The organism is Bradyrhizobium sp. SZCCHNGR1005, assembly GCF_032489995.1.
Lineage (GTDB): Bacteria > Pseudomonadota > Alphaproteobacteria > Rhizobiales > Xanthobacteraceae > Bradyrhizobium.
The window spans coordinates 171,544-227,402 of record NZ_JAUEZC010000001.1 but is presented as its reverse complement, the minus strand read 5'-3'; the positions used below and the strand labels follow the sequence as shown (position 1 = coordinate 227,402).

The following is a 55,859-nucleotide window of genomic DNA, read 5'->3' as shown; positions in this document are numbered from 1 at the left end:
CCTCGTTTGCGATCGGGCGCAAGGATTCGGCCGGCGCCTGGCCGACCAGGCTATAGCCGATGCCGCCATCGGCCCAGACCAGGCCGCCGACATCGCCTCTCGATTGCGCCATCATCGGCGCGTTCTGATCGGTCTTGTTCATCGGCCGCGTCAGCATCACCAGCCTGTCGCCATGGTCATCGTCGTACATGAACATCGCGGCGGGGCCATGCGACGTCGGGACCAGACGTCCGCCCATCAGCCGGTAACCCGCAGCGGCGAGGTCCGGCACCTTTACCGGCTGGTGCAGACGGTTGGAGACCCATTGCGTCAGTTGCACAGTGTCGGAGGCGCGAAGCTCCACCGGACGCACATGGTCGGGCGCATAGACGTGATAGGAATCGGTGGCCTCCTGCGCGAGCGCGATCAGCCCGCCAGGGGCAGGCTGCAGCGAGTTGCGCGCCACCCAGCCGCCGATGCCGCCGATGCACAGCAGCAGTACCGCGGCGGCGGCCCATTGCAGTGGCAAGCGGCGGCGCCGGCGCGCTTCGATCATGCGCGCGAGATTGAGCGTGGCGGGCAGCGGCTCGTCGGCCACTGGCGCCAGCGCCGCGCGCAGCCGTTCGCGCTGGTCGGCATAGCCGAGAATGCGCTTGGCGATGTCGGGGTGGTCCTCCAGATAGGCTGCGACCTCGGCGCGCCGTTCCGGCGCAAGCGCATGATCGACATAGGCGTGGAGGTCATCTTCCGCGATCGGACGCTGGTTCATTTCACGCTCCGAAGTGGCACGACATTGCCGGACAGAGACGCCGTTCCCTCGATCTCCCGCTGCAGCCGCTCCCGCGCGCGCGACAGCCGCGACATCACGGTGCCGACGGGGATGTTGAGGACCTTGGCAGCCTCGGCATAGGACAGATCCTCCACCGCAACCAACAGTAGTACCGCGCGCTGATCGTCCGGCAGGTTGGCGAGCTTGTTGAGCACGTCCTGGTACATCAGGTTCTGATCCTGCGTGGCTGCGGCGCCGAACTCGCCCTCAAGCGTCTCTTCAAGCGCAATATGGACCCCTCGCGTCTTCGTTTGGCGGAAGCGATCGATCGCGAGATGATGCAGGATCGTGAACAACCACGAGCGGACCTCGCCATCGCGCCGTTGCGACCAGCGGCTGATGGCCCGCTCCAGGCAGTCCTGCACCAGATCGTCGGCGCTGGCGCGGTCGCGCATCAGCGCCCTGGCGTAGCGGCGGAGCGCCGGGATCAGCGGCTCGACCTCTCGTAGCATCTGTTCCATCGAACTCAGCTCCGCCGCCTTGATCCGCTCACTCGGCCTGGATCTGCACCACGGCGCCCGGCGTCGCCGGCTCGCCCGATGCGATCACCAGATAGCGCCGCTCGGCACCCCGCGGCTGCACCACGATCTGGCGGATCGGACCGGCCGCATTCACGATCGCCGATCCCGCCGGATTTGTCATGAAGGAAGACAGCGGTTGCAGCGATCCAGTGCCGTCGGCGCGCTCGGCGAGCGCCAACACGTATTTCTGCTTCGGCTGCAGCCCCGTCACCGAAGCCTGCAGGATCTGGATCAGGCCCTGATCGAACAGCGACACGCTGGTTGCTCCGCTGCCCTCCTTGACGCGCTCCTTCGGCGCGAGCGTCAGATGCGCGACCTGACCGGCGACGCCGATCGGCTGCAGATTCTGGCGATCGTCCGCATTCGGTGCGGCGTTGGAGACATAGGCGATGGCCTGTGGCGCCTGTCCGATCGGGACGTTCGCGATCACCGTGTTGGTCGCGGTGTCGATCGCCGCGAGCGCGTCGGCATTTTCCAGCCCGACATAGATGCGACTGCCGTCGCCGGACGGCCACACGCCATGCGGCAGATTGCCGACCGGGATGGTCGCGACTTGCGAGAAGTCATCGGTGCGGAACACCTTGACTTGGTTCAGCCCACCGACGGTGACATAGGCGAACGTGCCCTTGGGCGTATGGGCGAAGTTGACGTGGTTGGTGATCGGACCGGTGTCGATGGTCTTGAGCAGGTTGAACGGCGGCTTGGCATCGAACACTTGGGTGCGGCCGACATCCTTGAGCGTGAACCAGACCTGGTTGCCGTCCGGCGTCGCGGCGATGTTCGGGCAGAACGGGCTCTCTTGTTTCACCTTGGCGACGATCTTGTGCTCGGCGACCGAGATCACCGCCGTCTCCGGGGTGAAGGACGAGCAGACATAGCCGTATTTGCCGTCGGGTGAGAAGATCTGCATGCCGGGACCGTTCGCCATCTTGATACGCGCCTTCTCCTCGAACGTCTTGGCGTCGATCACGGAGACGTAGTCCTCGCCGCGAACGGTGACCCAGACCTCGCATCCGTCGGGCGTGTAGAACGCTTCGTGCGGGGAGCGCCCGACATAAGTGATGTGCTTGACCGCGTTGGTCGCCGTGTCGATGAAGGTCACGGAATTGGAGCCGATCGACACCACCGCGAGCGTGCGGTGATCGGGCGCATACCCCATGCCGTGCACGAGCACCTGGCCCTTGTAGAGCGGGCTGAAATTACCAGGCTGCGGATCGCCCAGTTTGATGACGCCGAGCAGCTTGTTGTCGACGGGATCGGTCACGGAGACCGTGTTGGAGAACTGTTCCGCGGCATAGACGCGGTCGTGATGGCTGATCGGAACCTCGGACGCGGCGAGGGTGCCAGGGGCTTGTCCGGCCCACGCGGCGGGACACAGCGCAAGCACGGTGCCGGCCAGAAAGACGGTCTTCAGGGCGTTCATGATGGACTCCTATTTCATGTCTGGCGACATGGTCATTGGCATGCCGTTATGGTGGCCGGAGGAAGCGGTGGGGATTGAGGCAGGCGCCGGTTGGGTGGGCGCTGGCGTTGCGGTGGTCACGGCTTCGCCGATCGCAAGCTTCATGGCGTCGATTTCCTGCAACTGATCGACGATGATCTCCTGCGCGATGCGCCTGAGCTGCTCGTTCTTGCCATAACGCAACTCGATCACCGCCATGTCGATTGCGCCCTGGTGATGCGGGATCATCATCGCGGTGAAGTCCCGATCGATGTCGCCGGATGGCTTGGCCGCCATATCGTTCATCATCTTGGTCATGGCGGCGTCATTTTCGTCGAGGAATGCGCGTTCTTCGGTCGAGGCGGCGATCGCGTGGCCGGGATGCGCTTCATGCGCAAAGACGAGGGGAGGCAGCGCAAATGCGATCAGCACGCGCGCGGCAAAGATGGCCTTGGCAGAAGTTGGTCTGAGACAACGCCACATGGATCAGCTCCAGGACGGCTTCAGGTGGACCGGCGCGGACCGCGCGCTGCGGGGGCATGCCAGATGCGGAACGGGGTGGGGCATCTCAAACTCCATGTCGGATGGCACGGATGATGACGCTGGCGGTCCGCTTCTATTCCGTCCGTCACGCCATTTTTCCGCGGCTATCGTCCGAGCGGAGGTGCGGCCGGGGGCGCAACCGGAAGATTGCAGCAGGCTCAAACGGATAGAGCGGGCGGCAGCCCCTCCCGGGAGCGGCCAGTCAGTCGATGACAAGGCGCATAGGAACCAGCCGTGCGCCACAACGTTTGTCGCCAGGGGCCGCCGTGGGAATTGACGGGCGCATGAACATCTTTGATCCGCAAGGACCGATCGCCGCGGCCGAAAAGACCCTCCTGATCGACTCGGTCGCGATCATGCTCGCGATCATCATCCCGACGATCATTGCGATCTTCGTGTTCGCCTTCTGGTATCGCGCGTCCAATGCCAGGGCGAGCTACATGCCGAACTTTGCCTATTCGGGCCGCATCGAGATGGTGGTCTGGTTCATCCCGACGCTCACCATCATCCTGCTCGGTGGCGTTGCCTGGATCGGTTCGCATGAGCTCGATCCCGGCAAACCGGTGCCCGGCACCGGCGTGCCGATCCGTATCCAGGTTGTCTCGCTCGATTGGAAATGGCTGTTATCTATCCGGATCAGCGGATCGCAACCGTCAATCACCTGACCGTGCCTGTCGGGGCACCGCTGCGCTTCGAGCTCACGTCGGGAAGCGTCATGACCGCCTTCTTCATCCCGCAGCTCGGCAGCATGATCTACACCATGAACGGCATGGTCACGCGGCTCGAGCTGCGTGCGGACGAGGAGGGGACCTACAAGGGCCTGGCTGCGCAATTCAGCGGCGACGGCTTTCCCGAGATGATGTTCGACACCCAGGTGATGTCGCAGGTGGCGTTCGACGACTGGGCTCAGTCGACGGCGCGTAGTACCGAGGTGCTCGACGAGACCGCCTACAAGAAGCTTGCACAGCAATCGATCGAGAAGACGAAGACCTATCGCCTCGATGATCCCGAATTGTTCGGCAAGATCGCAACCCAGAAGATTGCTCCGGCACCAGGACCGCAGATGAGCGCGAACGAGGTGAGGCCGGAGGGCGGAGCCCGCAATGTCAGGTGAGCTTGTTCAGATCCCGCTATCTCGCCCGTTTTCTGCATTTCGGCGCGGCTGGGCAGGAGATGCATCATGGCGATGACGGCAACTGCGGCGGTCAGCGTTGGAGCCAATGCCGACCCGCATCAGTTGCGCGTCACCGAGCATGGAGGGCCGGCACCGAAGCGGATCGTGACCGGATTCGGCTTCTGGATATTCCTGCTCTCCGACATCGTGATGTTCTCCTGCTTCTTTGCCAGTTACGCCGTGCTGGTGGGGCAGACGGCGGGTGGGCCAAGCGGAGCGGAGCTGTTCGACCAGAGAAGCGTGGCGATCGAGACCATCTTGCTGCTGCTGTCGAGCTTCACCTGCGGCATGGCGAGCATCGCCGCCGACATGCGCAACGCGCTGTGGTTTCAGATCGCGATGGCGGTGACCGCCGTGCTCGGTGCCGGCTTCCTGTTGCTCGAGGCACGCGAGTTCACAAATCTGGTGGCGCACGGCAACGGTCCGAGCCGCAGCGCCTTTCTGACCGCCTTCTTCACGCTGGTGGGCTGCCATGGCCTGCACGTCAGCGCCGGCATCCTCTGGCTCTTGACCATGATGGCCCAGGTGGTCGCCAAAGGATTCCGCGCCGACATCCAGCGCCGCATCCTCTGCTTTGCGCTGTTCTGGCACGCGCTGGACATCATCTGGGTCGCCGTCTTTTCCGTCGTCTATCTCATGGGGACCGCGGCATGAGCGAGCATTTGGACTACGAGCCCCTCGGCCATCACGGCGACCTCGCACCGGGTGAAGAGGAGCCCATGAGCTTAGGCTCGCGCCTGCTCGGCTATGTCGTCGGCCTCGCGCTTGCGCTGTTACTCACCGCCACGTCGTTCTTCATTGCCAATACTGACCTGGTCTGGCAGCCGTCGATACCGGTTGCGTTGATCGTGCTCGCGATCGCACAGATGGGCGTGCACCTCGTGTTCTTCCTGCACATCACGACCGGGCCCGACAACACCAACAACGTGCTCGCGCTGGCGTTCGGGCTCCTGATCGTGTTTCTGGTCGTCGGCGGCTCGTTCTGGATCATGTCGCATCTGAACCACAACATGATGCCGATGGATCAGCTGATGCAGATGCAAAGATAGGGACTGAGTTTACTTGCTCTTTGGCGCCCTGCAGTTGAAGGCACGCCGGAAGCCGGCAGCGCGGGCGTCATCCTCCGAGCAGAACCAGCGATCGGGCTCGGCCAGAGCGGGATAGCTCGGGCACCCCTGCAGATGGTAGACGCCGACATTGCCGGTGAACCGTGCCCGCACCGCGAACTTGGCCTTGATGCTGCAGCCCGGCGGCATGGCCGGCGCGTCCGGAAACAGCACGGCACGAATCTCGCGGTCGCGGTCGGCGCGGCAGGAGGCGCCGAGCAGCGGGCCGTCCTTCTTGTCGCTGCGGAATTCGCTTGGGGCAACGAAGCAGCCCTTCCAGATGCCGCGCCAGCCGTCCTTGGCTGTGGCCACGTCGTCCTTGACGTGAACCTTCGCCGCCGGTTCGGCACTGACGGCGAAGCCAGCGCGCGCGATCTGCTGGTTGAGGCTCACGGCATCACTCTCGATGAAGCAGGCGCCGATGCGACGGCCCTTGCGCGCCTTATCCGGACCGAGATCATCGCAACGCACGGGGCGGCCGCCGATCAGCCTGGCGAGTTGGTCCCGCGCCTCGATGCCGCAGGTCCATGAATCAGCGTGATCGTCGATGCAGAGCTGGTCGAATTCAGGCGCATCAACGCCGTCGAGCCGAAACACGGTGTTCCCAAGCTGGATGGTGTCTCCATCTTTCACGATGGCGCTTGCGGCCGCTGCCGGGCCGCTCGCTTCGAGCAAAATAAAAATCAACGAAAATGCAAAAAGCCGGCTCGGCGCGCGCATGCCTTCCCCCTTGGTCCATGCCGGTCACACGCTAGCACATCAGAGCGTCGCAGAACCAATCGCTGCGTCATGACGGTTGCATCGGCACCGAGGGAGCGAGTGCGTTTCGAATCTCGGGTCATAGTTGCGCGAGTAGCCCCGAAATCCGGAACTGAGTGGGCAAGCGGGCACGCATGTGTGCGCCACGTTAGGCGCGCGGCGTTGGAGCGCAGAGCGCCATGAGCGAATTGCATTCGGTTCGCAACGGATTTGTTTACGAATCTGTCTAAAGAAAGCGGCACGACCGGACCATCCATCGAGGCCCGGCGGGGGGTTAAATGATGCAAACCGACGATCGTTCGTTGATGCGCGCAAAGTTTGCGCCGCCGGCGGAGAAGCCGAAACACGCCGGCATGTCACGCCGGAGCCTGCTCGCAACGGCTGCGTTGCTGATTACGACATCCGGGGCGACCGCCAAGGTCGTCACCAAGGTGCTGCCCTGGCGGCCGAACGAAGTCTATCCGGTGACGCCGGTGGTGCCCGGCGGCTGGCTGTTCTTCACCGCGGATGAAGCCGCTGTCGTCGACGCCATCGTCGACCGCCTGATTCCGACCGACGAACTCGGGCCTGGCGCCAAGGATGCGGGCGTCACCACGTTCATCGATCGTCAACTGACCGGCCCCTATGGCGGTCATGACTGGCTCTATATGCAGGGACCGTTCTCGTCCAATCCGCTGCCGACGCAGGGCCTGCAATCGCCGCTCACGCCGCGCCAGCAATATCGCCAGGGGCTTGCAGCGCTCGCGGCCTATTGCAAGGCGAACTACGCAGGTCGCGGCTTCATCGACCTCACCAATGAGGAGAAGGAGAAGCTGCTCTCCGGTATGGAAAAGGGCGATGTGAAGTTCGAGGGCTTCTCCAGCCGCATGCTGTTCAGCACCGTTTATGCCAATACCATGGAAGGCTTCTTCGCCGATCCGATCTATGGCGGCAACAAGGACATGGCGGGCTGGAAGCTGATCGGCTTCCCCGGTGTCCGCTACGACTATCGCGATGTGATCGACAATCCGAACAAACCGTACACGCTGCCTCCGGTCAGCATGCAGGGCCGTCAGGCCTGGGGAGAACGCTGACATGGCCCGCCGTCTTCCACACAAGGACGTTGTCATCGTCGGTCTCGGCTGGACCGGATCGATCTTGGCGCTCGAGCTCGCCCGCTCCGGCCTCAATGTCGTCGCCATCGAGCGCGGCCCCTGGCGCGACACTGCCACCGACTTCAACATCGGCACCGCACCGGATGAGCTGCGCTACGCCGTCCGTCACGACATCTTCCTGCGCCCGCGGCAGGAAACACTGACCATGCGCAACAACTCGTCGCAGACCGCGCTGCCGATTCGGCGCTGGGGCAGCTTCCTGCCGGGCAATGGCGTCGGCGGCGCCGGCTCGCACTGGAACGGCCACACCTGGCGCTTCCTCCCCGATGATTTCCGCATCCGCAGCCACATGATCGAGCGCTACGGCGAGAAGATCATGCCAGAGGGGCACCAGATTCAGGACTGGCCGATGAGCTACGATGAGCTCGAGCCGTTCTATGACAGGTTCGAATATACGCTTGGCATCTCGGGCAAGGCCGGCAATCTCAAGGGCGCGGTCCAGCCCGGCGGCAATCCGTTCGAGGGTGTGCGCACCCGCGAATATCCGACGCCCCCGCTGAAGCAGGGCTATGCCCAGGACCTGTTCACGAAGGCGGCGAGCGGGATGGGCCTGCATCCGTTCCCGCGTCCGTCCGCGAACATCTCGACCGCCTACACCAATCCGTATGGCTGCAGCATGGCGCCTTGCACCTATTGCGGCTTCTGCGAGCGCTTCGGCTGCGCCAACTACTCGAAATCATCGCCGCAGACCTGCGTGCTGCCGGCGCTGGTGCGCGAGCCGAACTTCGAGGCGCGTACCGAATGCGAGGTGATGAAGGTCAACCTCAGCGGCGACGGCAAGACCGCCAAGGGCGTCACCTATGTCGACGCCAATGGCCAGGAGTGGGAGCAGCCCGCCGATCTGGTGTTGCTCTGCGCCTACGGCCTGTTCAACGTGCGGCTGCTGCTGCTGTCCGGCATCGGCAAGCCCTATGACGCGGCGAGCGGCGAGGGTGTGGTCGGCCGAAACTACGCTTATCAGACCGGCTCCGGCTCGACGGCGTTCTTCGAGAACGTCAACTTCAATCCGTTCGCTGCCGCCGGCTCGCTCGGCGCGGCGATCGACGACTACAACAGCGACAATTTCGACCACGGCCCGCATGGCTTCGTTGGCGGCGCCAACATCACCTGTGGCTACACCAACGGCCGTCCGATCATGTACCACCCGACACCGCGCGGCACCCCGACCTGGGGCTCCGCCTGGAAGAAGGCGGTGCGCGAGACCTATCAGCGGGTCGTCAGCCTCGGCGCGCAGGGCAGCGTGATGAGCTACCGCGCCAACTATCTCGACCTCGATCCGACCTACAAGGATCAGTTCGGCCGGCCATTGATGCGCATGACGTTCGACTTCCAGCCGAACGAGATCAAGATGGCCAATTGGATGGCCGAGCGCTGCGACGAGATCGCCAAGGCGATGGGAGCCAAGACGACGCAGGTCAACCACCTGCGCACGCCGTGGAACGTCGTGCCCTATCAGAGCACGCATAACACCGGCGGCGCGGTGGCGGGCGCCGATCCCAAGACCAGCGTGCTGAACCGCTACCTGCAGTCTTGGGACGTGCCGAACGTGTTCGTCATGGGCGCCTGCACGTTCCCGCAGAACGCGGGCTACAACCCGACCGGCACCGTCGGCGCGCTGACCTATTGGGCGCTCGATGCCATCCAGAACAAATATCTGAAATCGCCTGGGGCACTGGTGTAGCAAATGAGCTCGATCGTGAAGCAACAACACACAGGCCATTTGGGCCGCCTGCGCCCATGGCTTGCCTTGGCCATGCTGGCGCTTCCAAGCGCTGTGCTCGCGGACCCTGATAATTCCGTCGAGCTTGCGCGCGGCAAGGCGCTGGTCACGGCCGGCGACTGCGTCGCCTGCCATACTGCGCCGGGCGGGGTGCCGTTCGCGGGCGGGCTCGCGTTGCAGACGCCGTTCGGCGCCATCATGACGCCGAACATCACGCCCGATAATCCGACCGGCATCGGCAGTTGGACTGCCGACGATTTTGCGCACGCCATGCACGAGGGCAAACGCCCGAACGGAACGCGGCTCTATCCGGCGTTTCCCTACACCGCCTACACCAAGGTGACGCGGGCGGATTCGGATGCGATCTTCGCCTATTTGCGCTCGCTGGAGCCGGTGTCGAACAGCGTCAACCGCAGCACGCTGCCGTTCCCGTTCAATATCCGCAGCTCGATGGCGGTCTGGAACGGGCTGTTCTTCACGCCCGGCGAGTTCAAGCCCGATCCGACCAAGTCGGAGGAGTACAATCGCGGCGCCTATCTGGTCGACGGCCTCGGCCATTGCGGTGCTTGCCACACTCCCTTGAACGCTTTCGGCGCCAACAAGGCTGACCGTTATCTGCAGGGCGGCGTGGTCGACAATTGGACCGCGCCCAACATCACCAACGATGCGCAGGCGGGGCTCGGCAAGTGGTCGGTCGATGAGGTCGTGCAATATCTGAAGACCGGGCAGGCGCGCGGTGTGATCGCCTCGGGGCCGATGAAGGATGTGGTCGAGAACTCGACCGCCAAGATGCCGGACGCCGACCTGAAGGCCATGGCGGTGTATCTCAAGGAGCGCGGCGCGGTCGGCCCGTCGGCCCCGAGCCCGCTGGCGGCGAGCGACAGCCGGATGAAGGTGGGCGAGGCGATTTTCATCGACACCTGCGCGGCCTGTCACGTCCGCAGTGGCGATGGCATTCCGCACGTCTTCCCGAAGCTCGCGGGCGCCACGATCGCGACCCAGGAGGATCCGGCCTCGCTGGTCCATATCGTGGTCACCGGCGGCCAGGCGGCGGCGACGGATACGCATCCGACCGCTCCCACCATGCCCTCGTTCGGCTATCGGCTGAGCGATGAGCAGATCGCAGCCGTCGTCACCTATGTCCGTAACAGCTGGGGCAATGCGGCTTCGCCGGTGACGGCCGATACGGTCAAGGGCATTCGCGCCAAAGTGACCGGCGCGGCGGACTGATCCGCTACGCCGCGCGTAACGATCGATCCATCACGGCGAACGAGATCGCCGTGATGGATTTTTTATTTGGAGGCGCCGCCGCGGGCCACTCAGGCCGCCGCAAAGGCGAGATCATCGCTCCGGGTGACGCGCGAGATGCGCGGGAAGATATGGCGCACGGCCAGCTGATGCAGCTCTGCCGACACGCTGGTGCAGAGATCTTCCGGGATGACGACAGCATAGCCGTGCTCCCAGGCCAGGCGCGCCGTGGACTCCACGCCGAAATTGGTCGCGATGCCGCCAAGCACGATCGTCTTCACGCCTCGGCGGCGCAGCTGCAGATCGAGCTCAGTGCCGTAGAACGCGCCCCATTGTCGTTTGACGATGGTGACGTCTCCCGCCTGCTTGAGATCATCGACCAATGTGCCCCAGTTTTCCGGCAGGCCGCCTTCAGGCCGGGCCATCGGCTGATCGACCGGCTGCGACGGTGCGTCGGCGAAATCGTGTGCAAAGTCCACGCTGACCAGCACGACCGCTGATCCGGCGCTGCGGAAGCGACGGGCCACTTCGCGGCCGCGTTGCGCGACCTCCGTGCCGGGACGGGGAGCGAGGGGCAGGCCGACGATGCCGTTCTGAAGATCGATCAAGACCAGTGCGGTGGTTTGGGGATCGAGCGTGATCATGAGGCACGGCTTTCAGTTCACCCGGCGATCGAAGGAGGTGACCGCCGGGGCGGATAGGCTATATTTGAGGAGCCCCTCAAATAGGGATAGTTGAGGATGTCCTCGCAAAAGTCAAGAGAGGTCCCAGCGGCCGCTCAGCCCACGCGACAGCGGGGCCATTTGCGCGTCGCCGCCATCTTGGACGCCGCAACCGCGCTATTCGCGGCGCGGGATTACGACGCCGTGACCATGACCGAGATCGCGGCGCGCTCGGCGACTGCGATCGGTTCGCTCTACCGCTTCTTTCCGACCAAGGAGCTGCTGGCCGATGCGCTGCTCGCGCGCTATGGCGAGCGCCTCGAAGCCGAGTTGGCTGAATTGGCCGGGCGGGCAGGTCGCCTTTCCGCGGCGGAGTTGGCGGCCGGCATCTGCGACACGATCGAGGCGCGCGCAATCGAACGCTCCGCAGCGGTGACCTTGGTGGAGGCGCGCAGCAACACCGGCGCGCAGCGCGCCCGCATTCGCACGCTGATGCTGGACCGCCTGCGCTCGATCGTCCGCGCTGCCAATCCTGAGCTGTCGATCGGAGATTTGGAGGTGAGGGCGAAGGTGCTGCTCGGTCTCGTCAAGGTAATCACCATCAATGCCGAATGGGCCGACGACGATGTGCGCGCCGAAACCCGACGGCTGATCGAGGTGTATATCGCTGCACGCATCATGCGGTCGTGACCGAACTGTGCTCTTGCGTCGCCTCGGCTTGCTACCCATCTGACGTGGCGAAGGAAATTTCGCCATGTTGGACTTTACCTCTGATTTTCCCGGCGACGGAGCGGCGCCGGCGCAAGCGTCTGACGCGTCGCCCGCCAACGATCAGGCGCTGCTGGACGCCTATTCAAACGCCGTCATCGATGTCACCGAGCGTGTCGGCCCTGCGGTCGTGCGCGTCGAGACCGGGCCCAAAGCAGGGACGACTGCCGGCAGTCGCGGCGAGCGCGGTGGGCTTGGCTCGGGCATCGTGATCTCGCCTGATGGTCTCGTGCTGACCAACAGCCATGTGGTCGGCAACTCCAAGGTCATCCGGCTGCGAGACACCGAAGGTGTGGTCACCGATGCGCAGGTGCTCGGGGTCGATCCCGACACGGACCTTGCGCTGTTGCGTGCCAACCATGCGCGTGACCTCCGCTATGCGGCACTCGGCAATTCCAAGAAGCTCCGCCGCGGCCAGCTCGTGGTCGCGATCGGCAATCCGCTCGGCTTCGAATCGACGGTGACCGCGGGCGTCGTCTCGGCGCTGGGCCGCTCGATCCGCTCGGTCTCGGGGCGCATGATCGAGGATGTGATCCAGACCGACGCCGCGCTCAACCCCGGCAATTCGGGCGGCGCGCTGGTGTCGTCTGCGGCCGAGGTGATCGGCATCAACACCGCCATCATCTCCGGCGCCCAGGGCATCTGCTTTGCGGTCGCCAGCAACACCGCGCAGTTCGTGCTGTCGGAGATCATCCGCCACGGCTACGTGCGCCGCGCCTATATCGGCGTCTCCGGGCAGACCGCGCCGATCCCGCGCCGGCATGCGGTGCTGGCTGGCGTCGAGAACAAGATGGGTGCGCTCCTGATGCAGATCGAGCCGGACAGTCCGGCGGCGCGCGCCGGCCTCTTGCCGGGGGACGTCGTGATCAAGCTCGACGGCGTCGAGATCAACGGCGTCGACGACCTGATCCGCGTGCTCGACCGTGATCGCATCGGCCGGACCTTGGCGATGGATGTGCTGCGGCTCGGACGGCTGCGCGGCATCGACATCCACCCCGTCGAGCGCAAGCCGGCCGCGCGGCAGCCGCTCGCCTCGTGATGTCTCCTTGCGGACCCGGTGATTGCCACGCGATGGCATGGCGCTTGCTTCGTTGAGGCCTTATTCTCTCGCTCTCGCAAGGGGATTTTCGGCCATGACGGATCACGCGCCATCAGCCACGGCAACTGTTATCGCCGAGCCGGAGCCGATCAATCTCGACTGGCCGAAGACTGCCCTTCTGATCATCGACATGCAGCGCGACTTCATGGAGCCCGGCGGCTTCGGCGAGACGCTCGGCAATGACGTTTCCCTGCTTGGCCGTGCGGTGCGGCCGATCGCCAAGCTGCTCGATGCCGCCCGCAACATGGGCATGCTGGTCATCCATACGCGCGAGGGCCATCTGCCCGATCTCTCCGATGCGCCGCCGGCCAAGGTCGAGCGCGGCGCGCCGTCCTTGCGGATCGGCGATCCCGGTCCGATGGGCCGCATTCTCATTCGCGGCGAGCCGGGTCACGACATCATTCCCGAGCTCTATCCGTTTCCGGGAGAAGTCGTGATCGACAAGCCAGGCAAGGGCGCGTTCTACGCCACCGAGCTCGGCGACGTGTTGAAGCAGCACGAAATCAGCAATCTCCTGGTATGCGGCGTGACCACAGAGGTCTGCGTCAACACCACCGTGCGCGAGGCCAATGACCGCGGCTATCGCTGCGTCGTCGTCGCGGACGGTTGCGCCTCGTACTTCCCCGAATTTCACGACATGGGCCTGAAGATGATCAAGGCCCAGGGCGGCATCTTCGGCTGGGTCGCGGAGTCCGGCGACGTTCTGCACGCGATGACGTCCTGATCGCGATGGCTTCGGAGCTGCGATCTCAAGCCGGCTGATCGAGATAGTAGCGGAGCAGGGCCTGACCGGGTGCCGACAGCCATTCCGGAGCACCCGTGATGTAGCCCTCGATCAGACCGCCGGTCCCGATCAGATAGGTGATCGGCATCGCCGTCAGCACGAAAGTGGATGCGTCGGGATTGGCCGGATCTGTTGCCGACGCATCCGGGTCGGCAAAGGAGAGGCGGGGCATTGCGACCTCCTGGGCATAGCGTCGGATGGTCCTGAAGTCGCGCTGGTCGGTGCAGACGGCCCAGACGTCGAGCCGCGGCAACTGCATGTGGTCGAGCTTGGCGAGCATCGGCAGATCGGTCTTGCAGGCCGCGCACCACGTCGCCCACAGATTGACGAGCGTGACGTGTCCCGGTTTCGGCGCGAGCACCATGGCCTTGCCGTTCAGGTCCTGAAGCCGGAGGGGCGCAAGAGGCTTGCGGGGCCGGACGATGATGAACTGGCTGCGCGCGGTGCCGAACACCGGCGGGTTCGGCTCCTCCGCGCGCACGCGCCCGGCGAGCAGCAGGGCGAGGCCGATCCCGGCGCCGTCCAGCAGCAGCTGCCGCCGTGCCCGGCCCATCGCCAGCGATGCGAGCTGATCAGCCATGGATGTAGGCCCAGCCCTTCATCTGCAGTTCGGCGACGCGGCCGATTCCGAATGGCACCAGCTGCGCGCCTTCGATCAGCTGGATGGTCATGTTCTCCTTGGCCTCCGCAATCGCTTTCGATGATGCGCACATGCTGAAGGCGATGTTGGGATACATCTGGCGCACGGCCGCCAGCGGCTCCTTGAGCTGCGACTTGTCGGCGCGAAACACGTCGATGCCTGAGCCATTGGCGACGACCTCGATCGGCAGTCTCTGTCGCTTGCTGGCAAAATGCTTGGAAAGATTGGCGGAGTAGCTGATGGCGTGCCCCATCACATGCGGATCGTTGCTGTCGATCAAGATGACGATCCCAGAGCCTGCGCGACGAGGAGCGAGGACGGGGACGGTTGGCGCTGCTGTCCCGATCGCCGCCGGTGCTCCGGCCAGGAAGCCGCGTCGTGAAAGATCGCTTGTCGGGTCACTCATCGAAACGGGTCTCGTCGTGAGAAATGGCCGACGATGACGGGTCGTCGTCGGCACGCCTTGGCGCGGAGATCTTGAGATCATGATGCGATCAGAAAGAATCGCATCATGATCTCATCTCTTTGATTGAGCGTGATTTTTTCGCAAACCGGTTTCCACTTTTCCGGATCATGCTCTAGCTTCGCGGTTGAACGGGCGCCTTGCGGCTGCGTCCCCACAGTACGAACAGCGACAGCCCGAGCAACAGCAGATTGAGCGGCGTGACTGCAGCTTCGCCCCGCGAGACGTGGAAGACGATCGCAAAGCACTGCAAGGTCGCGCAGCCCAAGGCTGCGAGCACCGTGAGCCCAGGCATGATGCGGGTCAGGGCGGGCAGCAGGATGCCAATGCCGCCGGCCAGATCGATCAAACCCATCACTCGCACGAAGCTCTCGGAGTGATCGCCGGCCCACGGGATCATCGCCGCAAGCTGTGGAATCGGCGTCAGCAGCTTCATCAGACCGGCTGAGCCGAACAGCAGAAAGATCAGGGTTTGGGCGATCCACAGGCCGATGCGCAAAGCAAGGGAAGGCTGGACCGGGGTAAGATCGGTGGTCGCGGTGGTGGACATGATCGGTCTCCAGAAGGGATTGCAATGTTGGACCAAGATTGATGATTTCTTCTGGTTTAATCATTATGCTAACGGTTGAGTGATCGTTTCCTATTGGTTGATGATAGATGGATACACTGGTCAGCATCCGGGTGTTCTGCCAAGTCGTCGAGCTCAAGAGCTTTGCGGCGGCCGCCGACCGACTGGGACTGTCACCGGCGATGGCTTCCAAGCATGTGATGCAGCTCGAACGACGGCTGTCGACGCGGCTGCTCAACCGGACCAGCCGGCGCGTCGGCCTGACCGAAGCGGGCATGGTCTATTTCGAGCAAGTCCGTCAGATGCTGGACTCGCTCGACGAGGTCGAAGCGGTCGTGAGCAGGGCCACCGTGATTCCGCGTGGGAGCCTGAAGCTGAGTGCTCCCGTGTGGTTCGCCAATCCGCATTTCGCGCGTGCGCTTGCGGAGTATCGCTCGCTCCATCCAGAGGTTCAGCTTGATATCGATCTGAGCGGCCGATTGGTGAACCTGATCGATGAAGGATTCGACCTTGCCCTACGGGTGACGCCTTCACTCGATGAAGGCCTGATCGCCCGACCGCTGACCAAGATCATCATGCAGTTCGTTGCCTCGCCGCATTATCTCGAGTCTGCGGGCCGTCCGAAGGCGCCGGCCGACCTTGGTCACCACGCCTTTCTGAAATATGCGTATTATCCCGTGCGCGAGATCACGTTGCCTGGCCCTGACGGCGAGGTGACGCTCGCACTCAAGGACGTGCTGCTCAGCGGCAACGAGACCCTGCTGCATCACGCCGCCGTGGCGGGCATGGGGGTTGCCGTGCTGCCAATCTGGCTGATTGCCGACGATCTCGCAGCCGGGCGGCTTGAGCCGGTGCTGCCGGAATGGACCACGATCGAGGCACAATTGTATGCGGTCTATCCAAGTCGGAAATATCTCTCGGCGAAGGTGCGGACCTTCATCGATTTCATTGCCGCTGATCCGCGCCTGAAACAGGCTGCCGCAGTCTCATCCGCCACGCGGCCAGCAGACGTCATGATGGCGAAGCGGCGCCCAGTGATCAGCAAAGGCAAGAGACGGGCCTGATGCTCACGGCCGCACGGCCGGGGTCTCCAGCGTCATGCCGTGGGCGCGCGACATCAGGTAGAGTTCGAGCGCGACCATCTCGTCCGAGCCGAAGTCGAAGGCTTGCGCGCGCACGCCGGTCATGCAGCCGCGGATGCGCCGGGCGAGCGAGCCCATCGCCTGCCATTCCAGCCGGTAGATCGGATAGCCGGTCGGCTGTCCTTGCGTGATCGCGGCGCCTGCAAGGTGCTTGTCCCAATTGTCGTCGTGGCAATTGGCGCAGGCGAGATTGAGCTGGCCCTCGCGCTGCACGAACAGATCATGGCCCTTGGCGATATAAGGCGCGAGGGCGGGATCGTCGCCTGTCGTGATCGGCAGCCCGCGCGATTGCCGCGCGACATAGGCTGTCAATGCGAGCAGCTCATGACTCTCGGCTGGAAACGGGGGCGCCTGCTGGTGATCCCGGCGGCAGAGATTGATGCGGCTTTCCAGGTCGACGGGATGCTGAAGTTTGGAGTCGAAGGCGGGATAGCGCGTGGCCACGCCTTGCATGCTGGACGCAGCGTCGCCGTGACAATCGGCGCAGGCCTTGCCGGCATCGCCTTGCTTGGCGGTCCATAGCGTTTCGCCTTCGAGGACCGCGAGCATGCCGGGATTGGCGGTGTCGTCATCCTGCATCTTCTTCGTGTCCGAAGACATGAAGCTGGCGCCCGAGCGTCGCTCGGCCGACGGGATCTCCGTCGCCAGCGCCGGCAGGGTGCCGAGCAAAGCGAAGGCGAGAACCGCAGCGCGCAGCCGCATCATTCCACCGTGATTGCGGCGGCGGCATTGGCGACGAAGCCGTTGTCGCCGATCCATTCGAATTCGAACTTGCCGCTCTCCGTCGCGACCGTGAAGAATGACAGGAAGGGATTGGCTGCGATCGCCGGAAACAGATCGGCGCGAAAGATCTCGGCGCCGTTGAACCGGCAGGTGAAGCTGGTGATGATGTCGCGCGGGATCATCTCGCCGGCGGCCGTGCGGCGGTAGCCCGGCTCCATGATGTGGCTCATCAGGGTCTTGATCTCGATGACTGCGCCGCGCTTGGCTTTCGGGGGCACATTGATCAGGGCTGCCATCACGGCACCTCCTCGGTGCAGGCGGTGAGCGTCACGATCACGTCCACGCTCGTCGACCAGAACGAACCGTCCGACAATCTGGCGATCGCGACCACCTTCTGGCTGTCGGCGAGCCGAATGCGGGTTGTGACCTGCGGGCGGCCCGCCCGCGGCGTCAGATAGAAATTGCCGATGTTCGGCTGCGGGTTCTTCTCGTTGAAAACGTGAATGCTCGTGACGTGGTCCGCATCCGTCATCGGGTGGTCGACGCTGACGGTCATCGGCACGGTGTTGCCGTTCTCGACCAGCGGCGGGATCTCGAGCTTGACCTTGCCCTGCTGGACGCTCGCTTCGCCGACCAGGTTGCGGATCGCGGAGGTCAGCATCGCCGGCGTCGTCTCGGCGCGACGCACAGTGACGATCGGCAAGCCGCCGCACAGCGCCGCCGTTCCTGCAAACTGCAGGACGTGACGACGTGAAACTTGTGACGTTATGGCCATCCGGTTCATATGGTCTCAGTCGCGCAAGGTTGCGAGATAGGCGACGATGTCTTCGATCTGTTCCGCATCGAGGATCGGCTTGCCTTGCCAATTCCGGCCGACCCGTGTCAGCCCGTCCATGCGATAATAGGACGGCATGATGGTGTCCGGATTGAATTTGGACGCATCGACCAGGCGCAGCCGCAGCTGCGGAATCGTCCAGCGGCTGCCGGCGCCCGCGAGATTGGGCGCGAGATCGCCCTGAAAGCGCAGTTCCGGGAATGGGCCGGAATGACAGAGGATACAGGTGGTCGTGCGGTCCACCACCAGCGCGCGCCCGCGTGCCGCATCGCCCGGCCGTCCGGTCAGCGACTCGGCAATTCCGTCGCCGGTGATCGTGGCGGACGTGCGCGTCTGCGCAGACGCCATATGGGACAGCGCGGCTGCCAGCACGACGATCGCAACCACCCGCCTAACCAAACGCATCACCCGTTAAGGTCTTGAACCAGGTCGCGGCCGTTGCGGCCTCCTTGGCGCGCATCTCGCGTGGCGCATCGAGCGGGCTGGTGCGGCTGCCTTCGACCTCGGCGAAGATCTCGCCCTTGGGCTGATAGACGCCGGCCAGCGAGAACCCGTAGCCGGGCGCGACAATGTTGTAGCAGATGCCGGTCAGCGTCGGCGTCTCCGGCGCCTTGCTCGCGAGATGCGCGACGATGGCTGCGGCGCAAGCTTTGCCCTGCGCCTGTGCCGCCGCCGCCGATTTCGGGATGCCGCCGCCGAGGCAGGCATCGCCGATCACATGAATGTCGGGGACGAGCTTCGATGCAAACGTCACGGGATCGATCGGACACCAGCCGGTGTGATCGGCCGCGCCGGCAAGTGCGGCAATGCGGCCGGCCTTCTGCGGCGGGATGATGTTCGCCACTTGCGGATTGTAGTTGCCGAACTCGGTGACGATGGTGCCGGCCGTAACGTCGACGGCGGTGACGCGTCCGCCTTGCGACAGCGAGATGCGCTCGATCATGCCGCCATAGAGCTGATCCCAGGCCTGCTCGAACAGCTTCTGCTGCGAGAACGTGTCCTTGGCATCGAGGATCAGCACCTTCGATCGCGGCTTGTTGGCCTTGAGATAATGCGCGATCAGGCTGGCGCGCTCGTATGGCGCGGGCGGGCAGCGCATGGGATTGGCGGGCACTGCGATCACGACGGTGCCGCCATCCTCCATCGCCTCGATCTGCCGCCGCAGCAAGAGTGTCTGCTCGCCGGCCTTGTAGGCATGCGGCATCCTGGCCGGCGCGGTTTCGTCATAGCCCTGCAGCGTCGTGAAATCGAGATCGATGCCGGGCGAGAGCACCAGACGGTCGTAGCTGAGCGCGCTGCCGTCGGCGAGCGTTACTTTGTGCGCGTGTGCATCGACCGCGGTCGCCGCCTGCACGATCACCCGCACGCCTTCATTTGCGATCTTGTCGTAGGTGAACTGCTGTGCGGTGATGTCGCGCAGGCTGGCGATCACCTCGTTGCTCAAGGGGCAGGAGGTGAAGGTCGGGTTGGCCTCGACCAGCGTCACGTCGAGATTCGGATTCGCCCAGCGCAGCCTCCGCGCGCAGCTGGCGCCGCCAAAGCCGCCGCCGATCACGACGACATGCGCCGAGGCTTTCGCCCTCAACACGTGGGGATAAGCAACGGCACTCGTGGTCACGGCCATTCCGGCCACGACCTGCCTGCGCGTCAGCGCCTGTTTCGGATCATTCGGCATGAGGCCAGCATATCACGGCGGCGGCATCGAGCGTGAGGCCGCCGCCGGCTCGTATCAGGCGAAGCTGATGTTCTGGTCGCGGAGCGGCACCGAGCGGATGCGCTTGCCAGTGGCAGCGAAATAGGCGTTCAGCACCGCGGGAGCAGCGACGCTGATGGTGGGCTCGCCGACCCCGCCCCAGAAACCGCCGCTCGGCATCAGGATCGACTCCACCTTCGGCATCTCGTTGATGCGCATCGAATTGTAGCTGTCGAAGTTGGTCTGCTCGATGCGGCCGTCCTTCACGGTGCAGCCGCCATAGAAGAGACCGCTTAGACCATAGACGAAGGAGCCCGCGATCTGCCGCTCCACCTGCGCCGGATTGACGATGTAGCCGGGGTCGGTCGACGCCACGATCCGATGCACCTTTATTTTGGTGCCGTCGGTGACCGAGATCTCGGCGGCGGCCGCGACATAGCTGCCATAGGAATGCAATTGGGCGAGGCCGCGATAGACGCCCTGCGGCGCTTCCGTGCCCCAGCCGATCTTGTCCGCGACAGCTTCCAGCACCGCGAGGTGCTTGGGATGGTCCTTCATCAGTTTGCGCCGGAACTCGAGCGGGTCCTGGCCGACCGCATTGGCGAGTTCGTCCATGAAGCATTCCAGATAGATCGCGTTCTGGTTCACATTCACGCCGCGCCAGAAGCCCGGGATGATGTGCGGATTCCGCATGGAATGCTCGATCAGCAGGTTCGGCACCGAATAGCCGATCATCGCATCGCCCGAGGCATTGAACCCGGCAAAGGTCGCTGGGTCCTTGCCGTTCACCAGCGCGTCGGGGCGCAGGCTGTACAGGATCGACTGGCCGGAGATCCGGATATGCAGCGCGGTGAGGTTGTCGTCGGCATCGAAGCCGCCGGTCAGCTTGCACTGGGTGATCGGATGATAGCGGCCGTGCGTCATGTCTTCCTCGCGCGACCAGAGCAGCTTGATCGGCGTCCCCGGCATTTGCTTCGCGATCAGCACGGCCTGACGGACATAGTCGGTCTGACCACGCCGGCCGAAGCCGGTGCCGAGCATGATCTTGTGCACCTCGCATTTGTCGGCCGGCAAGCCGGTCGCCTCCAGCACCGCGGCGAACGCCGCTTCGCCGTTCTGCGTGCCGCACCACACTTCGCATTTGTCGGCCGTGTAAAGCGCGGTCGCGTTCATCGGCTCCATATTGGCGTGGTTCTGATAGGGATAGTTGTAGACGGCCTCGACCTTCTTGACCGCGCCGGCGAGCGCGGCCTTCACCTCGCCGTTCTCGTTGCCGACATAGGCCGGACCGGAGGCGAGACCTTCGGCGAGCCATTGCGCGATCGAGGCGGAGGACACCTTGGCGTTCGGGCCTTCGTCCCAGACGATCGGCAGCGCATCGAGCGCCGTCTTCGCATGCCACCAGGTGTCGGCGATCACGGCCACCGCAGTGCCGTCGACCGCGACCACCTTCTTGACGCCCTTCATGCCGGCGATCTTGGCCTCGTCGTAGCTCTTCAGCTTGCCGCCGGTGACCGGGCAATCCTTGATCGCGGCATTCAGCATGCCGGGCAGCTTGATGTCGATGCCGTAGGTCATGGCGCCCGTGACCTTGTCGGCGGTGTCGAGCCGCTTCACGCCTTTGCCGATCAGGGTCCAATCCTTCGGATCCTTCAGCTTGACGTCTGCCGGCGGCGAAAGCTTCGCGGCAGCTTCGGCGACCTTGCCGAAGGTCGTGGTCCTTTTTGAGGGCGTGTGGGAGATGATGCTGTTGGCGGCGGCGCATTCGGAGACCGGCACCTTCCATTCGTTTGCCGCGGCCTGGATCAGCATCATGCGTGCGGCGGCGCCGCCCTTGCGGACATAATCCTGCGAAGCGCGGATGCCGCGGCTGCCGCCGGTCGAGAAGTCGCCCCAGACCCGCTTGCGGGCGACGTTCTGTCCGGGCGTCGGATATTCGGTCGTCACCTTGCTCCAGTCGCAGGCGAGTTCTTCGGCGACGAGCTGCGCGAGGCCGGTCAAGGTGCCCTGGCCCATCTCGGAGCGGGCGATCCGGATCACGACGGTGTCGTCAGGCCGGATCACGACCCAGGCGTTGACCTCCGGCGCGCCGTCGGCGGCGCGTGCCATTTGAGGTCCCCCGAAGGGGATGTCGAGCCCGAGTGCGAAGCCACCGCCGAGTGCGGCCGTGCCGATCACGAAAGCGCGACGATTGAGCCGAGGCGTCACGTGCTGGTTCATGATCGCCTCCTTATGCGTTCGCCGCGGCATGGATCGCCTCGCGGACCTGCTGGAAGGTGCCGCAGCGGCAGATGTTGGTGATGTTGTCGTTGATGTCCTGGTCGGTCGGCTTCGGATTGTCCTTGAGCAGCGCCGCCACCGCCATGATCATGCCGGTCTGGCAATAGCCGCATTGCGGCACGTCGTTGTCGAGCCAAGCCTGCTGCACCCGGTGCAGGGCGCCCTCGCTCGCCAGACCTTCGATGGTGGTGATCTGTTTGCCATCCGCTTCTGAAACGGTGACTCCACAGGAGCGCACCGCGGCGCCATCCAGATGCACGGTGCAGGCGCCGCATTGTGCGATGCCGCAGCCATATTTGGTTCCGGTCAGTCCGGCGTTCTCGCGGATCGCCCAGAGCAGCGGCGTATCGGGCTCGACATCGAGCGTGTAGGATTTTCCATTGATCGTGAGGTTTGCCATCGCATGTCCCCGGTTCGTTCAACGCGCCCGTTGAACTAATGGCGGCACTGTGGCCCGAAGCCTGGAATCCTTCAAATCAAGAATACGCGTTTGAGTCGCGGAAGAGACGTGATCGTGCGGTGTTCGCAATCACGTTGAGCCGTTGTGTGCGTGCGAGCAGCGACCGCCTATGCGTTCCGCGGCGGTGTCACGGCAAGCCGCAGGAAGCTCATGGCGCTGCCGAGCGCGGCAAATCCGGCGCCCAGCGCCAGGGCCAGCGTTGCGCCTTGGTGGCCCGCCAGGCTGAAGCAGAGCGCAGCGAGCGCCGCCCCTGTGGTCTGGCCAGTGAGCCGGGCGGTTGCGACGATGCTGCTTGCGCTGCCGCTGCGGTGCGGCGGTGCGCTCGACATGATGGCCTTCATGTTGGGAGCCTGGAAGAAGCCGAAACCGATGCCGCAGATCAGCATGCGCCAGACGATGTTTGGGATGCTTGGGTTCTCAGGTAAGAGCGCGAGCAGCGCCATGCCAAGGCCGAGCAGGACGAGGCCGATGCCGCCGAGCAGACCGGCCGGGAAGCGGTCGGAGAGCCGGCCGGCGATCGGCGCCATGATCGCAACCGCCAGCGGCCACGGCGTCATGAAGAAGCCGGTCTCGACCTGCGAGCGATGCAGGATGTCCTCGAAATAGAAGGGCAGCGACACGAAGCCGAGACCCTGGACCGAGAACGAGCAGACCGCGGTTGCCGCCGACAGCGCGAACATCCCGCGGCGGAACAGATCGATCGGCAGCATCGGCGCCGGATGCTCGGCATGGCGCCGGTTCAGGATCAAGCCGAGCACGACCGCGCCGGCGAGTTCGATCACGACCGCGAGCGGAGCCGCGCCGTGAGCGGCGCTGCCGATGGCGGTGATGAAGAGGCCAAGGCAGCCGGCCGCCAAGGCGGCGCCAAGAAAATCGAAGCCGTGCGCGGCGCGCGGCGTCCGCGGTAGCATCCTCAAGCCGATGATGATGGCGACCAGGCCGAACGGCAGGTTGACCGCGAACAGCCAGGGCCAGGAGCCGAGCGCGAGAATGCCTGAAGCGATCGTCGGCCCGAAGGTGAAGGCGATCCCGACCACCAGCGCATTATGGCCGAGGCCGCGCCCCAGCATCTTGCCGGGATAGACATAGCGCACCAGCGCCGTGTTCACGCTCATGATGCCGCTGGCCCCCAAGCCCTGCAGCGCGCGGGCCACGACCAGGCTCGGCAATGACCAGGCGAGTGCGCAGCCGACCGACGCCAGGGTGAACAGCACCAGCCCGCCCAGATAGATGCGTTGATGGCCGACGATCTCGCCGAGCGCACCCAACGGCAGCAGGGTTGCGACCAGCGCGATCTGATAGATATTGACCACCCAGACGACATCAGCAGCGCTGACGCGCAGGTCCGACGAGATGGCGGGCAGGGCGATATTGGCGATCGCGGTGTCGAGCGAGGCCATTGCCAGCGCGGTGAAGATGGCGGCGATCGCCCAGCGCCTCCGTCCTTCCGGCAAGCCGTCGGAGGCCGTCTCGCCGGTCGCGGCATGCTTTGGGGCGTGGTGGCGGTTGGACATGCAAGAGCCCTGGGGTATGCCGGCGGCGGATGTGGCGATGTACTACGGAGCCGTCGGTTTCCCCAGCGGTCCCAGCGCATGGCCGTATGCGCGGATGTCGCTCTACCGGCAGTGGCGCGGCAGCGATCCCCATGTTCAAACAACGCGAATTCCAGACATGGAGAGGTGAGCGATGCGGATCGTGGTTCTGCCCGGAGATGGCATCGGGCCGGAAATTGCAGCGGCGACCAGCCAGGTGCTGCGCGCGGCCTCCGAACAATTTCAGCTTGGCCTGGTGCTCGAGGAGCACGCGGTCGGCCATGCAAGCCTCGCACAATTCGGCACCACCGTGCGGCCTGACCTGCTCGACATTGTCCGCGGCGCCGACGGCCTGATCCTGGGGCCGAGCGCGACTTTCGATTTCAAGGACGAGGCGCGCGGCGAGATCAACCCGTCGCGCTATTTCCGCAAGAACCTCGATCTGTTCGCCAATATTCGCCCGGCCCGGACCTATCCCGGCCGTCCCGGCCGCGTCGGCGAATTCGATCTGGTGGTGGTGCGCGAAAATACCGAAGGGTTCTACGCCGACCGCAACATGGAGGAAGGCAATGCCGAGCTGCGGGTCACGGCTGACGTCGTGGTCTCGCTGCGGCGGATCACGCGGCAATGCTGCGAGCGCATCGCGAAGGTTGCCTGCGATCTCGCCATGGCAAGGCGCAAGCGGCTCACGATCGTCCACAAGGCCAACGTCCTTAGAATGGGCGATGGAATGTTTCTCGACGTCTGCCGGGAGATGGCGCTCGGCTATCGGGGCCTCGTGGTGGAGGAGGTGCTCGTCGACGCCGTCATGGCGCATGTGGTGCGCGAGCCGGGCCGCTTCGATGTGCTGGTCACCACCAACATGTTCGGCGACATCCTGTCCGATCTCACCGCCGAGCTGTCCGGCAGTCTAGGGCTCGGGGGCTCGCTCAACAGGGGCGCGGATCATGCCATGGCGCAGGCCGCCCACGGCTCGGCGCCCGATATCGCCGGGCAGGACGTCGCCAACCCGGTCTCACTTATTCTTTCGTCCGCTCTGCTGTTGGCTTGGCACGGCGACCGTATCGGCGCACCTCGCTTCGTCTCCGCAGGCGCCGCGATCGAACGCGCCGTGGCGAAGGCGATCGCGGACGGGCAGGCGACCCGCGACATCGGCGGCACGCTCGGCACCGCGGCGGCGGGCGCTGCGATCGCCGCACGATTGACGTAACGCGAAGGGCCGGACCGTGAATTGATCCGGCCCTGCCATTACGTATGTGGTGTGCTATTCGGCACTGCTGACGAGCTTGATGCGCGGCTCCGCCTCATTCATCAGGCTGCGATAGGCGGCGAGATAGTCCAGCGCCATGCGCCGAGCCGTGAAACGGCGCTCGAACTGCGCGCGCACACGGGCGCGGCTGAGATCGGCAAGCCGGCCGACGGCTGCGACCGCGCTGAGCTCGTCCTCGACGATGAAGCCGGTGATGCCGTCGTCGATCACCTCCGGCACCGAGCCGCGGTTGTAGGCGATTACAGGTGTGCCGCAGGCCATCGACTCGATCATGACCAGGCCGAACGGTTCGGGCCAGTCGATCGGCAGCAACAGCCCGAGGGCACCGGAGAGGAATTCCGCCTTTTCGTTGTCGCTGATCTCGCCGATATAGTCGACCAGCGGATTGCCGTTGATCAGGGGATAGATGAGCTGATCGTAATAATCCTGGTCGGCGCGGTCGACCTTGGCCGCAATCTTGAGCGGAATGCCACAGCGCATTGCGATCTTGATCGCGCGGTCTACGCCCTTTTCCGGTGCGATGCGGCCGAGTACGGCAAGATAGCTCGGCGTCGCGGCCTTCGGTTTCAGCAGCATCTCCGGCAGGCCATGCAGCACGGTGCGGACCCAGTTCGCGTTCGGCACGGGGCGGCGCTGCGCATCCGAGATCGAAACCACCGGAACGTCTTTGAACGCGGAGAACACCGGCTGATGCTCGGGCAGGTCAAGCCTGCCATGCAGCGTCGTCAGGAACGGTGTCGGCTGGCGATAGAACAGCGACCACGGATAATAGTCGAGATGGAAGTGCAGTATGTCGAATTCCTCCTCGTCGCATCGCTGCCGCACGTTTTCCAACATCACCATGTGAAGGGCATTGGGGTCGCGGACCGAGCCGTCGAGGCGCAGCGCCCGCGGCCATGTCGCACACAGCTTCGCCGACGTCTGTGAATCCCCGCTTGCAAACAGGGTGACGTCATGGCCGAGCGCGACCAGCTCTTCGGTCAACCAATGAACCACCCGCTCGGTGCCGCCATAGAGCTTCGGAGGCACAGCCTCCGTCAATGGAGCAATCTGCGCAATGCGCATCTCACCGTCTCCCGTCTCTGATCATGGATGAAGATCCCCCGATTGGCACCGGCGTCGACGAAAGCGAGAACGTATTCGCATCTGCGAAGTTCCCTTCAACAATCATTGTTTCTCCGCCACAACGTTTCCACCCGAGGTCTCATTGATGCCATCTCGTCCGCCGAAGCCAGTCGGCCGCGTGCGTGGGACGCCGCTTCGATGGAGATGCAAGTGTCACGGTTCTGACGTTCGTATCATTTCGTGGCGCGCTCATTGACGAGCGTCAGGATCGAAGAACACTAGCAGATTCAAGATTATAGTTTGGCTTTGGATCTGACATTCGCTATCAGAACTCGCCTCCCTACTGTCGCGAATGTCCGATCCGCCACGCGAGTGGAACCGAACAAATGAGTTCGTCGTTGATCTGCTCGGGGCCCGGGCTAGTTCCTCATCAGCCCAAAACGGACATCACATGGACCAGCTTTCAGGTTACGCGCATCGACCCTTTCCCTTCGTCATGCGCTATCTGCGCCAGCGCCCTGTCTCACACCTCACGATCCTGTCGGCCGTTGTCGGGGCAGTTGCCTGCTCGGTGGGAACGCAATATGGCGTCAAATTTCTAGTCGACAGCCTGTCGGCGGGACCTGGGGGCGTGGGGCAGGTTTGGACCGCCTTTGCCGTCCTGATGGCACTGATTGCGACCGACAACATCTTGTGGCGCGTGGCGAGCTGGATCGCGAGTTTCACGTTTGTCCGCGTCACCGGCGATTTGCGCCGTGACATCTTTCGCCATCTCACCGGACATTCCCCGAGCTATTTCGGTGACCGGCTTCCCGGCATGTTGTCGAGCCGTATCACCGCAACGTCCAATGCCGTGTTCACGGTGGAGAACATGTTCATGTGGAATGTGTTGCCGCCGTGCCTCGCGACGATAGCGGCCATCGTCCTGATTGGAACCGTGAGCGGGGCCATGGCTGCGGGGATGCTCCTGATCGCCGCCGCCATGGTGTTTGCGATGTTCCGCCTCGCTGCCGCGGGCAAGCCGCTGCACGACGACTTCGCCGACAAGGCGGCGATTGTCGACGGCGAAATGGTGGATGTGATCTCCAACATGCCGCTGGTTCGGGCGTTCTGTGGTCTGCGTCACGAGCATGACCGCTTTGACGCCACCGTGGACAAAGAACTGATCGCGCGCGGCCGCAGCCTTCGTTATCTGGAGAAGCTGCGCGTCCTGCACGCGACCGTCACGATCGTACTTACGATCGCCCTGATGGCCTGGGCGATCTCGCTGTGGCAGAAGGGTGGCGCGACCACGGGCGACGTCGTGCTGGTGTGCACGCTAGGTCTCTGCATTCTGAACGCGACTCGTGATCTCGCGGTGGCTCTCGTCGATGTCACCCAGCACGTCGCGCGCATGAGCGAGGCGATTGCCACTCTTCTGCAGCCGCACGAACTGCGCGATCATCCCGACGCCGAGCCGCTGGCCAAGAGCGGGGCCGCGATCGCCTTCAACAACATCACGTTCCAGTATCCCGGCGGCCAGAAGATCTTCGAGAACTTCACGCTGCGGCTGCAGCCGGGACAGCGGGTGGGCCTGGTCGGCCAATCCGGCGGCGGCAAGTCCAGCCTGTTCACGCTGCTGCAGCGGTTCTACGATCCGCAAGGCGGCAATATCACGATCGATGGTCAGGACATCGCGAAGGTTACGCAGCTGAGCCTGCGCGAGGCGATCTCGGTGGTGCCGCAGGACATTTCGCTGTTCCACCGCTCGATTCTGGAGAACATCCGCTACGGCCGCCCGAATGCGACCAACGACGAGGTGCTGCGGGCCGCCATCGCTGCGCGCTGCGACTTCGTCGACAGCCTGCCCGAGGGTCTGCAGACGATGGTGGGCGACCGCGGCGTCAAGCTGTCCGGCGGCCAGCGCCAGCGGATCGCGATCGCGCGCGCCTTCCTCAAGGACGCTCCGATCCTGCTGCTCGACGAGGCCACCGCCGCGCTCGACAGCGAATCCGAAGAAGCGGTCCGCGAGGCGCTGAACCGCCTGATGCGCGGACGGACCGTGGTCGCGATCGCGCACCGGCTCACCACCCTGCGGAACTTCGATCGCGTGGTGGTGCTGAAGGCCGGCAGGATTCTCGAGGACGGTCCGCCGGACCGCCTGATGCAGGGCGAGGGGCCTTATCGCGAGCTTGTGACCCAGGAAATGAGCCGGCTCGCCAAATTCGCGGCCTGACCGATGCACGACACATGAGCGTGGTGTAGAAGGGGACACCTCGCTCATCCGTTTTGCGTTCATTGCCTCCACTCAAAGCGCAATCCAACAACGCACGAGGTCAAGATGTCGGCCGAAGTGGCAAGCAAGCTTTCATCGACGGCGCGCACCGACGAGGCTGTGGCCGAGCAGCCCTTCTATATTCCGATGATGGGGCCCGCGGCGAGGCCGCGGCGCTCGCTCAAGCATGACGACACCTTCATCGTGCTGGACGACCATGGCGACATCGGCGCGTCGGCCGGCGGCCCCGACGGACTTTTCAATGCCGACACGCGCTATCTGGCACGGCTCGAACTGATGCTGGACGAGGTCCAGCCGCTGTTGTTGGGATCGAGCCTGCGTGACGACAATTCGGCATTCACCGTCGATCTGACCAATCCCGATGTCTACAACCAGGGCCGCCTGGTGATGTCGAAGGACATGCTGCACATCGTGCGCACGATCTTCCTCTGGCGCGGCACGGCCTACCAGCGGATTGGGATACAAAACCACGGTGACCGCCGCGCCTCCTTCGATTTGAAGCTGACCTTCGACAACGACTTCGCCGACCTGTTTGAGGTCCGCGGCACCACTCGGCGGCGTCGCGGGACGAGTTCGAGCAAACTGGACGGGCCGGCGGGCGTGCGGCTCGAATATCGTGGGCTCGACGGCGTCACGCGGACGACGGCTCTCAATTTCGACCCGCGCCCGACGCGGCTTTTGGTCAATATGGCAACCTATCATCTGGAGCTGGCGCCGCACGAAACGACCTCTCTCTTCGTAGCGGTCTCCTGCAATACACCGGCCGGCGAGCGGTCGGGACGGTTCTTCCGCAGTCTGCTCGCCCATCGTCGCGAAATGCGCCGCTGCAGCTCTGGCGCGACCTGCATCGAGACCTCCAATGACATCTTCAACGAGGTCCTATGCCAGGCCATGGCCGACCTCAACATGCTGATGACCGATACGCCGCAGGGCCGTTACCCCTACGCCGGCATTCCCTGGTACTCGACCACGTTCGGCCGCGATGGGCTGATTACGGCGATGCAGATGCTGTGGGTGGATCCGCGGATCGCCCGTGGCGTTTTGCGCCGGCTCGCCTTCTATCAGGCCAAGGAGACCGACCCGCTTGCCGACGCAGAGCCCGGTAAGATCCTGCATGAGATGCGGGGGGGCGAGATGGCAGCGCTGCGCGAGGTGCCGTTCGCGTGCTATTATGGCAGCGTCGATTCTACGCCATTGTTCGTCCTGCTCGCCGGGCTCTATTACGAGCGGACCGGCGATATTGATACGCTCCGCGAGCTATGGCCGGCGATCGAGGCGGGCCTACGATGGATCGATGGACCTGGCGATCCCGATCGCGACGGCTTCGTCGAATATCAGCGCGCCTCCGAGCAGGGCCTCGCCAACCAAGGCTGGAAGGATTCCTACGACGCGGTCTTTCATGCGGACGGCAGGCTCGCGGAAGGTTACATCGCGCTTGCAGAAGTGCAGGGCTATGTGTTCGCCGGCAAGCTGCTGGCGGCGCGCACCGCGCGGCATCTCGGCAAGTCGGAGTTTGCCGACGGGCTCGAAGCCCAGGCGGCGCGTCTTGCCGTCCGTTTTGAGGACGCCTTCTGGTGCGATGAACTCAACACTTACGCCCTCGCTCTCGACGGCGAAAAGAAGCCATGTCGCGTGCGCAGCTCGAATGCAGGTCAGCTCCTGTTTAGCGGCATGGCGCGCGACGATCGCGCCCGTAAAGTCGCTGCAGATCTGATGCGGCCGCATTTCTTCTCGGGCTGGGGCATTCGCACCGTGGCCTATGGTGAGACGCATTACAATCCGATGTCCTATCACAACGGCTCGATCTGGCCGCACGACAATGCCCTGATCGCGCTTGGGCTGGCGCGCTACGGTTTCAAACATGCGGTCGAGCGGGTGTTCAAGGGCCTGTTCGACGCCGCAGCCTATATGGACCTGCGCCGGTTGCCGGAATTGTTCTGCGGTTTCCGCCGGGAGAGAAACCGCGGGCCGACGCTGTACCCGGTCGCCTGTGTGCCGCAGGCCTGGGCCAGCGCAACCCCGCTCACCTTGCTGGAAGCCTCGCTCGGATTGGAGTTCGATGCGGTCAGAGGTGAGATCCGGCTGCGTAACCCGCGGCTGCCGGCGTTTCTGGATTGGGTCGTGCTGCGTGATCTGCAACTCGGATCCTCGATGGTGGATCTGCGCCTGCGCCGTCACGGCGAGGATGTCTCCCTGGAGGTGTTGCGCCGGCGCGGACAGATCCAGGTTTCGATCGTGCTTGCGCATTGACGGTTGACAGGAGCCCGGGAGATCGCATGCGCCGCTGTCACATCGCCTTTGTCACATCGCTGCTCGCAATGCTGGCGAACGGACTGACGCGAGCAGATGAGCTGCCGGCTGCGACACCGTCGCCTGCTCCGACGGAGACGCCAGCGCCGGCTGCAAAGGAACCGGTGCCGCCACCATCGGTCACGATTCTCGGCGCGCGCGACGCGCACAGCATCCTTGGCCGCGACGTGCGCAGCTCCAGCGGTGAGGACATGGGCCACATCGTCGACGTCATCGTGGACCTCACGGGCACGGTCCGGGCGGCCGTGATCGACTTCGGCGGCTTCCTCGGAGTCGGCAGCCGCAAGATCGTGGTCGATTGGACTGCGCTCAATTTCGCGCATCTCGCCGACAAGAGCGATCACATCACCCTCGATCTGAACAAAGAGCAGGTCAAGGCGGCGCCGGAATATAAGGAAGACAAACCCGTTGTCGTGTTGGGGGCGGCGGGCAAGTTGTCACCTTGGCTTTTTGATCATTGAGTTCGTTCTGAGATTCCGGGTCTGACGTGGTGCTTGCGCCGGCCTGGAGGACAGGGTGTCTGCGCCCACCGATCGAGACTCTATATTGAGACACGGAGAGCCATGCTGATTGCGCGGCCGTCCAGATCGATTGACCGAGGCAGTCCCGATCGCCGCGATGACGCGGACAAGCGCGCTCGCCCCAACGCCGGGCTGAGCCCGAGCCCGCCGCCGCCGCGACAGCCGCAGCCTTCTCGGCAGAGCCGGCGTGGTCTCGACTGGTTCATCTTCTTCCTCGCCGATGTGCAGACCGGGTTCGGACCGTTCATTGCGGTTTATCTGACCACCCAGAAATGGACACAGGCTCAGATCGGCCTGGTGCTCTCGATCGGCGGCATCGTCGGCCTGATTGGCCAGATGCCGGGAGGAGCGATCATCGATGCCGCGAAATCGGAGCGACTGGTTGCGGGCCTTGCCGTCGGGACGATCGGCTGCGCGGCGCTCGCCTATGCTGCTTGGCCGATCTTTCCCGTGGTGGCGGCGGCGGCAACGTTGCATGCTGCAGCCAGCTGCGTCTTGGGGCCGGCGATCGCGGCGATCAGCCTCGGGCTGGTCGGACCGCGTGGCATGGCCCGGCGGCTGGGCCGCAATGCCCGCTTCGCCTCGCTTGGCAATGGCGTGGCTGCCGCCGTGATGGGGACCTGCGGCTATCTGCTCTCCAGCCGCTCGGTGTTCCTGGTTACCTTCGTCCTGGCGTTTCCGACGCTCATTGCGCTGTCGCGGATTCGGGATAACGAGATCGATATCGCGCGAGCGCATGGCGAGGCGGGCCCGCGCGACCAGGAAGACGCTTGGTTTGCAAGCCTTTTGAACTTGCTGGGGAAACGGGCACTCGTGATCTTCGCCTGTGGCGTGTTCCTGCTGCAGATGGCCAATGCCGCGATGCTGCCCTTGATGGCGGGCGTGGTGACGACGCGCTCCAGCGAATGGGCCACGGTTTTGATCGCTTTCTGCATCGTGGTCCCGCAGGCTATCGTGGCTTTGACTTCGCCGTCGGTGGGGGCCGCGGCGCAGTCCTGGGGCAGGCGTCCGCTTCTGCTGCTGGGGTTCGGAGCGCTGGTGATTCGCGGGCTATTGTTTGCGGTGGTGCACGATCCCTATCTGCTGGTCGCAGTGCAGATCTTCGACGGCATCACCGCGGCCGTCTTCAGCGTGATGGTGCCGCTGATCGTGGCGGACGTTGCCTTCGGCAGCGGTCACTTCAATCTGGCGCAGGGCATCGTCGGAACCGCGACAGGCATCGGCGCATCGCTGTCGACCGTGCTTGCCGGCTATGTCAGTGACAAATTCGGCAGTCCCACCGCCTTTGCCGGCCTTTCGGGGGTGGCGATGCTTGGCCTCTTGCTGATCGCGCTGCTGATGCCGGAGACACGGCAGCGCCACAACAGAGGGCGTCCTTGAGCGACGGGGGGGCAGAGGCGGCTTCAGGCGTCCATGCTGCACAGGCGCTGGCGGTTGCGCAGCACGATCTGGCGGGCGCCCGAGAAGCCGAGAATGCCCTGGCTGTGCAGCTGCGACAGCGCCCGCGACACGGTCTCGAGCGTGAGGCCGAGATAGTCGCCGATATCGCGGCGGCACATCGGCAACGCCATCATGCCGGCGACCGCGAGGCGGCGATCCATTTCCAACAGGAAGGTCGCGACCCGCTCCATCGCGGTTTTGCGTCCCAGGAGCAGCATGTGGTCTTCGGCGTGGCGCAGATCATTGGCCGTCATGGTCCAGAGCTTGCGAGCCACGTTGACGTCGACGGTCGCGGAATGCTCAAGGCTACGGCGCTTCACGAGGCGCACCGTGGTATCGATGATTGCCTCGGCTGCGAGGCGGTGCACGGTCCCGGATTCAAGCCCGAACGCGTCGCCGGGGAGGTGGAAGGCGCCGATCTGGCGGCGGCCATCGGATAGCAACTTGTAGCTGCGGACAGCGCCTGAAATCACCTGATAGACGTATTCGGCCGGCTCGTCCTCGCCATAGATCTCCTCGTCCTTCTTGTAGGAGAATTCGGTGGCGATCAGCCCGGCATGGCCGGTGATCTCGGCAAATTGGTTGACGACAGGAGCTGGAGCAGGCTGGCCGATATTCGTGCTGATGAGCGAACCGGTGAGCGACTGATTGAGCATAACCATCTCCTTTGCGGCGGATGGTGAATGGCTACAGTGCGGCACCCGTTCAGGAAATCTAGCGCGATATCTTAAGGGGGTTCCCTTACGTAGATCTACGTAGGTGGTCAGGCGGCCGGGCCGGGATCGGTATCGATCTGCCGCTCATTGATCGCATTCCGTACCCGTTTGACCAGGTTCTCGTCCAACAGCGGCTTCAGCAGGAAATCGTAGACGCCCGCGGCGGCGGCGCGCGTGGCGAGCTTGTCGTCATAATGGCCCGTGATCAAAACAACCGGTGCCGTGGCGCCGCGCCTGCGCAAGTCGTTGGTCAAGTCCACCCCATTCATATCGGGCATCTTGTAATCGATCACGAAACAGTCGATCGGGGCATGGTCGAGCGCATTCAACAACGCCGTGCCGCTGCGAAAGGTCCGCACGTCGAAGCCGTCGGTCTCCAGCAGGAATTGGAGCGAGCTGAGCACGCCAACGTCATCGTCGGCGACATAGACCTTGGGTTTCGGGATAGCCGACATTGCGAGTGCCGCGCACGTGCATGTTGAAAGGATAATTTTCAACATGCATCCGAATCCAAAAGATCTGCTTGATCTGGCTCAATCCTTCAGTGCACCGGCGCGCATCGCAAGTCGCACCAGCTCGGACAGGCTGTTTGCGCCCATCTTGGTCATGACGTTGGCGCGATAGACCTCGATGGTGCGCGGGCTGATGTCGTATTCGCGGGCGATCAACTTGTTGGACATGCCCGCCATCAATCCATCCATCACCTGACGCTCGCGCGGGCTCAGCGTCGCAATCCGCACGAGAATGTCCTGCGCGGCAGCTTCATTCTTGGCGGCGGGCTCGGCCCGGCGAATGGCCGACTCAATCATGGCGACCAGGCGCTCGTCCTCGAAGGGCTTCTCCAGGAAATCGAGCGCACCGAGCTTCATCGCCTCGACGGCGAGCGGGACATCGCCATGCCCGGTCATGACCACGATCGGGAAGCTGGAATGCTCGACCTTCATCCGCTTCAGGAGTTCGATCCCGTCAATGCCGGGCATCCGCACGTCCGAGACGACGCAGCCGAAGGATAGTTTCGGGAGGGTATCGAGAAAGCTTTGGGCGTTCTCGAACAAGGTGACCTCGAATCCCGAGGAGTCGAGCAGGAAGTTGAGCGAATCCCGCATCGCCTCGTCGTCGTCGATCACATAGACTCTCGCCTTTTCCGCCATTTTGGCTCAACCTTCGTGGGACGCAGCCGGGAGCGTGAAGCGGAACGTGGCGCCGCCCGCATCATTGTTTTCGGCCCACATGCGTCCGCCATGGGCCTCGATGATCGAACGGCTGATGGACAGGCCTACTCCCATTCCACTGTCCTTGGTGGTGAAAAAGGTCTTGAACAGGTTGGGCATGACGTCTTCATGGAACCCTGTTCCGGTATCCGAGACCGCGACCTCGATCAAGTCGTCACTGAACTTGCGGTTGGTGGCCACTAGCTCCCGCCGGCTTGACTGCGCCATCGCCTCCAATGCGTTACGGAACAGGTTCACAAGCACCTGCTGAATCTGCACCCGATCGGCGAGCACCAGGTCGGCCTCCGGGTTGAGGTTGAAGCGGAGCTGGACGTTCTGCTCGCGCGCGCCGGCGAGCCCCAGCGCGCCGGCTTCCTCGATCAGCTTGGACAGGCTTTCGACACGCTTTTCCGACTCCCCGCGCGAGACGAAGTCGCGTAGCCGCCGGATGATCTGTCCGGCGCGAATCGCCTGCTCGGCGGCGCGATCCATCGCACTCTCGACTTTGGCCGTGTTCGGATCGGTGCTGCCGGCGAGCAGCCGCCGCGAGCCTTTCATATAGTTGCTGATGGCAGCCAGGGGCTGATTCAACTCGTGCGCGAGTGCGGATGCCATCTCGCCCATTGCGGTCAGGCGCGACACGTGAACCAGCTCGGATTGCAGCTCCCGCAGCCGCGCCTGGGTTTGCTGGTGCTCGGTCAGGTCATGGGCGAAGCCGGTGAAATAGGGCTGGCCGCCCGACTGCATTTCGCCGATCGACAGATGCATCGGGAAGGTCGTGCCGTCCCGGCGCCGTCCGGTCACGATTCGCCCGATACCGATGATGTGGCGCTCATGGCTCGCGTGATAACGCGCCAGATAGCTGTCATGCCGCGATCGGTCTGGCTCGGGCATCAGCTCGCTGACGTTCATCCCGATCGCCTCCGGCTCGCTATAGCCGAACATCCGCTCTGCAGCAGTGCTGAAGAACTGGATAATTCCATGGCCGTCGATCACGATCATCGCATCGGGCACCGTGTCCAGGATCGAGCGGAAATGCCGTTCTCGGATCCGCAGCGCGTCTTCGAGTTGCTTCTCCTGGCTGATGTCGAGCGCAATGCCGCGAAGATAGCGCGCCTCCCCGGTAGGGCCGGCCGCAATTCCGGCCAGCAGGCGAACCCATTGTCCGCTCGTGGCCGCGCCGGGTACCTTGAACGCTATGTCGAAGCCGGCGCCCCGGAGGCGAGCCTGTTCGATCGCCGTTGTCACGGAGGCGCGGTCGCCCTCATTCAGCAGCGACAGGAACGAGGCGAGCGTCACCGGCTGGTCGGCTGCAACCCCGAATAGCTTCCGGGTGGTTTCCGACCAGTACATTTCCTGGGTTACGAGATCGAGGTCCCAGGCCCCGAAGCCCAGGGAGCGGGCATTTTCGGGACGTATGGCTGCGTCGGGAAAGGGTTGGGTTACGCCGCGCACGTTCAGTCGTTCGCCCCATAATTTGTTGCCACCGGTGTTCCCGGTGGGATCTCCATCCCACACCAAATTATACCGTTGGAAGTGTCGCATCGTCCAAAGTTTGGCCATTGATTCAAGGCTTGCCCGGAAGAAATCTCGTCCGCCGTCCGGACGAACCGGTCCGGCTGACCGCCGGTTACATTGATCTATCTCATCACGTTCTCGGATTTCATCCCTAAGAAGGCATGGAAGCAATGTGTGGAGGGATGGGATGACATTCGCAACGGTGATGGTGAGCCTTGCGCTCGACCAGCCGAACGAGGCCCGCCTCCATGTTGCGGGTGATATTGCGGAACGTTTTGGTGCTGAGGTGATCGGGGTGGCGGCGGGGCAGTTCAGTCCGCCGCTGTATTTTACGACCGGCGAACAGGCGCAGGACCTGATCTGGCAGGGCGAAGCGGCGGTGAAGCGCAAGCTCGCAGAGCTGGAAACGGTCTTTCGCGAGAGCCTCAAGACCCGTGCCGGCACCGTGAGCTGGCGCAGCGCGCTCGATTTCCCGACCCGCTACGTGCTGGCCCAGGCGCGCGCCGCCGACATCCTGGTCTGCGGCGGCCAGAGCGCGGCCTTTTCCGATGCCTTCACATCGGCAAGCCCGAAGGACCTGGTGATGGAGTCGGGCCGCCCGTTGCTCCTCGTGCCCGACAGCGCTGGCTGGCTCGATCTGCGCAGCGTGCTGGTGGCCTGGAAGGACAGCTCGGAATCGCGCCGTGCGGCGGCAGATGCCCTGCTGCTGCTCGGCAAGGCCAAGAACGTGGTGGTGGCCGAGATCCTCGAAGACAGCGTGGAGCGCGATGCCTGCGAATCGCGTCTTGGGGACGTGGTCTCCTGGCTGGGGCGGCACGGCGTGATCGCTTCGGCCAGAGTGGTCGAGCGGACGGGGGGGCGGGATGTGGCCGCCGAACTCGATGCGGTGGCCGACGACACCGCGGCAAGCCTCGTGGTCGCGGGCGCCTACGGCCATTCGCGATTTCGCGAACTCGTGCTCGGCGGGGTCACGGAACATCTCGTGACCCAGGCGCGACGTTGCGTGTTGCTGTCACATTGATGCGACGAATTTGAACAGGATAGCACCTTGTACAGATTTCTCGAAGAGACCGCCGGCAATTACATGATGCGGGGAGTGAAGACGGTCACCCGCGACACGACCGTGCGCGAATTGAGCGAAATGCTCGACCGCGACGATTTCAACTCCTATCCGGTCGTCGAAAACGGCGCGGTGATCGGCATCGTCACCAAGTTCGACATGCTGAAGTGCTTCGCATTCACGCCGAATCAGATGTTGCCGCGTTACAGCGACCTGATGAACCGTGCGGTCGCGGACATCATGACGGCGGAGTTCATCTACGTCCGGCCGGATACCAAGCTGACGCGCGTGCTGCAGCTCATGGTCGAGCATCGCATCCGCAGCGTGCCGGTGACGGACGGCCAGAACCATCTGGTCGGCATCATCGCCCGCGAGGACATCGTGCGTGCGCTTGCCGCGGCGGCAGGCGACTAGCGCGGCGAATTTGAAGCCCGGTCAGGTCGTTCGCAGCTCGTCATCGGAAGTTCAAATTCACAGCCGCCGTGGATAGGGGCGGGATCTCGGACGTCGTGCGAGCTTTACCGTCGATCGGCTCCGAAAGGCTCGGGGGCGAGCGACAACGCGTGCTGCGCCCGCGATCGCGCAACGCGGCTTGACGTTGCCCGTATCGATACGGGCGATCTCGTCATGGACGATCTATCCTGGTCGTTCCGCTGAATACATCGAGAGCAGAGCGTGCATTAGCAGCCTATCTTGATTTCGATCAATTCCCCGTGTGCGCGATTATGGTTGCTGGTCTCGTCTTCTTTCAGCGAGATTCCGCATGAGCGCGTCCTCAACAGCAAAATCAATGACCATCGGCGAAAGTGGGCTCTCGCTCATATTCGCCGTCACCGCTTTCCTGTGCGTCTTCGCCGCGGCGAAAGCGCTGGATCCGGCTTTCGCGTTCCACGCCTCGCTCGGGGCGGCGGCGAGCGCGGCGGCCGTGTTCGTGATTCTCAACCGCTACTTCGAGCGGCCGGCCGAACTGCCCGCCCAGGAGATCAACGGCCGTCCGAACTACAACCTCGGCCCGGTCAAGTTCGCGTCCTTCATGGCGATGTTCTGGGGCATCGCGGGTTTCACGGTCGGTCTGCTGATCGCATCCCAGCTCGCTTGGCCCTGGCTCAATTTCGATCTGCCATGGACCAGCTTCGGGCGCTTGCGTCCGCTGCACACCTCGGCGGTGATCTTCGCGTTCGGCGGCAACGTGCTGCTTGCGACCTCGTTCTACGTGGTGCAGCGGACCTGCCGCACGCGCCTGGCCGGCGATCTCGCGCCCTGGTTCGTTGTGGTCGGCTACAACTTCTTCATCCTGATCGCGGGCACGGGCTATCTGCTCGGCGTGACGCAGTCGAAGGAATACGCGGAGCCGGAGTGGTACTCCGATCTGTGGCTGACGATCGTCTGGGTCACTTATCTGCTCGTGTTCCTGGTGACGGTCATCAAGCGCAAGGAACCGCACATCTTTGTTGCGAACTGGTTCTATCTTGCCTTCATCGTCACCATCGCCGTCCTGCACCTCGGCAACAACCCGGCGCTGCCGGTCTCGCTGCTCGGCTCGAAGTCCTACATCGCGTGGGGCGGCGTGCAGGACGCGATGTTCCAGTGGTGGTACGGCCACAACGCGGTCGGCTTCTTCCTGACCGCCGGCTTCCTCGCCATCATGTACTACTTCATCCCGAAGCGGGCGGAGCGGCCGATCTATTCCTACCGGCTGTCGATCATCCACTTCTGGGCGCTGATCTTCCTCTACATCTGGGCCGGTCCGCACCACCTGCATTACACGGCGCTGCCGGACTGGGCGCAGACGCTCGGCATGACCTTCTCCATCATGCTGTGGATGCCCTCCTGGGGCGGCATGATCAACGGCCTGATGACCCTGTCGGGAGCCTGGGACAAGCTGCGGACTGACCCGGTGCTGCGCATGCTGGTCGTCTCGGTCGCCTTCTACGGCATGTCGACCTTCGAAGGGCCGATGATGTCGATCAAGGTGGTCAACTCGCTCAGCCACTATACCGACTGGACCATCGGCCACGTGCATTCCGGTGCGCTCGGCTGGGTCGGCTTCGTCTCCTTTGGCGCGCTGTACTGCCTGGTGCCGTGGGCCTGGAATCGTCGCGGTCTCTACAGCCTCAAGCTCGTGAACTGGCACTTCTGGACGGCGACGCTCGGCATCGTGCTCTACATCTCCGCGATGTGGGTCTCGGGCATCCTGCAGGGCCTGATGTGGCGGTCCTACACCTCGTTGGGCTTCCTCGAATATTCCTTCATCGAGACCGTCGAGGCGATGCATCCCTTCTACATCATCCGTGCCGCCGGCGGCGCGCTGTTCCTGATCGGCTCGCTGATCATGGCCTACAATCTCTGGATGACGGTGCGTGTCGGTGAGGCGGAAGTCGAATCGCCCGTCGCGCTTCAGCCGGCGGAATGAGGAGCGGTTACACCATGTCTTTCTGGCAACGACACCAAGTCATCGAGAAGAACTCGATCATCCTGGTCATCGGCATCCTGCTGGTGATCGCGATCGGCGGCCTCGTCGAGATCACCCCGTTGTTCTACCTGAAGAGCACGATCGAGGCGGTCGATGGGGTGCGTCCCTACACGCCGCTGGAATTGGCCGGCCGCAACATCTACGTCCGCGAGGGCTGCTACCTCTGCCACTCGCAGATGATCCGTCCCCTGCGCGACGAGGTGGAACGTTACGGCCACTTCTCGCTCGCGGCGGAGAGCATGTACGACCATCCATTCCAATGGGGGTCGAAGCGCACAGGTCCTGACCTCGCCCGCGTCGGCGCCAAATATTCCGACGATTGGCACGTCACTCACTTGACCAATCCGCGCGCGATCGTGCCGCAATCCGTCATGCCCGGCTATCCGTTCCTGAAGGAGACCGAGCTCGACGCCAGCAATATCGCGGATCATCTGAAGACGCTGCGTGAGGTCGGTGTGCCCTATACGGAAGAGCAGATCGCCAACGCCGCGGCCGATCTCAAGGCCCAGGTCGATCCGGACAGCGCCGACGCGGAAGCGCTTATCAAGCGTTATCCGAAGGCGGTGGTCCGCAATTTCGACGGCAAGCCGGGAGCTCCGACTGAGATGGACGCGCTGATCGCCTACCTGCAGATGCTTGGAACGTTGGTCGACTTCAAGCTCTACAACGAAAAAGCCAACCTCCGCTGAGCTTGGGAAGGCAAGAATCATGAAGCCCATCCTTGTGATTGAGAATATCGCGTCGTCCCTGGTGACGACGCTGTGGACCCCGATCTTCGTCGCGATCTTCATCGCGATCGTGACCTATGCCCTCTGGCCTCGCAACCAGGCCGCTTTCGACGAGGCGGCGCGCATGCCGTTGCGGGAGGATTAATCATCATGGCTGACCATAACGAAATCGACACTGTCTCCGGCACCGCCACAACCGGCCATGCATGGGACGGCATCAAGGAGCTCAACACGCCGCTGCCGCGGTGGTGGTTGATCACCTTCTATCTTACCATCGTCTGGGCGATCGGTTACTGGGTCGTCTATCCGGCCTGGCCGCTGATCTCCACCAACACCAAGGGCCTGCTCGGCTACTCCTCCCGTGCGGAGGTTGCGGTCGAACTCGCCAATCTGGAGAAGATCCGCGGGGAGAAGATGGCGGCGCTCGCGACCGCCCCGCTCGCCGACATCGAGAAGGACCCGGCGCTGCTCGCGCTGGCCCGCGCCCGCGGCAAGACCGTGTTCGGCGACAATTGCGCTCCGTGCCATGGCACCGGCGCGACCGGCTCGAAGGGCTTCCCGAATCTGAACGACGACGATTGGCTGTGGGGCGGTACGCTGGACCAGATCGAACAGACGATCCGTTACGGCGCACGTTCCGGCAATGCGAAAGCGCATGAAGGCCAGATGCTCGCCTTCGGCAAGGACGGAGTCCTGAAGCCGGCGGAGATCATTGCGGTTGCCAATTATGTGCGGTCACTCTCGGGCCTGCCCACCCGGCAGGGCTACGACGCTGCCGCGGGCGCCAAGGTCTTCGCGGAGAACTGCGCCGCCTGTCACGGCGACAATGCCAAGGGCAATCCGGAGCTCGGCGCGCCAAATCTGACCGACAAGATCTGGCTGTACGGCTCGGATGAGGCGACGTTGATCGAGACCATCACCAATGGTCGGGCCGGTGTCATGCCTGCCTGGGAAGGGCGGCTCGATCCCGCGACCATCAAGGCCATGGCGGTGTATGTCCACTCCCTGGGTGGTGGAAAGTAGCGGAATTCCAACGGAAATTTCGCTTCGATTGAGCTGGATCAAACGCGCGGCCGGAGGCGAGCATACCTTCGGCCGCAAATGCGAGATGTATCCCAGCCATGAACAAGACGGTAAGACCGGAAGACCTGCAGCCGGTTGACGATTCCGGCCCGCTCTACGCGGCGCACAAGAAAGTCTACCCACAGAGCGTCTCCGGGACCTTTCGCCGGATCAAATGGACACTGATGGCGCTCTGCCTCGGCGTCTATTATTTCCTGCCGTTCGTGCGCTGGAATCGCGGTCTCGGCGCGCCTGACCAGGCGGTGCTGATCGATTTCCCGAACCGGCGCTTCTACTTCTTCTTCATCGAGCTGTGGCCGCAGGAGGTCTATTATTTCACCGGGCTTCTGATCATCGCTGCGGTCGCGCTGTTCTTGATGAACGCGATCGGCGGCCGCATCTGGTGCGGCTATCTTTGCCCGCAGACGGTCTGGACCGACCTGTTCTATGCGGTGGAGCGGCTGATCGAGGGCGACCGGCGCGAGCGCATGAAGAAGGACGCCTCGAACGATCCGATGAAGCTTGAGCGCGTCTCCGAAATCGTGCTCAAGCACTCGATCTGGCTTTTGATCGCGTGGTGGACCGGCGGCGCCTGGGTCCTCTATTTCAGCGATGCGCCGACCCTGGTGAAGGATCTCGTCACCTTCCAGGGACCGGTGCTCGCCTATGTCTGGATCGCGATCCTGACCGCGACCACTTACCTGCTTGCGGGCTTCATGCGCGAGCAGGTGTGCGTCTACATGTGCCCGTGGCCCCGCATCCAGGCTTCGCTCACCGACGAATGGGCGCTTAACGTCACCTATCGCTATGATCGTGGCGAGAAGCGGATGTCGGTCAAGAAGGCCGCCGAGCTGCGGGCCCTGGGCGTGAAGGCCGGCGACTGCATTGATTGCCGACAATGCGTCGCAGTATGCCCGACCGGCATCGATATCCGCAACGGCGCGCAGATGGATTGCATCCAATGCGGCCTGTGCATCGATGCCTGCGACACCGTGATGGCCAAGATCGGCCGTCCAACCCGACTGATCGGTTACGACAACGACATCAACATCCACCGCCGCCAGGAAGGCAAGCCGCCGATCTATCGGCCGGTGCGTCCGCGCACCCTGGTCTATGGCGCGATCATTGCCGGGGTAGGCGGCTTCATGGTCTACACGCTGGCGACCCGCTCGTTGCTCGACGTCAACGTCCTGCATGACCGCAATCCGCTGGCGGTGAAGCTGTCCGACGGCTCGATCCGCAACGCCTATACGATGCGCGTGCTCAACAAGCACGGTTTTGATCGCGTCATCGCCATCGATATCGAGGGGCCGGCGAACGCGACTGTCCACGTCGTCGGCGCCGATTCCGTCACACCGGACCGGCCGATGATCGTGGTCGGACGCGACCAGACCGAAGAGCTGCGGCTTCTGGTCACCGCGCCGGCCGAGAATAATCCGGAAAAGTCGATCCCGGTGAAGTTCCACATCACCGATATCGGGCTCGGCGTAGTCGCCTCCGCCACTGACAATTTCGTCAATCCTTGAGCTTTGAGGATCTTAGGTCATGAGCCGTCATTCCAAGCCATCGAAGCCGCTGACCGGCCGCATGGTGCTTCTGATGCTGATCGCCTTCTTCGGCACCGTGATCGGCGTCAATGTCACCATGATGCGGTTGGCGATCTCCACGCTGCCCGGCACCGAGGTGGACAGCGCCTACAGCGCGAGCCTTGGTTATGAGAAGGAAATCGCGGCAGCGCGAGCGCAGGCCGCGCGCGGCTGGAAGGTCGACGCCCATATCGAGCGTGGCCAGGATGGAGTGGCCGTCGTGCGGGTCGCGGCCCATGACCGCAGTGGCAAGCCGGTGACCGGGCTCGCATTCCAAGGCCGGCTGGAGCGGCCGGCCGACAAGCGTGCCGACCAGGCGGTCGAACTCGATGAAGTCGGCACGGGGGTCTATCGCGGCAGCGCCGGGCAGATCGCGCCGGGCCAGTGGGATCTGGTGCTGGAAGGCGACGCCCGCGGAGAGCGGATGTTCCTGTCCAAGAATCGCGTGCTGTTGAACTGAGAGGGGACTCGTCATGCAGGTGACGCGCGATTTCTCCCATTACGTCAAGGATCTCGGTTCGGGCCTGAAGCATATCGATCTGGCGGTTGAGGGTGTCAGCTGCGCCGGCTGCATGGCCAAGATCGAGCGCGGGCTGTCGGCGCTTCCGGACGTGACCTTGGCGCGCGTTAACCTGACCGACCGCCGCGTGGCGCTGGAGTGGAAGCAGGGCACGCTCGATCCCGCCAAGTTCATCGACCGCCTCGCCGAGCTCGGCTACAAGGCCTATCCGTTCGAGAAGGCCAGCGCGGAGGCGACCGAGGCCGAGGAGTCGCGCTTCCTGCTGCGCTGCCTGGGTGTCGCGGCCTTCGCCACCATGAACGTGATGATGCTGTCGATCCCGGTATGGTCGGGCAATGTCAGCGACATGCTGCCGGAGCAGCGTGACTTCTTCCATTGGTTGTCGGCCGTCATCGCGTTGCCGGCCGCTGCCTATGCCGGTCAGCCGTTCTTTCGCTCGGCGTGGCGCGCCCTCAAAACCGGCAACGTCAACATGGATGTGCCGATCTGCATCGGCGTGATCCTGGCGCTCGGCATGTCCGTGGTGGAAACGTTCCATCACGCCGAACATGCCTATTTCGACGCTGCCATCATGCTGCTGACCTTCCTCCTGGTCGGCCGCTATCTCGACCAGAACATGCGGCGGCGGACGCGTGCGGTCGCCGGAAACCTGGCGGCACTGAAAGCCGAGACCGCGACCAAGTTCGTCGGCGCCGACGAGATCTCCGAGGTGCCCGTGGCGGCGATCCGTGCCGGCGACATCGTGCTGCTGCGGCCCGGCGAACGCTGCGCCGTCGACGGTGTTGTCATCGAAGGACGTTCGGAGATCGACCAGAGCCTGATCACCGGCGAAACGCTCTACGTGCCGGCGGAGCAGGGCACCGCGGTGTATGCCGGCTCGCTCAACATATCCGGGACGCTGCGCGTGAAGGTCTCAGCGGCGGCCGAAGGCACGCTGCTGGCCGAGATCTCGCGCCTGCTCGACAACGCGCTGCAAGCACGCTCGCGCTACATGCGCCTCGCCGACCGTGCCTCGCGGCTGTATGCGCCGGTGGTGCATGCGACCGCGCTGCTCACCGTTCTCGGCTGGGTGCTCGCAGGCGCAAGCTGGCATGACGCCGTCGTCACCGGCATTGCCGTGCTGATCATTACCTGCCCCTGCGCGCTCGGGCTCGCGATCCCGACGGTGCAGACGGTCGCCTCGGGTGCGATGTTCAAGTCCGGCGTGCTGCTCAATGCAGGCGATGCGATCGAGCGTCTCGCAGAAGCCGATCACGTGATCTTTGACAAGACCGGCACGTTGACGCTGCCGGAACTCGAAGTGGTCAACGCGGCCGACATTCCGCCGGATGTGTTTGCGCTCGCGGGTCAGCTCGCGCTGTCGAGCCATCATCCAGTGGCGGCGGCAGTCGCGCAGGCCGCCAATGCCAAGGCGCCGCTGGTCGGCGCGGTGGAAGAACCCGGGCAGGGCGTGCGGGCGACGGTGCAGGGTGTGGAAATCAGGCTGGGGCGGCCCTCCTTCTGCGGCGCTGACGGCCTTGCCGCCGGAAAAACCGATATCGATCCCGAAGCGTCGATCGTGGCCTTCAGCCGTGGCGAGGAGAAATTCCTGTTCTCGGTCCGCCAGGGACTGCGGCCGGATGCAGCCAGGATCATTGCCGGATTGAAGCGCCGTGGTATCGCGGTGGAAATTCTGTCGGGCGATCGCCAAGCGGCGGTCAAAGCGGCCGCCGAAGCCCTCGGCATCCGCGAATGGCGCGCCGGTGTCACGCCGGCCGACAAGATCGCCCGCATCGAGGAATTGAAGCGGCAGGGCGTCAAGGTGATGATGGTCGGCGACGGCATGAACGATGCGCCATCGCTTGCGGCCGCTCACGTCTCGATGTCGCCGATCTCGGCCGCGCATCTCAGTCAGGCCACCGCCGACCTGGTGTTCTTGGGCCGGCCGCTGGCACCCGTGCTCGCGGCGATCGATTATGCCCGCAAGGCGCTGCAGCTGATGCGGCAGAACCTCTGGCTCGCGGTGGGCTATAATCTGCTCGCGGTGCCGATCGCGATCAGCGGCGTGGTGACTCCGCTGATCGCGGCCGCGGCCATGTCCGGCTCGTCGATCCTCGTAATGTTGAATGCGCTACGTGCCCGCAACGTGAGGGAGGAGCAGACGTCATGGAAGTCATGATCATTCTCGTGCCGCTGGCGCTTGCCCTCGGCCTTATGGGACTATGTGCGTTCTTATGGTCGCTCAAGAGCGGTCAGTATGACGATCTCGAGGGCGCTGCGTGGCGCGCGATTGCCGACGACGATGAGCCGACGGAGCTGCCCCGGCAGGCCTCCTCCAGGGGCCGCTGACCGCCGCTACCGGTCCGCCTCAGGCGCGGTTCTATAATCAGCGAATGTTGCTCCGTGCCGCCGCTTGTTTGCAGCGAGCTGATAAGCCAGACATCTGCGAGTTATTTGTTGCCGCTGGTATGCGAAAACCACGCGGTTAAGAGATCGGTTGCAGTTTGCGAGCTAGTTTCACTTCAGTTTCCGAGCCGGTGTCATTGCATCGCCTGCCGTAGCGGCCAGGCGACGATCCCTCGCGGGCAGCCGGCCGACTTTGGTGGCGAAGGCGAAACACCATGCTCGAAGATGGCTCGTTCACGTCCAGGACTGGCGGGGCCAGCCTGAAATGGAGAGTGCTCGCCGGTAATTTGGTGACGGCTCTTCTGGCTCTCACATTCGCCGGGCTGGTCGCGTGGACAGGCTGGACGGATCTGCGCGAACGCGAGCAGTCGGCGCGGGTCCTGACCGCCTTCGAATCGGTGATGAAGGTCAACAGCCAGATTCCGCTCGAGCGCAGCGCCTGGAACCTGCTTGCCGGCGCGGCAGCGGCTTCGACCAGCGAAGTCGCCGGGCTGGACAAGTTGATTGCCGCTACCGATGCGGGCATCCTCAAGGCCAAGGCCGATCTTCAGAAGGCCGGCCTATCGACCAACAATGTCGAGGCCGCCGAGCGCATCTTGAAGCAGCTCCGTGGGGCGGCGCGCGCTGCCGTCGTGCTGCCATTGGCCCAGCGCCCGCAGAACATCCAGGCGACGACCATCGACAGTCTCGGGCGTGCGGTCGATGCCCTGACGGCCGGCACGGACGAAACGCTGATCGAAATATCGCGCACGGCCGGTGACATCGAGAATGTCCTGCCGTCGGTTCAGGTCGCGCAGCTGGCGCAGGCGATGCGAACGGTCGGCGGTGCCAGGTCCGCCGTTCTGCGCTTCTTCATTCAGAACCTGTCCTGGACCCCAGCGCGCCTTGCCGAAGTCACGGAGCAGACCGGACAGGTCGCATTGCTCTGGCAGCAGATCGAGTTGGCGGTCAGGAACGTTCGCGATGCGCCGGAGCTGACGGCCGCTCTCGAGCATGTGCGCTCGACCATGATGAGCGAGGGCGAGCGGCGCTATCGGGACGTCGTCAACGCTGCGCGGGATGGTCGCCCATCGCCGGTCGATGGCGCGCAGTGGGGCCCCTGGACCTCGCCGATGCTGAACAACATTCTGGTGCTCCGCGATGCCGCGTTGAAGTTCGCCCACCAGGCCAATGATCGGGCGATCGAGGCCGCGCGTATGCGCCTGTTCGGCGCGTTCGCGGCGTTCCTGCTCGTCGCCGCTGCCTCGGCCGGCGTAATGATCGCGGTGATTCGCCAGGTGATCCGGCCGCTCAGCGGCCTCACCGCTGTGACGCATCGTCTCGCCAATGGCGAGCTGAGTGAGGAGATTCCGGACGAGACCCGCAAGGACGAGATTGGCGCGATGGCGCGGGCGTTGAAGATCTTCAAAGATGCCTTGATCTCCAAGAAGGAGGCGGACGAGGCTGGTGCGCGCGAGGCGCAGGCGCAGATCGATCGTGCGCGTCGGCTCGACAGCATTACCCGCGGCTTCGAGGCGGCGATTGCCGAGATCGTGGAGACGGTGTCCTCGGCGGCGACCGGGCTCGAAGCCTCCGCCGACCGGCTGACTGCCACAGCCAACCACTCGCAACAGCTCACGACGATGGTTGCGTCCGCATCGGAAGAAGCCTCGGCCAATGTCCAGTCGGTGGCTTCGGCGACCGAGGAGCTCTCGTCCTCGGTGAACGAGATCAGCCGCCAAGTGCAGAATTCGGCTCAGATCGCCGGAGAGGCGGTCGAGCAGGTGCGCCAGACCACCAGCCGGGTCGGGGAGCTCTCGCAGGCGGCGGCCCGGATCGGCGACGTCGTCGAGCTCATCAACACCATCGCCGGGCAAACCAACTTGTTGGCGCTGAACGCGACGATCGAGGCCGCCCGCGCCGGCGATGCCGGCCGAGGGTTTGCGGTGGTTGCCACCGAGGTGAAAGCTTTGGCCGAGCAGACCGCCAAGGCGACCGATGAGATCACCCAGCAGATCTCGAGCGTTCAGGCGGCCACACAGGAGTCGGTCAGCGCGATTCGGCAGATCAGCGAGACCATCGAACGCGTCTCGGAGATTGCCGCAACGATTGCATCCGCAGTGGAGGAGCAGGGCGCCGCGACCCAGGAGATTTCCCGCAACGTTCAACAGGCTGCGCAGGGCACGCACCAAGTCTCGGCGAACATCACCGATGTGCAACGGGGAGCGAGCGAGACCGGCTCCGCCTCGGCGGAGGTGCTTTCATCGGCTAAATCGCTGGCCGGGGATTCCAGCCGTCTGAAGCGTGAAGTAGGGAATTTCCTCAAGGCGCTGCGCACGGCGTGAGGACGGCGGAGCTCGCCAGATCGTCTCGCCAAGCCGTAACGGCGATCCCATTGCGGTGTTCGCATGAAAAAGCTCGAATCGCATCCGGGCTTTTGTTTGCAGCTGTGCTGGAGCTGAGCGCCGGCTACGACGCCACCGTCTTCTGATACAGCGCGCTGTAGCAGGCAGCCGACAGATTCCAGCTGAACGAGCGCCCCATCGCCGAGAGCCGCATCGCGTTCAGTCGCTCGGCGCTCATGAAGGCCGAGAAGGCGCGGCGGACGCCGCCGAGGAAGGATTCCGCCGACGGCTTCGGAAACAGGAATCCGGTTTCGCCGTCGGTGATGGTCTCGGCCAGACCGCCGGTCTGGTGACCGATCGGCAGCGAGCCGAACCGCTGGGCATACATCTGGCTGAGGCCGCAGGGCTCGAAGCGTGACGGCATCAAGGTGAAGTCGCTGCCGGCAAAGATGCGTCGCGCCTGCGCTTCATTGAAGCCGATCGCGACTCCGATGGCATCGGGGCGGCGGCGATGCGCCTCGAGCAGCGCCCATTCGATCGCCGGCTCGCCCGAGCCCGTGACCACGATTTGACCGCCCGCCTCGACGATCTGGTCCGCCGCCTCGAGGACGAGATCGATGCCCTTCTGGTGGACCAGACGAGCGACCAGGCCGAACATCGGCCCGCGCGAGACCGCAAGCCCGAACTGCCTGCGGACGTAAGCGGCATTGGCGCGCTTGCCTTCCCAGTCGCCGGCGCCGAACTGCTGCGCCAGTTGCGTGCAGTAGCGGGGATCCCAGCTCTCGTCGATGCCGTTGAGGATGCCGGTGAGCTCATGCGCATCGGAGCGCTGGCGCAACAGGCCTTCGAGGCCGCAGCCGAGCTCCTCCGTCGTGATCTCCTTGGCGTAGGTGGCGCTGACGGTGGTCAGGTGGGACGCATAGACCAGCCCGCCCTTGAGGAAGGAGAGCTTGTCGTAGAATTCCAGCCCGTCGATATGGAACGAGGACTCCGGTGCGCCGATCCGCCGCAGCGACTCCCGCGGAAACAGGCCCTGGTAGGCAAGGTTATGGATGGTGAGGATCGAGGGTACGTCGACGCCGCGCCAGGCGAGATAGGCGGGCACCAGTGCCGCCTGCCAGTCGTTGGCATGAACGAGGTCGGCTGCCCAGTTCTTGTCCAAGGTGCCTGCAGCTAATTCAGCAGCGGCCGCGGCGAGACGACCGAAGCGGATATCATTGTCCGGCCAATCCTGACCGTTCTCGTCGCCATAGGGATTGCCAGGGCGATCGTAGAGTTGGTCGCAAAGAAGCACGTAGACCGGCAGCCCGTCGCGTGTCGACGATCGCCCGAGCGCGCAGGCCGGCATCTCCGCGAGCGCCTCGCATTGGCCAACGATGTCGATATGGGTGAGTTGTTCGATCACGTCCCGATAGCCGGGCAGCATGATCCTGACGTCGGTATGTGAGCGAAGTGCTCTGGGAAGAGCAGCGGAAACGGCGGCCAGTCCGCCCACCCGGACGAAGTCGTCCATCTCGGTCGTAACGAACAGAACCCTCAAGAGATGCCCTCGATCAAGCCCCATGGAATGCCTATGCAAGAAAAGGTCCAAAGTAACCATCAGCCGGAAAGCGAAGGACCGTGAGAACCGTAAGGGCGAAACGCTTTCGGCGAACTACGGTTCGATTTAGGGTGCCACCGCGCCGTGCGCCATGACTGATAATCCGTAAATCCAATACGGACGCGAGGTCGATCTCGCCGGGACGCTGCTGCGCGAATGAGGAAACTCCGGGAATCAGGGAGCTGTGCGTGACGATAGGCGAAAACGATGAGGGGAATTTGACAGGAGCCTTCGCAGGCCTTCGGGTGCTCGACTTTTCGACCACCATTGCCGGTCCACATTGTACGCGGATGCTCGCGGACATGGGCGCCGAGGTGATTAAGATCGAGTCAGGTGAAGGTGAAACGATGCGCACCCGGCCGCCGGTTCGCAGCGGCTGCTCCTCTACCTTCGGCCAGCTCAATGTCGGCAAGAGGAGCGTGGTGCTCGATCTGAAATCGCCGGCCGGTCTCGAGGCGGTGCGTCGGCTGGCGGCCACGGCCGATATCCTGGTCGAGAATTTCCGCCCGGGCGTGATGCCGCGCCTGAAGCTGGATTACGCGGCGCTCGCGGGCCTCAATCCGCGATTGATCTACTGCTCGATCTCCGGCTACGGCCAGACCGGTCCATCCGCCGAATTGCCGGCCTATGCGCCGGTGATCCACGCGGCTTCCGGCTACGACATGGCGCATCTGGCCTATCAGCCCGGGCGCGACCGGCCCGATTACTGCGGCATCTACCACGCGGACGTGGTGACCGGCGCTTATGCCTTTGGCGCGATCGCCTCCGCACTTTACCAGAGGGAGAGGACCGGGCGCGGCCAGCACATCGACTGCTCGATGCTGGAATCGATGCTGACGCTGACCTTGAATGAGATCCAATTGTCGCAGTTTCCCGTTCCGCTCCCGCCGCGACCAACCTTCGGGCCGGTCGAGAGCCGCGACGGCTTTGTCATGATCGCCATTGCCAGCGAAAAGACCTTTCAGAACCTGATGAAGGTGATCGGCCGTCCCGAATGGGTCGAAGATGTCCGCTTCGCGAAATATGCCGATCGCCGCGCGAACTGGGGCGCGCTGATGGATGGCGTCGAGGCCTGGTCGCGCGAGCTGACCAATGCGGAATGCCTGGCGGCGCTGAGCGCCGGTGGCGTGCCCAGCTCGGCCTATCGCACCGTCGCCGAGGCACTGAACGATCCCCAACTCGCCCATCGCGATGCCCTGGCGGAGGTCGAAGATGACGGCGGCACATTCAAGGTCGTCAATCTGCCGTTCCGCATGTCGGAAGCGAAGGTCGCGGCCGGTCGCCGTGCCGCGTCTCTGGGCGAGCATACCGATGCGGTGTTGAAGGAGGTCGGCCTCGCGTCGATGCGCGTTGAGCAATCGCGCGAGTGATGCGTTCTGATCCGGATAGGCATGAGCGCGGCGTTCAGCGGCGGCCTTGCCGCTCAACAGATTTCCGTCCAATGTCCGCGAACGGTATCAACCAGGTCCGGAACAACCGGACGTGCGGCAGGAGGAAACACCGCAGGGCCCGCCGATGGCTCTCCCCGCGGCCACGTGTCTTCTCCGGCCATCTGTCAGCCTGCGCTCGTCTCCCATGCGCAGCGCGACCGGAGGGAACATGAAGAGTTTTAAGGTCACCGATTTCAACGCGCCGCTGCACGAGATCGACGAGCCGACCCCGCAGCCCTCGGGCACGCAGGTGCTGGTCAAGGTCAAGGCAGCCGGCGTCTGCCACAGCGATCTGCACATCTGGGAAGGCGGCTACGATCTCGGCCACGGCCGCAAGCCGCTGTCCCTGAAAGACCGCGGCGTGTCGCTGCCGCGGATCATGGGCCACGAGAGCGCGGGCGAGGTCCTGGCCTTCGGCCCGGAGGTGACCGAGGCCGACAAGGGTGGGCTCAAGATCGGCGATGTCGTGCTGGTCTATCCATGGATCGGCTGCGGCAAATGCGCGACCTGTCTCGCCGGCGACGAGAATATGTGCCTGAAGCCGGCCTCGCTGGGCGTCTATTGCGACGGCGGCTATGCCGACCACATGACGGTGCCGCACCCGCGCTACCTGCTCGACCTCAAGGGACTCGATCCGGTCACGACGGCGCCATACGCCTGTTCGGGCGTCACCACCTACAGCGCGCTGAAGAAGGTCGAGAAGGATTTCGGCACGCCGATCGTGATCTTCGGCGCCGGCGGACTTGGCCTGATGGCGTTGTCGCTGCTGAAGGCGATGGGCGGCAAGGGCGCGATCGTGGTCGATATCGATGCCAAGAAGCGCGAGGCGGCGGAGGCGGCCGGCGCGCTCGCGACCGTCGACGGCAAGGCGCCCGATGCGTTGGAGCAACTGGTCAAGAAGGCTGGCGAGCCGATCCGCGCCGCGATCGATCTGGTCGGCAATGCCGCCACTGCGCAGCTCGGCTTCGACTGTCTGACCAAGGGCGGCAAGCTCGTGATGGTCGGCCTGTTCGGCGGCGGCGCGCCGTGGGCGTTGCCGCTGATTCCGATCAAGGCCATCACCATTCAGGGCAGTTACGTCGGCAACCTCCGGGAGACCCAGGAGCTGCTCGATCTTGTCAGGACGAAGAAGATCGCGCCGATCCCGGTGACGCCGATGCCGCTCGCCAGGGCCAATGACGCGCTTCGCGAACTGCAAGCGGGCCGTTTGGTCGGCCGCGCCGTGCTGACGCCGTAGTACTCACCCGCTCTTTCGTCATTGCGAGGAGCGCGAAGCGACGAAGCAATCCAGAGTCTCAACCTGGGCCCTGGATTGCTTCGCTTCGCTCGCAATGACGACCCTAACTCACTCGGATCGCGAAGAAACCATGCCCACCACCAATGCACTCCACATCGCAGTCCTCCCCGGCGACGGCATCGGCCCGGAGGTCATGGCGCCCGCGCTCGAAGTGCTGCGCAAGGTCGAAACCAGGGCGGGTCTTTCGTTCCGCTTCACGGAAGCCCAGGCCGGCGCCAACAACTATCTCGCCACCGGCGTGTCGATCGCCGACTCCACGATCCGGCTGTGCGAGCAGGCGGACGCGATCCTCCTTGGCGCCTGCGGGCTGCCGTCGGTGCGCTACCCCGACAACACCGAGATCGCGCCGCAGATCGAGCTGCGCTTCCACTTCGACCTCTATGCCGGCGTACGGCCGGCGCGGCTGATCCCGGGCGTGCCGAGCCCGATCGTCGGCGCCGCCGAGCGCGGCATCGACTTTGTCGTGATCCGCGAGTCGACCGAGGGGCTGTTCGCCTCGATGGGGAAAGGCGTGGTCACGCATGAGGATGCGCGCGAGACGCTCGTCATCACCCGCAAGACGTCGGAGCGGCTGTTCAACTTCTCCTTCAAGCTTGCCGCCCGCCGCAAGGCGCGCGGCCGCTCCGGCACCTTGGCTTGCGTCGACAAAGCCAATGTATTCAAGGCCTTCGCTTACTTCCGCAAGATTTTCGATGAGGTCGCTCACCTTCATCCGGATGTGAAGACGGACCATCTCTACATCGACGCTTGCGCTCTCATGTTGGTGAAGCGGCCCTGGGACTTCGACGTCCTCGTCACCGAGAACATGTTCGGCGACATCCTGTCCGATCTCGCCGCCGGTCTCGTCGGCGGCATGGGCATGGCACCCTCAGCCGACATCGGCGATCGTCACGCCGTGTTCCAGCCGTGCCACGGCACCGCGCCCGATATCATGGGGCAGGGCAAGGCCAATCCGACCGCCATGATCCTGTCGGCCGCGATGATGCTGGATTGGCTCGCCGACGTCAGCGGCATCGAAAGAGCCGCTGAAGCGGCCCAGCGGATCGAGCAGGCGGTCGACAAGGTCTATGCGTCCGGCCTCAAGCCGATCGAGTTCGGCGGCAGTGCCGGCACCGCCGAGGTGACCCGGGCCGTGCTCGATGCGCTGTGAATCCCTTTAGCCGTCCTCGTCAGAAGATCTGGGCGGTGACGACGGCATAGGCGATGAAGACGACGCTGAGGCCCCACACCATTCCGGCGATCCGGCCGCCCCGGCCGAAGGCGAGTTCGAGCGCGACATAGCTGAGGGTGCCCAGCGCCATGCCATTGATCAGATTATTGGTCAGCACGGTGACGAGCAGCATCAGGACAATTGGCACCGCGGTCGCGAGGTCGGTCATGTCGACGCGCGCAAACCCCTGCATCATCAGGACGCCGACCATGATCAGGGCCGGCGCGGTAGCCTGCGGCGGGACGATCACGAAGATCGGCCAGAAGAACAATGCCAGGCAGAAGAAGGCGGCCACCGTCAGCGAGGTCAGCCCGGTGCGGCCGCCGGCCTGCACGCCGGTGATCGACTCGATATAGGCGGTCACCACCGAGGTGCCGAGCAGGGGGCCCACGATCGAGGCCGTCGCGTCGGTCGCGAACACCGCCGTCGCGTTGGGGATCGACCCATCCGGGCGCCGCAGATTGGCGGCACCGGTCACGCCGATCAGCGTGCCGAGCGTGGAGAAGAACTCGGCGCACAGGAAATAGAAGAGCAGTGGCAGGGCAATGAGGAAATGGCTGACGAGATAGCCGATATCCATTGCTATGAACGTGCTTGCCGGCCAGCGCGGCCACGACAGCAGCGTCTGCGGCATCGAGGTGACCATCTTTCCGTTGGCACCGGGCACGACCAGCCCGATCAGGGTCAGAACCGCGATCGAGATGATCAGCGCGCCCGGCACGCGGCGGGCCACCAACACCGGCGTCAGCAGCAGGCCCGCCAATGTCAGCGCGACCGGCGGACTGCGCAGCGAGCCCATCGCGACATAGGTCGACTGGCTCGCCACGATGAAGCCGGCCCCGCGCAGCGCAATGAACACGATCAGCGTGCCGACCGCAGCCTGGATACCGATCTTCAGGGTCTCAGGAACGTCCCTGGCGGCACGCTCACGCAATCTCGTCAGGCTGAGGATCAGGAACAGGACGCCGGTGAAGGCGACCATGGCAAGCGCTCCCTGCCAGGGCATGCCCATCTGCTTGACGATGACATAGGTGAAAATGATGTTGGAGCCCATGGCGGGGGCGACCGCGAGCGGCAGGTTGGCCGACAGGCCCATCAGCACCGAGCCGAAGATCGCCGCGAGCGCAGTGGCGCTCACGAGGTCGGCGCGATCCATCCCGGCATTGGACATGATGGCTGGATTGACTGCGATGATGTAGGCCATCGCGGCGAAGGTGGTGGCGCCCGCCATGATCTCGCGGCCGATCGTGGTGCCGCGCGCGGTCAGCTTGAAGAAGCGGTCGAGCACGCCGCCGTCTTGAGCCGATGATCCTCCCGAAGCCGCTGCCACGGATGCCGCAGCGGGTTGCGCCTTCGTCATGTCCTGCATCGCGGTCTCCGTCCTTGCGCGGTCTTTCGACGCCTGATCACCACACCACCGGGTGGGTCTTGCCGGTCTGCACGTTGATGAAGCCGAGCGGTGCCTGCTCGCAGGGGGCGACCAGGACCCAGCTCCAGGGCGCGCAGGTCAGGGTCGCGAACATCAGCCGCTCGGGAAAGCCGGGATACCAGCGCGGCCGGAACGTCGGCTCGTACATCCAGTCGACCTTGCGGCCTTCGGCGTAGAGGGCTTGCATCTCCGCATCGAGCGCCTCGGCGGAACGGCAGCTCATGAGACCGCCAACCTCGAAGCGGACGGTAGCCGCGAGTTCGCCTTCGCGCACGAGCGCCCAACCGCCCTGCTGGGCGACGAGCG

Annotated in this window: 55 protein-coding genes (2 of these 55 only partly in view); 30 read left to right on the top strand and 25 right to left on the bottom strand. The window is 64.2% G+C overall.

Going from position 1 to position 55,859, the window contains the following annotated elements; translation table 11 throughout:
• The 4 genes in view from QXZ85_RS00985 to QXZ85_RS00970 are tightly spaced (at most 28 nt apart) and all read right to left on the bottom strand, a layout consistent with a single transcriptional unit that may run on beyond the window.
• Positions 1-748, bottom strand: partial view of an anti-sigma factor gene (locus tag QXZ85_RS00985; protein ID WP_315769267.1) — the 5' portion only. 26 nt of this gene lie to the left of the window's left edge; the window shows 748 of its 774 coding nt (coding positions 1-748); the start codon lies at positions 746-748; its stop codon lies beyond the left edge, outside the window.
• Positions 745-1,269, bottom strand: coding sequence for a sigma-70 family RNA polymerase sigma factor (locus QXZ85_RS00980; RefSeq protein ID WP_315707055.1), 525 nt, complete (start codon positions 1,267-1,269; stop codon positions 745-747). The genes QXZ85_RS00985 and QXZ85_RS00980 overlap by 4 nt, the downstream gene beginning before the upstream one ends.
• A gap of 28 nt (positions 1,270-1,297) precedes the next feature.
• Positions 1,298-2,752 carry a YncE family protein gene (locus QXZ85_RS00975; protein ID WP_316173640.1) on the bottom strand — a complete coding sequence of 485 codons (1,455 nt, stop codon included), beginning with the start codon at positions 2,750-2,752 and terminating at the stop codon, positions 1,298-1,300.
• Between the two features lie 9 nt (positions 2,753-2,761).
• Positions 2,762-3,253: a DUF305 domain-containing protein gene (locus QXZ85_RS00970; RefSeq protein ID WP_315741586.1), complete on the bottom strand. Its 492-nt coding sequence runs from the start codon at positions 3,251-3,253 to the stop codon at positions 2,762-2,764.
• A gap of 344 nt (positions 3,254-3,597) precedes the next feature.
• Here QXZ85_RS00970 and QXZ85_RS00965 point away from each other — a divergent pair, with 344 nt between their 5' ends.
• The 4 genes from QXZ85_RS00965 to cyoD all read left to right on the top strand — a co-directional run bounded on the left by QXZ85_RS00965 (position 3,598) and on the right by cyoD (position 5,536).
• The gene (locus QXZ85_RS00965; RefSeq protein WP_315741585.1) at positions 3,598-3,978 is read left to right on the top strand and encodes a hypothetical protein; all 381 of its coding nucleotides are present in this window, start codon (positions 3,598-3,600) and stop codon (positions 3,976-3,978) included.
• The gene (locus tag QXZ85_RS00960) at positions 3,930-4,427 is read left to right on the top strand and encodes a cytochrome ubiquinol oxidase subunit II (protein WP_315707051.1); all 498 of its coding nucleotides are present in this window, start codon (positions 3,930-3,932) and stop codon (positions 4,425-4,427) included. Before QXZ85_RS00965 ends, QXZ85_RS00960 begins: the two co-directional genes overlap by 49 nt.
• Positions 4,428-4,493: 66 nt before the next feature.
• Complete coding sequence (gene cyoC / locus QXZ85_RS00955) at positions 4,494-5,141, top strand: cytochrome o ubiquinol oxidase subunit III (RefSeq protein ID WP_315741584.1); 648 nt, start codon at positions 4,494-4,496, stop codon at positions 5,139-5,141.
• Positions 5,138-5,536, top strand: coding sequence for a cytochrome o ubiquinol oxidase subunit IV (gene cyoD, locus QXZ85_RS00950; RefSeq protein WP_315741583.1), 399 nt, complete (start codon positions 5,138-5,140; stop codon positions 5,534-5,536). The genes cyoC and cyoD overlap by 4 nt, the downstream gene beginning before the upstream one ends.
• Before the next feature lie 9 nt (positions 5,537-5,545).
• Here the strand turns inward: cyoD and QXZ85_RS00945 are convergent, their stop codons facing one another.
• Complete coding sequence (locus tag QXZ85_RS00945; RefSeq protein WP_315769265.1) at positions 5,546-6,313, bottom strand: thermonuclease family protein; 768 nt, start codon at positions 6,311-6,313, stop codon at positions 5,546-5,548.
• Between the two features lie 344 nt (positions 6,314-6,657).
• On the opposite strand from QXZ85_RS00945, the gene QXZ85_RS00940 reads away from it, so the two are divergent.
• The 3 genes from QXZ85_RS00940 to QXZ85_RS00930 are packed head-to-tail and all read left to right on the top strand — an operon-like array spanning position 6,658 to position 10,456.
• Entirely contained in the window at positions 6,658-7,425 is a 768-nt protein-coding gene (locus tag QXZ85_RS00940) for a gluconate 2-dehydrogenase subunit 3 family protein (RefSeq protein ID WP_315707047.1), read from the top strand.
• A gap of 1 nt (position 7,426) precedes the next feature.
• Positions 7,427-9,187 (top strand): GMC family oxidoreductase, encoded by a 1,761-nt coding sequence (locus QXZ85_RS00935; protein ID WP_315741581.1) that lies wholly within the window; start codon positions 7,427-7,429, stop codon positions 9,185-9,187.
• A 15-nt stretch (positions 9,188-9,202) separates the two neighbouring features.
• Complete coding sequence (locus QXZ85_RS00930; RefSeq protein ID WP_315769263.1) at positions 9,203-10,456, top strand: cytochrome c; 1,254 nt, start codon at positions 9,203-9,205, stop codon at positions 10,454-10,456.
• A gap of 89 nt (positions 10,457-10,545) precedes the next feature.
• On the opposite strand, the gene QXZ85_RS00925 is transcribed toward QXZ85_RS00930, so the two are convergent.
• Positions 10,546-11,118: a hydrolase gene (locus tag QXZ85_RS00925; protein ID WP_315764938.1), complete on the bottom strand. Its 573-nt coding sequence runs from the start codon at positions 11,116-11,118 to the stop codon at positions 10,546-10,548.
• Between the two features lie 96 nt (positions 11,119-11,214).
• Between QXZ85_RS00925 and QXZ85_RS00920 the strand changes: the two genes are divergently transcribed.
• From QXZ85_RS00920 to QXZ85_RS00910, 3 genes are all read left to right on the top strand, one after another.
• Positions 11,215-11,826, top strand: a complete 612-nt coding sequence (locus QXZ85_RS00920; RefSeq protein ID WP_315769260.1) for a helix-turn-helix domain-containing protein — start codon at positions 11,215-11,217, stop codon at positions 11,824-11,826.
• Between the two features lie 64 nt (positions 11,827-11,890).
• Complete coding sequence (locus QXZ85_RS00915) at positions 11,891-12,943, top strand: S1C family serine protease (RefSeq protein WP_315769258.1); 1,053 nt, start codon at positions 11,891-11,893, stop codon at positions 12,941-12,943.
• A 94-nt stretch (positions 12,944-13,037) separates the two neighbouring features.
• Positions 13,038-13,727 carry an isochorismatase family cysteine hydrolase gene (locus tag QXZ85_RS00910; RefSeq protein ID WP_315765462.1) on the top strand — a complete coding sequence of 230 codons (690 nt, stop codon included), beginning with the start codon at positions 13,038-13,040 and terminating at the stop codon, positions 13,725-13,727.
• A 25-nt stretch (positions 13,728-13,752) separates the two neighbouring features.
• Here the strand turns inward: QXZ85_RS00910 and QXZ85_RS00905 are convergent, their stop codons facing one another.
• The 3 genes from QXZ85_RS00905 to QXZ85_RS00895 form a co-directional block, all read right to left on the bottom strand.
• Positions 13,753-14,367: a TlpA family protein disulfide reductase gene (locus QXZ85_RS00905; RefSeq protein ID WP_315707040.1), complete on the bottom strand. Its 615-nt coding sequence runs from the start codon at positions 14,365-14,367 to the stop codon at positions 13,753-13,755.
• Positions 14,360-14,833, bottom strand: a complete 474-nt coding sequence (locus QXZ85_RS00900) for a DsrE family protein (protein ID WP_315707039.1) — start codon at positions 14,831-14,833, stop codon at positions 14,360-14,362. Before QXZ85_RS00900 ends, QXZ85_RS00905 begins: the two co-directional genes overlap by 8 nt.
• A gap of 172 nt (positions 14,834-15,005) precedes the next feature.
• Positions 15,006-15,440 (bottom strand): DoxX family protein, encoded by a 435-nt coding sequence (locus tag QXZ85_RS00895; protein ID WP_315769256.1) that lies wholly within the window; start codon positions 15,438-15,440, stop codon positions 15,006-15,008.
• Between the two features lie 107 nt (positions 15,441-15,547).
• Here QXZ85_RS00895 and QXZ85_RS00890 point away from each other — a divergent pair, with 107 nt between their 5' ends.
• Complete coding sequence (locus QXZ85_RS00890; protein WP_315769254.1) at positions 15,548-16,522, top strand: LysR family transcriptional regulator; 975 nt, start codon at positions 15,548-15,550, stop codon at positions 16,520-16,522.
• A 3-nt stretch (positions 16,523-16,525) separates the two neighbouring features.
• Here QXZ85_RS00890 and soxA read toward each other — a convergent pair whose 3' ends face one another.
• The 8 genes from soxA to QXZ85_RS00850 all read right to left on the bottom strand — a co-directional run bounded on the left by soxA (position 16,526) and on the right by QXZ85_RS00850 (position 24,105).
• Positions 16,526-17,305, bottom strand: a complete 780-nt coding sequence (gene soxA, locus QXZ85_RS00885; protein WP_409998239.1) for a sulfur oxidation c-type cytochrome SoxA — start codon at positions 17,303-17,305, stop codon at positions 16,526-16,528.
• A complete protein-coding gene (soxZ, locus tag QXZ85_RS00880) occupies positions 17,302-17,619 on the bottom strand; it encodes a thiosulfate oxidation carrier complex protein SoxZ (protein WP_315769252.1) in 318 nt (105 codons plus the stop codon). The genes soxA and soxZ overlap by 4 nt, the downstream gene beginning before the upstream one ends.
• Complete coding sequence (locus QXZ85_RS00875) at positions 17,619-18,107, bottom strand: SoxY-related AACIE arm protein (RefSeq protein ID WP_315741576.1); 489 nt, start codon at positions 18,105-18,107, stop codon at positions 17,619-17,621. Before QXZ85_RS00875 ends, soxZ begins: the two co-directional genes overlap by 1 nt.
• A gap of 6 nt (positions 18,108-18,113) precedes the next feature.
• Positions 18,114-18,563, bottom strand: coding sequence for a sulfur oxidation c-type cytochrome SoxX (soxX, locus tag QXZ85_RS00870; protein ID WP_409998241.1), 450 nt, complete (start codon positions 18,561-18,563; stop codon positions 18,114-18,116).
• Positions 18,550-19,782 carry an FCSD flavin-binding domain-containing protein gene (locus tag QXZ85_RS00865; protein WP_409998240.1) on the bottom strand — a complete coding sequence of 411 codons (1,233 nt, stop codon included), beginning with the start codon at positions 19,780-19,782 and terminating at the stop codon, positions 18,550-18,552. Before QXZ85_RS00865 ends, soxX begins: the two co-directional genes overlap by 14 nt.
• A 105-nt stretch (positions 19,783-19,887) precedes the next feature.
• Entirely contained in the window at positions 19,888-22,071 is a 2,184-nt protein-coding gene (locus tag QXZ85_RS00860) for a xanthine dehydrogenase family protein molybdopterin-binding subunit (protein ID WP_315765464.1), read from the bottom strand.
• Positions 22,072-22,081: 10 nt separating this feature from the next.
• On the bottom strand, positions 22,082-22,531 hold the full coding sequence (locus QXZ85_RS00855; RefSeq protein ID WP_315707032.1) for a (2Fe-2S)-binding protein: 450 nt from the start codon (positions 22,529-22,531) through the stop codon (positions 22,082-22,084).
• Between the two features lie 167 nt (positions 22,532-22,698).
• On the bottom strand, positions 22,699-24,105 hold the full coding sequence (locus tag QXZ85_RS00850; RefSeq protein WP_315707031.1) for an MFS transporter: 1,407 nt from the start codon (positions 24,103-24,105) through the stop codon (positions 22,699-22,701).
• 172 nt (positions 24,106-24,277) lie between these two features.
• Here QXZ85_RS00850 and QXZ85_RS00845 point away from each other — a divergent pair, with 172 nt between their 5' ends.
• The gene (locus QXZ85_RS00845; protein WP_315707030.1) at positions 24,278-25,333 is read left to right on the top strand and encodes an isocitrate/isopropylmalate dehydrogenase family protein; all 1,056 of its coding nucleotides are present in this window, start codon (positions 24,278-24,280) and stop codon (positions 25,331-25,333) included.
• A 54-nt stretch (positions 25,334-25,387) separates the two neighbouring features.
• Here the strand turns inward: QXZ85_RS00845 and QXZ85_RS00840 are convergent, their stop codons facing one another.
• Positions 25,388-26,458 (bottom strand): glycosyltransferase family 4 protein, encoded by a 1,071-nt coding sequence (locus tag QXZ85_RS00840; RefSeq protein WP_315707029.1) that lies wholly within the window; start codon positions 26,456-26,458, stop codon positions 25,388-25,390.
• A gap of 451 nt (positions 26,459-26,909) precedes the next feature.
• Here QXZ85_RS00840 and QXZ85_RS00835 point away from each other — a divergent pair, with 451 nt between their 5' ends.
• The 4 genes from QXZ85_RS00835 to QXZ85_RS00820 all read left to right on the top strand — a co-directional run bounded on the left by QXZ85_RS00835 (position 26,910) and on the right by QXZ85_RS00820 (position 32,944).
• Positions 26,910-28,673 carry an ABC transporter ATP-binding protein gene (locus tag QXZ85_RS00835; RefSeq protein ID WP_315741573.1) on the top strand — a complete coding sequence of 588 codons (1,764 nt, stop codon included), beginning with the start codon at positions 26,910-26,912 and terminating at the stop codon, positions 28,671-28,673.
• A 105-nt stretch (positions 28,674-28,778) separates the two neighbouring features.
• Positions 28,779-30,983, top strand: coding sequence for an amylo-alpha-1,6-glucosidase (locus QXZ85_RS00830; RefSeq protein ID WP_316167905.1), 2,205 nt, complete (start codon positions 28,779-28,781; stop codon positions 30,981-30,983).
• A gap of 68 nt (positions 30,984-31,051) precedes the next feature.
• On the top strand, positions 31,052-31,504 hold the full coding sequence (locus QXZ85_RS00825) for a PRC-barrel domain-containing protein (RefSeq protein ID WP_315707096.1): 453 nt from the start codon (positions 31,052-31,054) through the stop codon (positions 31,502-31,504).
• Between the two features lie 102 nt (positions 31,505-31,606).
• Positions 31,607-32,944, top strand: a complete 1,338-nt coding sequence (locus QXZ85_RS00820; protein WP_315707026.1) for an MFS transporter — start codon at positions 31,607-31,609, stop codon at positions 32,942-32,944.
• 23 nt (positions 32,945-32,967) lie between these two features.
• On the opposite strand, the gene QXZ85_RS00815 is transcribed toward QXZ85_RS00820, so the two are convergent.
• The 4 genes from QXZ85_RS00815 to fixL form a co-directional block, all read right to left on the bottom strand.
• A complete protein-coding gene (locus QXZ85_RS00815) occupies positions 32,968-33,660 on the bottom strand; it encodes a helix-turn-helix domain-containing protein (RefSeq protein ID WP_315707025.1) in 693 nt (230 codons plus the stop codon).
• 107 nt (positions 33,661-33,767) lie between these two features.
• The gene (locus QXZ85_RS00810) at positions 33,768-34,175 is read right to left on the bottom strand and encodes a response regulator (RefSeq protein WP_315707024.1); all 408 of its coding nucleotides are present in this window, start codon (positions 34,173-34,175) and stop codon (positions 33,768-33,770) included.
• A gap of 78 nt (positions 34,176-34,253) precedes the next feature.
• Positions 34,254-34,871, bottom strand: coding sequence for a response regulator FixJ (gene fixJ / locus QXZ85_RS00805; protein WP_315707023.1), 618 nt, complete (start codon positions 34,869-34,871; stop codon positions 34,254-34,256).
• 6 nt (positions 34,872-34,877) lie between these two features.
• Positions 34,878-36,392 (bottom strand): sensor protein FixL, encoded by a 1,515-nt coding sequence (gene fixL, locus QXZ85_RS00800; protein WP_409977538.1) that lies wholly within the window; start codon positions 36,390-36,392, stop codon positions 34,878-34,880.
• A 244-nt stretch (positions 36,393-36,636) separates the two neighbouring features.
• Here fixL and QXZ85_RS00795 point away from each other — a divergent pair, with 244 nt between their 5' ends.
• The 11 genes from QXZ85_RS00795 (at position 36,637) to QXZ85_RS00745 (ending at position 48,587) form a co-directional block, all read left to right on the top strand.
• Positions 36,637-37,470 (top strand): universal stress protein, encoded by an 834-nt coding sequence (locus QXZ85_RS00795; protein WP_316173646.1) that lies wholly within the window; start codon positions 36,637-36,639, stop codon positions 37,468-37,470.
• Between the two features lie 27 nt (positions 37,471-37,497).
• Entirely contained in the window at positions 37,498-37,923 is a 426-nt protein-coding gene (locus QXZ85_RS00790) for an HPP family protein (protein WP_316173648.1), read from the top strand.
• A 349-nt stretch (positions 37,924-38,272) separates the two neighbouring features.
• Positions 38,273-39,922: a cytochrome-c oxidase, cbb3-type subunit I gene (gene ccoN / locus QXZ85_RS00785; protein ID WP_315707019.1), complete on the top strand. Its 1,650-nt coding sequence runs from the start codon at positions 38,273-38,275 to the stop codon at positions 39,920-39,922.
• Between the two features lie 14 nt (positions 39,923-39,936).
• Positions 39,937-40,671, top strand: a complete 735-nt coding sequence (gene ccoO / locus QXZ85_RS00780) for a cytochrome-c oxidase, cbb3-type subunit II (RefSeq protein WP_315707018.1) — start codon at positions 39,937-39,939, stop codon at positions 40,669-40,671.
• A 19-nt stretch (positions 40,672-40,690) separates the two neighbouring features.
• Positions 40,691-40,855: a cbb3-type cytochrome c oxidase subunit 3 gene (locus QXZ85_RS00775; protein ID WP_315707017.1), complete on the top strand. Its 165-nt coding sequence runs from the start codon at positions 40,691-40,693 to the stop codon at positions 40,853-40,855.
• Positions 40,856-40,860: 5 nt separating this feature from the next.
• Positions 40,861-41,733 (top strand): cytochrome-c oxidase, cbb3-type subunit III, encoded by an 873-nt coding sequence (ccoP, locus tag QXZ85_RS00770; protein WP_315741572.1) that lies wholly within the window; start codon positions 40,861-40,863, stop codon positions 41,731-41,733.
• Positions 41,734-41,831: 98 nt separating this feature from the next.
• Positions 41,832-43,298, top strand: a complete 1,467-nt coding sequence (ccoG, locus tag QXZ85_RS00765) for a cytochrome c oxidase accessory protein CcoG (protein WP_315707015.1) — start codon at positions 41,832-41,834, stop codon at positions 43,296-43,298.
• Between the two features lie 19 nt (positions 43,299-43,317).
• A complete protein-coding gene (locus tag QXZ85_RS00760; protein WP_315707014.1) occupies positions 43,318-43,818 on the top strand; it encodes a FixH family protein in 501 nt (166 codons plus the stop codon).
• A gap of 13 nt (positions 43,819-43,831) precedes the next feature.
• Positions 43,832-46,036 carry a cation-translocating P-type ATPase gene (locus QXZ85_RS00755; RefSeq protein ID WP_315707013.1) on the top strand — a complete coding sequence of 735 codons (2,205 nt, stop codon included), beginning with the start codon at positions 43,832-43,834 and terminating at the stop codon, positions 46,034-46,036.
• Entirely contained in the window at positions 46,024-46,206 is a 183-nt protein-coding gene (gene ccoS, locus QXZ85_RS00750; protein ID WP_315707012.1) for a cbb3-type cytochrome oxidase assembly protein CcoS, read from the top strand. Before QXZ85_RS00755 ends, ccoS begins: the two co-directional genes overlap by 13 nt.
• 272 nt (positions 46,207-46,478) lie before the next feature.
• A complete protein-coding gene (locus QXZ85_RS00745) occupies positions 46,479-48,587 on the top strand; it encodes a HAMP domain-containing methyl-accepting chemotaxis protein (RefSeq protein ID WP_315729762.1) in 2,109 nt (702 codons plus the stop codon).
• Between the two features lie 124 nt (positions 48,588-48,711).
• Here the strand turns inward: QXZ85_RS00745 and glgA are convergent, their stop codons facing one another.
• A complete protein-coding gene (gene glgA / locus QXZ85_RS00740) occupies positions 48,712-50,127 on the bottom strand; it encodes a glycogen synthase GlgA (RefSeq protein WP_315707010.1) in 1,416 nt (471 codons plus the stop codon).
• A gap of 248 nt (positions 50,128-50,375) precedes the next feature.
• Between glgA and QXZ85_RS00735 the strand changes: the two genes are divergently transcribed.
• The 3 genes from QXZ85_RS00735 (at position 50,376) to QXZ85_RS00725 (ending at position 54,064) form a co-directional block, all read left to right on the top strand.
• Positions 50,376-51,557 (top strand): CaiB/BaiF CoA transferase family protein, encoded by a 1,182-nt coding sequence (locus tag QXZ85_RS00735; RefSeq protein WP_409977532.1) that lies wholly within the window; start codon positions 50,376-50,378, stop codon positions 51,555-51,557.
• A 229-nt stretch (positions 51,558-51,786) separates the two neighbouring features.
• Positions 51,787-52,854 carry an alcohol dehydrogenase gene (locus QXZ85_RS00730; protein ID WP_315729084.1) on the top strand — a complete coding sequence of 356 codons (1,068 nt, stop codon included), beginning with the start codon at positions 51,787-51,789 and terminating at the stop codon, positions 52,852-52,854.
• Positions 52,855-52,984: 130 nt separating this feature from the next.
• Entirely contained in the window at positions 52,985-54,064 is a 1,080-nt protein-coding gene (locus QXZ85_RS00725) for an isocitrate/isopropylmalate dehydrogenase family protein (RefSeq protein WP_315707008.1), read from the top strand.
• A 19-nt stretch (positions 54,065-54,083) separates the two neighbouring features.
• Here the strand turns inward: QXZ85_RS00725 and QXZ85_RS00720 are convergent, their stop codons facing one another.
• Together QXZ85_RS00720 and QXZ85_RS00715 are read right to left on the bottom strand one after the other, a co-directional pair.
• On the bottom strand, positions 54,084-55,493 hold the full coding sequence (locus tag QXZ85_RS00720) for an NCS2 family permease (RefSeq protein ID WP_315769248.1): 1,410 nt from the start codon (positions 55,491-55,493) through the stop codon (positions 54,084-54,086).
• 37 nt (positions 55,494-55,530) lie between these two features.
• Positions 55,531-55,859 carry the 3' portion of an adenine deaminase gene (locus QXZ85_RS00715; RefSeq protein ID WP_315769246.1) on the bottom strand. Its footprint extends 1,546 nt past the window's final position, so only the last 329 of its 1,875 coding nucleotides appear in the window; its start codon lies beyond the right edge, outside the window; its stop codon occupies positions 55,531-55,533.

Bases quoted from the DNA above. Each gene is read 5' to 3' on its own strand.
- QXZ85_RS00980 (WP_315707055.1), bottom strand. From the start codon at position 1,269: ATGGAACAGATGCTACGAGAGGTCGAGCCGCTGATCCCGGCGCTCCGC.
- QXZ85_RS00975 (WP_316173640.1), bottom strand. From the start codon at position 2,752: ATGAACGCCCTGAAGACCGTCTTTCTGGCCGGCACCGTGCTTGCGCTG.
- QXZ85_RS00970 (WP_315741586.1), bottom strand. From the start codon at position 3,253: ATGTGGCGTTGTCTCAGACCAACTTCTGCCAAGGCCATCTTTGCCGCG.
- QXZ85_RS00965 (WP_315741585.1), top strand. From the start codon at position 3,598: ATGAACATCTTTGATCCGCAAGGACCGATCGCCGCGGCCGAAAAGACC.
- QXZ85_RS00960 (WP_315707051.1), top strand. From the start codon at position 3,930: ATGGCTGTTATCTATCCGGATCAGCGGATCGCAACCGTCAATCACCTG.
- cyoC (WP_315741584.1), top strand. From the start codon at position 4,494: ATGGCGATGACGGCAACTGCGGCGGTCAGCGTTGGAGCCAATGCCGAC.
- cyoD (WP_315741583.1), top strand. From the start codon at position 5,138: ATGAGCGAGCATTTGGACTACGAGCCCCTCGGCCATCACGGCGACCTC.
- QXZ85_RS00945 (WP_315769265.1), bottom strand. From the start codon at position 6,313: ATGCGCGCGCCGAGCCGGCTTTTTGCATTTTCGTTGATTTTTATTTTG.
- QXZ85_RS00940 (WP_315707047.1), top strand. From the start codon at position 6,658: ATGCGCGCAAAGTTTGCGCCGCCGGCGGAGAAGCCGAAACACGCCGGC.
- QXZ85_RS00935 (WP_315741581.1), top strand. From the start codon at position 7,427: ATGGCCCGCCGTCTTCCACACAAGGACGTTGTCATCGTCGGTCTCGGC.
- QXZ85_RS00925 (WP_315764938.1), bottom strand. From the start codon at position 11,118: ATGATCACGCTCGATCCCCAAACCACCGCACTGGTCTTGATCGATCTT.
- QXZ85_RS00920 (WP_315769260.1), top strand. From the start codon at position 11,215: ATGTCCTCGCAAAAGTCAAGAGAGGTCCCAGCGGCCGCTCAGCCCACG.
- QXZ85_RS00915 (WP_315769258.1), top strand. From the start codon at position 11,891: ATGTTGGACTTTACCTCTGATTTTCCCGGCGACGGAGCGGCGCCGGCG.
- QXZ85_RS00910 (WP_315765462.1), top strand. From the start codon at position 13,038: ATGACGGATCACGCGCCATCAGCCACGGCAACTGTTATCGCCGAGCCG.
- QXZ85_RS00905 (WP_315707040.1), bottom strand. From the start codon at position 14,367: ATGGCTGATCAGCTCGCATCGCTGGCGATGGGCCGGGCACGGCGGCAG.
- QXZ85_RS00900 (WP_315707039.1), bottom strand. From the start codon at position 14,833: ATGAGTGACCCGACAAGCGATCTTTCACGACGCGGCTTCCTGGCCGGA.
- QXZ85_RS00895 (WP_315769256.1), bottom strand. From the start codon at position 15,440: ATGTCCACCACCGCGACCACCGATCTTACCCCGGTCCAGCCTTCCCTT.
- QXZ85_RS00890 (WP_315769254.1), top strand. From the start codon at position 15,548: ATGGATACACTGGTCAGCATCCGGGTGTTCTGCCAAGTCGTCGAGCTC.
- soxA (WP_409998239.1), bottom strand. From the start codon at position 17,305: ATGATGCGGCTGCGCGCTGCGGTTCTCGCCTTCGCTTTGCTCGGCACC.
- soxZ (WP_315769252.1), bottom strand. From the start codon at position 17,619: ATGGCAGCCCTGATCAATGTGCCCCCGAAAGCCAAGCGCGGCGCAGTC.
- QXZ85_RS00875 (WP_315741576.1), bottom strand. From the start codon at position 18,107: ATGAACCGGATGGCCATAACGTCACAAGTTTCACGTCGTCACGTCCTG.
- soxX (WP_409998241.1), bottom strand. From the start codon at position 18,563: ATGCGTTTGGTTAGGCGGGTGGTTGCGATCGTCGTGCTGGCAGCCGCG.
- QXZ85_RS00865 (WP_409998240.1), bottom strand. From the start codon at position 19,782: ATGGCCGTGACCACGAGTGCCGTTGCTTATCCCCACGTGTTGAGGGCG.
- QXZ85_RS00860 (WP_315765464.1), bottom strand. From the start codon at position 22,071: ATGAACCAGCACGTGACGCCTCGGCTCAATCGTCGCGCTTTCGTGATC.
- QXZ85_RS00855 (WP_315707032.1), bottom strand. From the start codon at position 22,531: ATGGCAAACCTCACGATCAATGGAAAATCCTACACGCTCGATGTCGAG.
- QXZ85_RS00850 (WP_315707031.1), bottom strand. From the start codon at position 24,105: ATGTCCAACCGCCACCACGCCCCAAAGCATGCCGCGACCGGCGAGACG.
- QXZ85_RS00845 (WP_315707030.1), top strand. From the start codon at position 24,278: ATGCGGATCGTGGTTCTGCCCGGAGATGGCATCGGGCCGGAAATTGCA.
- QXZ85_RS00840 (WP_315707029.1), bottom strand. From the start codon at position 26,458: ATGCGCATTGCGCAGATTGCTCCATTGACGGAGGCTGTGCCTCCGAAG.
- QXZ85_RS00835 (WP_315741573.1), top strand. From the start codon at position 26,910: ATGGACCAGCTTTCAGGTTACGCGCATCGACCCTTTCCCTTCGTCATG.
- QXZ85_RS00830 (WP_316167905.1), top strand. From the start codon at position 28,779: ATGTCGGCCGAAGTGGCAAGCAAGCTTTCATCGACGGCGCGCACCGAC.
- QXZ85_RS00825 (WP_315707096.1), top strand. From the start codon at position 31,052: ATGCTGGCGAACGGACTGACGCGAGCAGATGAGCTGCCGGCTGCGACA.
- QXZ85_RS00820 (WP_315707026.1), top strand. From the start codon at position 31,607: ATGCTGATTGCGCGGCCGTCCAGATCGATTGACCGAGGCAGTCCCGAT.
- QXZ85_RS00815 (WP_315707025.1), bottom strand. From the start codon at position 33,660: ATGCTCAATCAGTCGCTCACCGGTTCGCTCATCAGCACGAATATCGGC.
- QXZ85_RS00810 (WP_315707024.1), bottom strand. From the start codon at position 34,175: ATGTCGGCTATCCCGAAACCCAAGGTCTATGTCGCCGACGATGACGTT.
- fixJ (WP_315707023.1), bottom strand. From the start codon at position 34,871: ATGGCGGAAAAGGCGAGAGTCTATGTGATCGACGACGACGAGGCGATG.
- QXZ85_RS00795 (WP_316173646.1), top strand. From the start codon at position 36,637: ATGACATTCGCAACGGTGATGGTGAGCCTTGCGCTCGACCAGCCGAAC.
- ccoN (WP_315707019.1), top strand. From the start codon at position 38,273: ATGAGCGCGTCCTCAACAGCAAAATCAATGACCATCGGCGAAAGTGGG.
- ccoO (WP_315707018.1), top strand. From the start codon at position 39,937: ATGTCTTTCTGGCAACGACACCAAGTCATCGAGAAGAACTCGATCATC.
- QXZ85_RS00775 (WP_315707017.1), top strand. From the start codon at position 40,691: ATGAAGCCCATCCTTGTGATTGAGAATATCGCGTCGTCCCTGGTGACG.
- ccoP (WP_315741572.1), top strand. From the start codon at position 40,861: ATGGCTGACCATAACGAAATCGACACTGTCTCCGGCACCGCCACAACC.
- ccoG (WP_315707015.1), top strand. From the start codon at position 41,832: ATGAACAAGACGGTAAGACCGGAAGACCTGCAGCCGGTTGACGATTCC.
- QXZ85_RS00760 (WP_315707014.1), top strand. From the start codon at position 43,318: ATGAGCCGTCATTCCAAGCCATCGAAGCCGCTGACCGGCCGCATGGTG.
- QXZ85_RS00755 (WP_315707013.1), top strand. From the start codon at position 43,832: ATGCAGGTGACGCGCGATTTCTCCCATTACGTCAAGGATCTCGGTTCG.
- ccoS (WP_315707012.1), top strand. From the start codon at position 46,024: ATGGAAGTCATGATCATTCTCGTGCCGCTGGCGCTTGCCCTCGGCCTT.
- QXZ85_RS00745 (WP_315729762.1), top strand. From the start codon at position 46,479: ATGCTCGAAGATGGCTCGTTCACGTCCAGGACTGGCGGGGCCAGCCTG.
- QXZ85_RS00730 (WP_315729084.1), top strand. From the start codon at position 51,787: ATGAAGAGTTTTAAGGTCACCGATTTCAACGCGCCGCTGCACGAGATC.
- QXZ85_RS00725 (WP_315707008.1), top strand. From the start codon at position 52,985: ATGCCCACCACCAATGCACTCCACATCGCAGTCCTCCCCGGCGACGGC.
- QXZ85_RS00720 (WP_315769248.1), bottom strand. From the start codon at position 55,493: ATGCAGGACATGACGAAGGCGCAACCCGCTGCGGCATCCGTGGCAGCG.